Annotated in this window: 45 protein-coding genes; 36 read left to right on the top strand and 9 right to left on the bottom strand. The window is 67.6% G+C overall.

The window, feature by feature from the left end; all coding sequences use genetic code 11:
- Positions 1 to 102: 102 nt before the first annotated feature.
- The 18 genes from Q3A80_RS16370 (at position 103) to Q3A80_RS16285 (ending at position 19,830) form a co-directional block, all read left to right on the top strand.
- Positions 103 to 1,158 carry a branched-chain amino acid ABC transporter permease gene (locus Q3A80_RS16370; RefSeq protein ID WP_446329994.1) on the top strand — a complete coding sequence of 352 codons (1,056 nt, stop codon included), beginning with the start codon at positions 103 to 105 and terminating at the stop codon, positions 1,156 to 1,158.
- Positions 1,159 to 1,162: 4 nt separating this feature from the next.
- Complete coding sequence (locus Q3A80_RS16365) at positions 1,163 to 2,947, top strand: branched-chain amino acid ABC transporter ATP-binding protein/permease (protein ID WP_446329993.1); 1,785 nt, start codon at positions 1,163 to 1,165, stop codon at positions 2,945 to 2,947.
- Positions 2,947 to 3,702, top strand: coding sequence for an ABC transporter ATP-binding protein (locus Q3A80_RS16360; RefSeq protein WP_446329992.1), 756 nt, complete (start codon positions 2,947 to 2,949; stop codon positions 3,700 to 3,702). Before Q3A80_RS16365 ends, Q3A80_RS16360 begins: the two co-directional genes overlap by 1 nt.
- Before the next feature lie 503 nt (positions 3,703 to 4,205).
- On the top strand, positions 4,206 to 6,176 hold the full coding sequence (gene mnmG / locus Q3A80_RS16355) for a tRNA uridine-5-carboxymethylaminomethyl(34) synthesis enzyme MnmG (RefSeq protein ID WP_446329991.1): 1,971 nt from the start codon (positions 4,206 to 4,208) through the stop codon (positions 6,174 to 6,176).
- Positions 6,173 to 6,859, top strand: a complete 687-nt coding sequence (rsmG, locus tag Q3A80_RS16350; protein ID WP_446329990.1) for a 16S rRNA (guanine(527)-N(7))-methyltransferase RsmG — start codon at positions 6,173 to 6,175, stop codon at positions 6,857 to 6,859. Before mnmG ends, rsmG begins: the two co-directional genes overlap by 4 nt.
- 51 nt (positions 6,860 to 6,910) lie before the next feature.
- Complete coding sequence (locus tag Q3A80_RS16345) at positions 6,911 to 7,690, top strand: ParA family protein (RefSeq protein ID WP_059465983.1); 780 nt, start codon at positions 6,911 to 6,913, stop codon at positions 7,688 to 7,690.
- A gap of 31 nt (positions 7,691 to 7,721) precedes the next feature.
- Positions 7,722 to 8,615, top strand: coding sequence for a ParB/RepB/Spo0J family partition protein (locus tag Q3A80_RS16340; protein WP_034183983.1), 894 nt, complete (start codon positions 7,722 to 7,724; stop codon positions 8,613 to 8,615).
- 13 nt (positions 8,616 to 8,628) lie between these two features.
- Positions 8,629 to 9,759: an SLC13 family permease gene (locus Q3A80_RS16335; RefSeq protein ID WP_446329989.1), complete on the top strand. Its 1,131-nt coding sequence runs from the start codon at positions 8,629 to 8,631 to the stop codon at positions 9,757 to 9,759.
- A gap of 570 nt (positions 9,760 to 10,329) precedes the next feature.
- Positions 10,330 to 10,857, top strand: coding sequence for an ATP synthase subunit I (locus Q3A80_RS16330; protein ID WP_446329988.1), 528 nt, complete (start codon positions 10,330 to 10,332; stop codon positions 10,855 to 10,857).
- A 110-nt stretch (positions 10,858 to 10,967) separates the two neighbouring features.
- Positions 10,968 to 11,819, top strand: a complete 852-nt coding sequence (atpB, locus tag Q3A80_RS16325; RefSeq protein WP_069255410.1) for a F0F1 ATP synthase subunit A — start codon at positions 10,968 to 10,970, stop codon at positions 11,817 to 11,819.
- A 74-nt stretch (positions 11,820 to 11,893) separates the two neighbouring features.
- Complete coding sequence (atpE, locus tag Q3A80_RS16320; RefSeq protein WP_006482730.1) at positions 11,894 to 12,163, top strand: F0F1 ATP synthase subunit C; 270 nt, start codon at positions 11,894 to 11,896, stop codon at positions 12,161 to 12,163.
- 129 nt (positions 12,164 to 12,292) lie between these two features.
- Positions 12,293 to 12,763 (top strand): F0F1 ATP synthase subunit B, encoded by a 471-nt coding sequence (locus tag Q3A80_RS16315; RefSeq protein WP_006477283.1) that lies wholly within the window; start codon positions 12,293 to 12,295, stop codon positions 12,761 to 12,763.
- 2 nt (positions 12,764 to 12,765) lie between these two features.
- Complete coding sequence (locus tag Q3A80_RS16310; RefSeq protein WP_446329987.1) at positions 12,766 to 13,305, top strand: F0F1 ATP synthase subunit delta; 540 nt, start codon at positions 12,766 to 12,768, stop codon at positions 13,303 to 13,305.
- 44 nt (positions 13,306 to 13,349) lie between these two features.
- Positions 13,350 to 14,891, top strand: coding sequence for a F0F1 ATP synthase subunit alpha (atpA, locus tag Q3A80_RS16305; protein WP_040142775.1), 1,542 nt, complete (start codon positions 13,350 to 13,352; stop codon positions 14,889 to 14,891).
- A gap of 69 nt (positions 14,892 to 14,960) precedes the next feature.
- Positions 14,961 to 15,836, top strand: coding sequence for a F0F1 ATP synthase subunit gamma (gene atpG / locus Q3A80_RS16300; protein WP_151064948.1), 876 nt, complete (start codon positions 14,961 to 14,963; stop codon positions 15,834 to 15,836).
- Positions 15,837 to 15,902: 66 nt separating this feature from the next.
- Entirely contained in the window at positions 15,903 to 17,297 is a 1,395-nt protein-coding gene (gene atpD, locus Q3A80_RS16295) for a F0F1 ATP synthase subunit beta (protein WP_044845237.1), read from the top strand.
- Positions 17,298 to 17,419: 122 nt separating this feature from the next.
- Positions 17,420 to 17,845 (top strand): F0F1 ATP synthase subunit epsilon, encoded by a 426-nt coding sequence (locus Q3A80_RS16290; protein ID WP_006477288.1) that lies wholly within the window; start codon positions 17,420 to 17,422, stop codon positions 17,843 to 17,845.
- A gap of 257 nt (positions 17,846 to 18,102) precedes the next feature.
- Entirely contained in the window at positions 18,103 to 19,830 is a 1,728-nt protein-coding gene (locus Q3A80_RS16285; protein ID WP_446329986.1) for an AMP-binding protein, read from the top strand.
- Positions 19,831 to 20,570: 740 nt separating this feature from the next.
- Here the strand turns inward: Q3A80_RS16285 and Q3A80_RS16280 are convergent.
- Positions 20,571 to 21,380 carry a transporter substrate-binding domain-containing protein gene (locus Q3A80_RS16280; RefSeq protein WP_446329985.1) on the bottom strand — a complete coding sequence of 270 codons (810 nt, stop codon included), beginning with the start codon at positions 21,378 to 21,380 and terminating at the stop codon, positions 20,571 to 20,573.
- A gap of 150 nt (positions 21,381 to 21,530) precedes the next feature.
- Between Q3A80_RS16280 and hemE the strand changes: the two genes are divergently transcribed.
- The 4 genes from hemE to Q3A80_RS16260 all read left to right on the top strand — a co-directional run bounded on the left by hemE (position 21,531) and on the right by Q3A80_RS16260 (position 31,072).
- Positions 21,531 to 22,625, top strand: coding sequence for a uroporphyrinogen decarboxylase (hemE, locus tag Q3A80_RS16275; RefSeq protein ID WP_446329984.1), 1,095 nt, complete (start codon positions 21,531 to 21,533; stop codon positions 22,623 to 22,625).
- Positions 22,626 to 23,079: 454 nt separating this feature from the next.
- Complete coding sequence (locus Q3A80_RS16270; RefSeq protein WP_446329983.1) at positions 23,080 to 25,341, top strand: primosomal protein N'; 2,262 nt, start codon at positions 23,080 to 23,082, stop codon at positions 25,339 to 25,341.
- Between the two features lie 577 nt (positions 25,342 to 25,918).
- A complete protein-coding gene (putA, locus tag Q3A80_RS16265; protein WP_446329982.1) occupies positions 25,919 to 29,848 on the top strand; it encodes a trifunctional transcriptional regulator/proline dehydrogenase/L-glutamate gamma-semialdehyde dehydrogenase in 3,930 nt (1,309 codons plus the stop codon).
- A gap of 84 nt (positions 29,849 to 29,932) precedes the next feature.
- Positions 29,933 to 31,072, top strand: a complete 1,140-nt coding sequence (locus tag Q3A80_RS16260; RefSeq protein WP_446329981.1) for a branched-chain amino acid ABC transporter substrate-binding protein — start codon at positions 29,933 to 29,935, stop codon at positions 31,070 to 31,072.
- Between the two features lie 122 nt (positions 31,073 to 31,194).
- Here Q3A80_RS16260 and Q3A80_RS16255 read toward each other — a convergent pair whose 3' ends face one another.
- Positions 31,195 to 32,703 carry an acyl-CoA synthetase gene (locus tag Q3A80_RS16255; RefSeq protein WP_446329980.1) on the bottom strand — a complete coding sequence of 503 codons (1,509 nt, stop codon included), beginning with the start codon at positions 32,701 to 32,703 and terminating at the stop codon, positions 31,195 to 31,197.
- Between the two features lie 38 nt (positions 32,704 to 32,741).
- Positions 32,742 to 34,394, bottom strand: a complete 1,653-nt coding sequence (locus Q3A80_RS16250; protein WP_446329979.1) for an acyl-CoA dehydrogenase family protein — start codon at positions 34,392 to 34,394, stop codon at positions 32,742 to 32,744.
- Positions 34,395 to 34,535: 141 nt separating this feature from the next.
- On the opposite strand from Q3A80_RS16250, the gene Q3A80_RS16245 reads away from it, so the two are divergent.
- The 4 genes from Q3A80_RS16245 to Q3A80_RS16230 all read left to right on the top strand — a co-directional run bounded on the left by Q3A80_RS16245 (position 34,536) and on the right by Q3A80_RS16230 (position 38,942).
- A complete protein-coding gene (locus tag Q3A80_RS16245) occupies positions 34,536 to 35,246 on the top strand; it encodes a TetR/AcrR family transcriptional regulator (protein ID WP_446329978.1) in 711 nt (236 codons plus the stop codon).
- 186 nt (positions 35,247 to 35,432) lie between these two features.
- Positions 35,433 to 36,587, top strand: coding sequence for a methionine aminotransferase (locus Q3A80_RS16240; protein WP_446329977.1), 1,155 nt, complete (start codon positions 35,433 to 35,435; stop codon positions 36,585 to 36,587).
- Between the two features lie 113 nt (positions 36,588 to 36,700).
- Positions 36,701 to 37,489: an ABC transporter substrate-binding protein gene (locus Q3A80_RS16235; protein ID WP_446329976.1), complete on the top strand. Its 789-nt coding sequence runs from the start codon at positions 36,701 to 36,703 to the stop codon at positions 37,487 to 37,489.
- Positions 37,490 to 37,502: 13 nt separating this feature from the next.
- Positions 37,503 to 38,942: an FAD-binding oxidoreductase gene (locus Q3A80_RS16230; RefSeq protein ID WP_446329975.1), complete on the top strand. Its 1,440-nt coding sequence runs from the start codon at positions 37,503 to 37,505 to the stop codon at positions 38,940 to 38,942.
- A gap of 24 nt (positions 38,943 to 38,966) precedes the next feature.
- Here Q3A80_RS16230 and Q3A80_RS16225 read toward each other — a convergent pair whose 3' ends face one another.
- The 3 genes from Q3A80_RS16225 to Q3A80_RS16215 form a co-directional block, all read right to left on the bottom strand.
- On the bottom strand, positions 38,967 to 39,539 hold the full coding sequence (locus Q3A80_RS16225; RefSeq protein ID WP_446329974.1) for a PadR family transcriptional regulator: 573 nt from the start codon (positions 39,537 to 39,539) through the stop codon (positions 38,967 to 38,969).
- Between the two features lie 68 nt (positions 39,540 to 39,607).
- The gene (cadR, locus tag Q3A80_RS16220) at positions 39,608 to 40,039 is read right to left on the bottom strand and encodes a Cd(II)/Pb(II)-responsive transcriptional regulator (protein WP_446329973.1); all 432 of its coding nucleotides are present in this window, start codon (positions 40,037 to 40,039) and stop codon (positions 39,608 to 39,610) included.
- 52 nt (positions 40,040 to 40,091) lie between these two features.
- Entirely contained in the window at positions 40,092 to 40,553 is a 462-nt protein-coding gene (locus tag Q3A80_RS16215; RefSeq protein ID WP_446329972.1) for a hypothetical protein, read from the bottom strand.
- Between the two features lie 105 nt (positions 40,554 to 40,658).
- On the opposite strand from Q3A80_RS16215, the gene Q3A80_RS16210 reads away from it, so the two are divergent.
- Together Q3A80_RS16210 and Q3A80_RS16205 are read left to right on the top strand one after the other, a co-directional pair.
- Positions 40,659 to 42,767 carry a heavy metal translocating P-type ATPase gene (locus Q3A80_RS16210; protein WP_446329971.1) on the top strand — a complete coding sequence of 703 codons (2,109 nt, stop codon included), beginning with the start codon at positions 40,659 to 40,661 and terminating at the stop codon, positions 42,765 to 42,767.
- Between the two features lie 10 nt (positions 42,768 to 42,777).
- The gene (locus tag Q3A80_RS16205; protein WP_446329970.1) at positions 42,778 to 43,155 is read left to right on the top strand and encodes a zinc ribbon domain-containing protein; all 378 of its coding nucleotides are present in this window, start codon (positions 42,778 to 42,780) and stop codon (positions 43,153 to 43,155) included.
- Between the two features lie 133 nt (positions 43,156 to 43,288).
- Here Q3A80_RS16205 and Q3A80_RS16200 read toward each other — a convergent pair whose 3' ends face one another.
- Complete coding sequence (locus Q3A80_RS16200) at positions 43,289 to 44,167, bottom strand: AraC family transcriptional regulator (RefSeq protein WP_446329969.1); 879 nt, start codon at positions 44,165 to 44,167, stop codon at positions 43,289 to 43,291.
- A 282-nt stretch (positions 44,168 to 44,449) separates the two neighbouring features.
- Between Q3A80_RS16200 and Q3A80_RS16195 the strand changes: the two genes are divergently transcribed.
- The 4 genes from Q3A80_RS16195 (at position 44,450) to eutC (ending at position 49,818) form a co-directional block, all read left to right on the top strand.
- On the top strand, positions 44,450 to 45,913 hold the full coding sequence (locus tag Q3A80_RS16195) for a mechanosensitive ion channel (protein ID WP_446329968.1): 1,464 nt from the start codon (positions 44,450 to 44,452) through the stop codon (positions 45,911 to 45,913).
- A 245-nt stretch (positions 45,914 to 46,158) separates the two neighbouring features.
- Positions 46,159 to 47,541: an ethanolamine permease gene (gene eat / locus Q3A80_RS16190; protein ID WP_446329967.1), complete on the top strand. Its 1,383-nt coding sequence runs from the start codon at positions 46,159 to 46,161 to the stop codon at positions 47,539 to 47,541.
- 91 nt (positions 47,542 to 47,632) lie between these two features.
- Positions 47,633 to 49,030 carry an ethanolamine ammonia-lyase subunit EutB gene (locus Q3A80_RS16185; RefSeq protein WP_446329966.1) on the top strand — a complete coding sequence of 466 codons (1,398 nt, stop codon included), beginning with the start codon at positions 47,633 to 47,635 and terminating at the stop codon, positions 49,028 to 49,030.
- Complete coding sequence (gene eutC, locus Q3A80_RS16180) at positions 49,027 to 49,818, top strand: ethanolamine ammonia-lyase subunit EutC (protein ID WP_446329965.1); 792 nt, start codon at positions 49,027 to 49,029, stop codon at positions 49,816 to 49,818. Before Q3A80_RS16185 ends, eutC begins: the two co-directional genes overlap by 4 nt.
- A 24-nt stretch (positions 49,819 to 49,842) precedes the next feature.
- On the opposite strand, the gene Q3A80_RS16175 is transcribed toward eutC, so the two are convergent.
- Positions 49,843 to 50,727 carry a LysR family transcriptional regulator gene (locus tag Q3A80_RS16175; protein ID WP_446329964.1) on the bottom strand — a complete coding sequence of 295 codons (885 nt, stop codon included), beginning with the start codon at positions 50,725 to 50,727 and terminating at the stop codon, positions 49,843 to 49,845.
- 149 nt (positions 50,728 to 50,876) lie between these two features.
- Between Q3A80_RS16175 and Q3A80_RS16170 the strand changes: the two genes are divergently transcribed.
- Entirely contained in the window at positions 50,877 to 52,493 is a 1,617-nt protein-coding gene (locus Q3A80_RS16170; RefSeq protein WP_446329963.1) for an MFS transporter, read from the top strand.
- A gap of 500 nt (positions 52,494 to 52,993) precedes the next feature.
- Here the strand turns inward: Q3A80_RS16170 and Q3A80_RS16165 are convergent, their stop codons facing one another.
- Entirely contained in the window at positions 52,994 to 53,422 is a 429-nt protein-coding gene (locus Q3A80_RS16165; protein WP_446329962.1) for a pyridoxamine 5'-phosphate oxidase family protein, read from the bottom strand.
- Positions 53,423 to 53,748: 326 nt separating this feature from the next.
- Between Q3A80_RS16165 and exaC the strand changes: the two genes are divergently transcribed.
- The 3 genes from exaC to Q3A80_RS16150 all read left to right on the top strand — a co-directional run bounded on the left by exaC (position 53,749) and on the right by Q3A80_RS16150 (position 57,557).
- Positions 53,749 to 55,275, top strand: coding sequence for an acetaldehyde dehydrogenase ExaC (gene exaC, locus Q3A80_RS16160; RefSeq protein WP_446329961.1), 1,527 nt, complete (start codon positions 53,749 to 53,751; stop codon positions 55,273 to 55,275).
- A 519-nt stretch (positions 55,276 to 55,794) separates the two neighbouring features.
- A complete protein-coding gene (locus tag Q3A80_RS16155; RefSeq protein ID WP_446329960.1) occupies positions 55,795 to 56,343 on the top strand; it encodes a hypothetical protein in 549 nt (182 codons plus the stop codon).
- 179 nt (positions 56,344 to 56,522) lie between these two features.
- Positions 56,523 to 57,557: a helix-turn-helix domain-containing protein gene (locus tag Q3A80_RS16150; protein WP_446329959.1), complete on the top strand. Its 1,035-nt coding sequence runs from the start codon at positions 56,523 to 56,525 to the stop codon at positions 57,555 to 57,557.
- The last annotated feature ends 114 nt before the right edge of the window (positions 57,558 to 57,671 follow it).

The raw sequence follows: 57,671 nt of genomic DNA, 5'->3' as shown, positions 1-57,671 counted from the left end.
ATCTCCGGGAAGCCGCCGCACGACGCCTGACAGCTGGTGTTGCCGTCCGCGCGGGCCGTTCCCGTCGCCGTTTCTCCGCAGCATTCTCGATACACGATACGTATGGATCTCTCGATTGCGGCGATCCTCGCGCAAGACGGCATCACGACCGGCGCCATTTATGCATTGCTGTCGCTGGCGCTCGTGCTGGTGTTTTCCGTCACGCGGGTGATCTTCATTCCCCAGGGCGAATTCGTCGCCTATGGCGCGCTCACGCTCGCGGCGTTGCAGGCGCAGAAATTTCCCGCCACGTGCTGGCTGCTGTTCGTGATGGGCATCGCGTGCTTCCTGCTGGAAGTCGGCGGGATGATCCGCCATCGCGAACGCCGCCATCAGCTCGGCCGCACGCTCGCGACGCTGGCGAGCCGCTACGTGCTGCTGCCGCTCGCGGTGTTCGCGCTCACGCGCAGCTTTGCCGCGCAACCGCTGCCGATGCTCGCGCAGATCGCGCTGACACTCGCGATCGTCGTGCCGATGGGGCCGTTCGTCTACCGGCTCGTGTATCAGCCGATCGCCGAGGGCACGACGCTGCTGCTGCTGATCGTGTCGGTCGCCGTCCATTTCGCGATGGTCGGGCTCGGGCTCGTGATGTTCGGCGCGGAGGGCTCGCGCACCAACGGATTTTCTGACGCGTCGCTGGCGATCGGCGGCATGACGGTGTCGGTGCAGAGCATCCTCGTGGTCGTGACCGCGCTGGTGCTGATCGGCGCGCTCTACGTGTACTTCGGTCGCACGATCGCCGGCAAGGCACTGCGCGCGACGTCGGTGAACCGGCTCGGCGCGCGGCTCGTCGGCATCGGCACGACGGAAGCAGGGCGGCTCGCGTTCACGTTCGCGGCCGGGCTCGGCGTGCTGTCGGGCATCCTCGTCGGCCCGCTGACGACGATCTACTACGACTCCGGTTTCCTGATCGGGCTGAAGGGGTTCGTCGGCGCGATCATCGGCGGGCTGGTCAGCTATCCGCTCGCGGCCGCCGGCTCGCTGCTCGTCGGCGTGCTCGAATCGTATTCGTCGTTCTGGGCGAGCGCGTACAAGGAAGTGATCGTGTTCACGCTGATCATCCCGGTGCTGCTGTGGCGCAGCTTCGCCACGCCGCACGCGGAAGAGGAAGAGGAGTGATGCGATGAAGACGATGGTACGCAACAAGACCTTCTGGCTGTTTCTCGTGGTGCTGTTCGCGCTGCCGGTGCTCCCCGGCGCACTGCAGGTGCCCGAATACTGGATCACGCTGCTGAACTACATCGGCCTCTACGCGATCGTCGCGATCGGGCTCGTGCTGCTGACAGGAGTCGGCGGGATGACGAGCTTCGGGCAGGCCGCGTTCGTCGGCATCGGCGCATATGCGACCGCATTCCTGACGACGCACTACGGCGTGTCGCCGTGGCTCGCGCTGATCGTCGGCGTCGTGCTGACGGCGCTCGTCGCGCTCGTGCTCGGTGCGGTCACGATGCGCCTGTCCGGGCATTTCCTGCCGCTCGGCACGATCGCGTGGGGGCTCGCGCTGTTCTATCTGTTCGGCAACCTCGAACTGCTCGGCAAATACGACGGCATCAACGGGATTCCGGCGCTGAACCTGTTCGGTATCGCGCTCGAAAGCGGCCGCAGCCTGTACTTCCTGATCTGGGCCGTCGTGCTGGCCGCAATCGTGTCGGTGCAGAACCTGCTCAACAGCCGGCCCGGCCGTGCGATCCGCGCGCTGCGCGGCGGCGGTGTGATGGCCGAGGCGATGGGCGTGAACACCGCGTGGATGCGCGTCGTGATTTTCGTCTACGCGGCCGTGCTCGCGGCGGTGTCGGGCTTCCTGTACGCGCACCTGCAGCGCGCGGTGAACCCGACCCCGTTCGGCCTGAACCACGGGATCGAATTCCTGTTCATGGCCGTGGTCGGCGGCGTGTCGCACGTGTGGGGCGCGGTACTTGGCGCGGCGATCCTCACCGTGCTGCAGGACTACCTGCAGACGCTGCTGCCGAAGCTGCTCGGCTCGGAAGGCAACTTCGAGATCATCGTGTTCGGCGTGCTGATGGTGCTGCTGCTGCAGTACGCGCGGCAGGGCGTGTGGCCGTTCGTCGCGAAGCTGTTCCCGCGCGGGCCGCGCGCGCACGTACCCGATCATGCGGATCCGCTGCCGCAGCGTGCGAAGCCGGTCGCGGGCGAGCCGCTGCTCGTCGTCGACAATGCGCGCAAGCAGTTCGGCGGGCTGGTGGCCGTCAACGACGTCAGCTTCGATGTGAAGGCCGGGCAGATCATCGGGCTGATCGGTCCGAACGGCGCCGGCAAGTCGACTACGTTCAATCTCGTGACCGGCGTGCTGCAGCCGACCGGCGGCACGATCACGTTCCGCGGCGAGCGGATCGACGGACTCACGTCGCGGCAGATCGTGCGGCGCGGCATCGGCCGGACGTTCCAGCACGTGAAGCTGCTGCCGACGATGACGGTGCTCGAGAACGTCGCGATCGGCGCGCATCTGCGCGGTCATACGGGCGTGTGGCGCAGCATCGCGCGGCTCAATGCGCATGAGGAAGCGCAACTGCTCGCCGAAGCGGCACGGCAGATCCGCCGCGTCGGGCTGGAAAAGCACATGTACGAAGAAGCCGGCAGCCTCGCGCTCGGCCAGCAGCGGATTCTCGAAATCGCGCGCGCGCTGTGCTGCGACCCGACGCTGCTGCTGCTCGACGAGCCGGCCGCCGGGCTGCGCTACCAGGAGAAGCAGCAACTCGCCGATCTGCTGCGGCGGCTGAAGGGCGAAGGAATGAGCGTGTTGCTCGTGGAACATGACATGGATTTCGTGATGAATCTCACCGACCGGCTGGTCGTGATGGAGTTCGGCACACGGATCGCGGAAGGGCTGCCGCAGCACGTGCAGCAGGATCCGGCCGTGCTCGAAGCGTATCTGGGCGGGGTGGAGTGATGACGGACACGACGATGCCGATTCTCGAGGTGCGCGGGCTGGCGGTCCGGTACGGGAAGGTGGAGGCGCTGCACGGCGCGGCGATCAAGGTCGGCGCAGGGCAGATCGTCAGCGTGATCGGCCCGAACGGGGCCGGCAAGTCGACGCTGCTGAACGCGATCATGGGTGCGCTGCCGGTGACGGGCCATGCGGCCGGTGCGGTCGTGTACCGCGGCCACGACGTGAGCCCGCTGCCGGTCGAACAGCGCGTCGCACGCGGAATGTGCCTCGTGCCGGAAAAGCGCGAGCTGTTCAGCACGATGACCGTCGAAGACAACCTCGTGCTCGGTGCGTATCGCCGCAAGCTGGCGGGAGAATCGAACTTCCTCGACCAGCTCGATCACGTGTTTGCGCTGTTTCCGCGGCTCAAGGAGCGACGCAAGCAGGCGGCCGGCACGCTGTCGGGCGGTGAGCGACAGATGCTCGCGGTGGGCCGCGCGCTGATGGGCAAGCCGGACCTGCTGATGCTCGACGAGCCGAGCCTGGGGCTTGCACCGCTGATCGTGAAGGAGATTTTTCATATCATCAGCGCGTTGCGCGGCACAGGCGTCGCGACGCTGCTGATCGAACAGAACGCGCGGGCCGCGCTGCAGATCTCGGACTATGGCTACGTGCTGGAGACGGGCGAGTTTGCGCTGGAAGGGCCGGCGGCCGAGTTGGCGCAGAACCCGCGGGTGATCGAAACGTATCTCGGGCTGGCGAAGAAGACGGCTTGATCGTGACCGGGTTGGCGGGAAACGGACGGCGTGTTTCACGTGAAACACGCCGTTTTTGTTTCCGGTGGCAGGGTGGGCAGCGGGAGTGGGGATAAGTGCCGGACTGCCGAGTGGACGCACTGTGCGCGTGCAGCTGTCATTGCGTGGCGGGCACAGGAGAATGACCGGTATGCGACGGACGTGCTCCACCGTGGCCGAAGGGAGCAGCACAGGGGAAAAGTGCCCGGTCGCGCAACGAAAATACTGTGATGACGCGCGCAGCCCGCCTTCCCCAACCGATTTCTGACCTGCCAGGTGCTGCACAGCTCAGCGGTGTTCGACCTATCGCCGGCGTGCTGCCGGAGCCGACCAGAACGACTGAATTGGCCGATCGGCCTAAAAAACTGCCCAAATGAACGGACCCTACCAATCGGACGGTCTTCGGGTGAAAAGCGAACCCGCTATAATTCGGCCCATACATTTCTCAGATAGGTTCGTGCGCAGTCCTGCGCACGGAATCCACCATGCTTTTTCCCACAGAATTTGACGTCATCGTCGTCGGCGGCGGGCACGCCGGCACGGAGGCTGCGTTGGCATCCGCGCGTATGGGCGCGAAAACGCTGCTGCTGACCCATAACATCGAAACGCTCGGGCAGATGAGCTGCAATCCGTCGATCGGCGGCATTGGCAAGGGCCATCTGGTCAAGGAAGTCGACGCGCTCGGCGGCGCGATGGCCGCCGCGACGGACGAGAGCGGGATTCAGTTCCGGATCCTCAATTCGTCGAAGGGCCCGGCCGTGCGCGCGACGCGCGCGCAGGCGGACCGGATCCTGTACAAGGCTGCGATCCGCCGCCGGCTCGAGAACCAGCCGAATCTGTGGCTGTTCCAGCAAGCCGTCGACGACCTGATGGTCGAAGGCGACCGCGTGGTCGGCGCCGTTACGCAGATCGGCATCCGCTTCCGCGCGCGCGCGGTGGTGCTGACGGCCGGTACGTTCCTCGACGGCAAGATCCACGTCGGCCTGAACAACTACACCGGCGGCCGCGCGGGCGATCCGGCGGCGGTGTCGCTGTCGGCACGCCTGAAGGAGCTGAAGCTGCCGCAGGGCCGCCTGAAGACCGGTACGCCGCCGCGTATCGATGGGCGCTCGATCGATTTTTCGAAGCTCGACGAGCAGCCGGGCGACCTCGACCCGATCCCGGTGTTCTCGTTCCTGGGCCGGGCCGAGCAGCATCCGCAGCAGCTGCCGTGCTGGGTCACGCATACGAACGAGCGCACGCACGACATCATTCGCGGCGGCCTCGACCGTTCGCCTATGTATACCGGCGTGATCGAAGGCGTCGGCCCGCGTTACTGCCCGTCGATCGAGGACAAGATCCACCGGTTCGCATCGAAGGAATCGCACCAGATCTTCCTCGAGCCGGAAGGGCTGACGACCAACGAGTTCTATCCGAACGGGATTTCGACGAGCCTGCCGTTCGACGTGCAGCTCGAACTCGTGCATTCGATGCGCGGCCTCGAGAATGCGCACATCCTGCGTCCCGGCTATGCGATCGAGTACGACTACTTCGATCCGCGCGCGCTGAAGGCGTCGCTCGAGACGAAGGCGATCAACGGGCTGTTCTTTGCGGGCCAGATCAACGGCACGACCGGCTATGAAGAAGCCGCTGCGCAAGGGCTGCTGGCTGGCCTGAACGCGGGCCGCTACGTGCAGGAGAAGGAAGCATGGTGCCCGCGCCGCGACCAGGCTTACCTGGGCGTGCTGGTCGACGACCTCGTCACGCGCGGCGTGGCCGAACCGTACCGGATGTTCACGAGCCGCGCCGAGTACCGGCTGAGCCTGCGTGAAGACAACGCGGACATGCGTCTGACCGAAATCGGCCGCGAGCTTGGCCTGGTCGACGACGCGCGCTGGGATGCATTTAGCCGGAAGCGCGACGCTGTTTCACGTGAAACCGAACGGCTGAAGTCGACGTGGGTCACGCCGAAGACGCTGCCCGCCGAAGAGGCGACCGCGCTGCTGGGCAAGGCGATCGATCACGAATACAGCCTCGCCGAACTGCTGCGCCGCCCGGGCGTCAGCTACGACGGCGTATGCGGGCTGAAGGGCGGCGAATGCGGCCCTGCTGAAGCGCTTGCCGACGATCCGGTGCTGCTCGAGCAGATCAAGGAGCAGGTCGAGATCGGCATCAAATATCAGGGCTATATCGAGCGTCAGGCGAGCGAGATCGAGCGCAACGATGCGAACGAGAACACGCGCCTGCCGGACGGTATCGATTACCGCGAGGTGCGCGGCCTGTCGTTCGAGGTGAGCCAGAAGCTCAACGAGTTCCGGCCGGAAACGATCGGCCAGGCATCGCGTATCTCGGGCGTCACGCCGGCCGCGATCTCGCTGCTGATGGTGCACCTGAAGCGCCGTGGTCTCGGCCGCCGTAACGGCACGGCCGCAGAGGCAACCGAGCAGGGGGGCGGCACCGTCCCGACGCAACAATGACGGCGCGTCGCGCGCCGGCGGTTAATCGGGACGTTCTTGAACAGATGCTCGTCGACGGCACGGCCGCGCTCGATATCGCATTGACGGACGCACAACGCAACCAGCTGCTCGACTATGTGGCGCTGCTCGGCAAGTGGAACGCGGTCTACAACCTGACCGCGATCCGCGACCCGAAGCAGATGCTGATCCAGCACATCCTCGATTCGCTGTCGATCGTTCCGCATCTGCGCGGCCGTGCGTCGGCGCGCGTGCTCGACGTCGGCTCGGGCGGCGGATTGCCCGGTATCGTGCTGGCGATCGTGCAGCCGGACTGGCAGATCACGCTGAACGATATCGTGCAGAAGAAGTCTGCGTTCCAGACGCAGATGCGCGCGGAACTGAAGCTCGCGAATCTGTCGGTGGTCACCGGCCGGGTCGAATCGCTGCAGCCGGGTGTCGAAGTGCCGGAAAAATTCGACATGATCGTATCCCGCGCTTTCGCGGATCTATCCGACTTCGTTAAACTTGCTCGACATCTCGTCGCGCCCGGCGGATCGATCTGGGCGATGAAGGGTGTCCACCCGGACGACGAAATTGCACGACTGCCGGAAGGCAGCCACGTGAAGCAGACGATACGGCTGACGGTACCGATGCTCGATGCCGAACGGCATCTGATCGAGGTTGCCGTCGACGATGCGAATTGAAGGCGCGCAGTAGCGCGCCGTTTGTTTGAAGGTAAAGGGAACACACCAACGATGGCAAAGATCTTCTGCGTTGCGAACCAGAAGGGGGGCGTCGGCAAGACGACGACATCGGTCAATCTCGCCGCGAGCCTTGCAGCGCAGGAGCAACGAGTCCTGCTGATCGATCTCGACCCGCAGGGCAACGCGACGATGGGCAGCGGGATCGACAAGGCCGCCTGCGAGTCGACCGTGTACGAAGTGCTGGTCGACGGCGTATCGGTGACGGATGCGCGCGTGCGTCCGGAAGGCGTCACGTACGACGTGCTGCCCGCCAACCGCGAGCTGTCCGGTGCCGAGATCGAGCTGATCAGCATCGACAACCGCGAGCGCCGGCTGAAGGCCGCGCTCGAGCGCGTGGCCGACGACTACGACTTCGTGCTGATCGATTGCCCGCCGACGCTGTCGCTGCTGACGCTGAACGGCCTGTGCGCGGCGCACGGCGTCGTGATCCCGATGCAGTGCGAATACTTCGCGCTGGAAGGGCTGTCGGACCTCGTCAACACGATCAAGCAGGTTCACGCGAACATGAACCGCGACCTGAAGATCATCGGCTTGCTGCGCGTGATGTTCGATCCGCGCATCACGTTGCAGCAGCAAGTCTCCGATCAATTGAAAGCGCACTTCGGCGACAAGGTGTTCGACGCGGTGATTCCGCGCAACGTGCGCCTCGCGGAAGCGCCGAGTTACGGATTGCCGGGCGTCGTGTTCGACCGCAATTCGCGCGGTGCGCAGGCCTATCTCCAATTCGGTGCCGAGATGATCGATCGCGTACGCGCGTTCGAGGTGTCGTGATCCGGACATGAGCGAAGCGAGGAAGAAAGACATGAACGCGGTACCAAAGAAGAAGGGCTTGGGACGTGGCCTCGAGGCGCTGCTCGGCGGCAGTGCGGACATCACCGAAGCGGTGAAGATCGAAGGCGCGCCGAACACGCTCGCGCTCGGCAAGCTGCAGGCGGGCAAGTACCAGCCGCGTACTCGAATGGACGAGGGCAGCCTGCAGGAACTGGCGGCCAGCATTCGCGCGCAAGGCGTGATGCAGCCGATCCTGGTGCGGCCCATTTCGTCTGACAAATACGAGATCATCGCGGGCGAGCGGCGCTTCCGCGCGGCACGCCTGGCGGGCCTCGACGAAGTGCCGGTGCTCGTGAAGGATGTGTCCGATCAGGCCGCCGCCGCGATGGCGCTGATCGAGAACATCCAGCGCGAAGACCTCAACCCGCTGGAAGAGGCGCATGGCATCCAGCGCCTGCTCGACGAGTTTGGTTTCACGCACGAACAGGCGGCCGAGTCGGTCGGCCGTTCGCGCAGCGCGGTGTCGAACCTGCTGCGCCTGCTGAATCTGGCTTCGCCGGTGCAGACGATGCTGCTCGCGGGCGATCTCGACATGGGGCACGCACGTGCGCTGCTCGCGGTCGACGCGGCCACGCAGATCACGCTCGCGCACCAGGTCGTCAACAAGCGCATGTCGGTGCGCGAGACCGAGAAGCTGGTCGCGCACACGACGAAGGAAGCGCCGGCGGTGAAGGCGCGCGCGAAGGACGACGGCGGCCGCGACACGCGCCGTCTCGAGGAGGAGTTGTCCGACCTGCTCGCGTCGACGGTGAAGATCAAGCTCGGCCGCCGCGGGCGAGGGCAGGTGATGATCGACTTCGGCAACCTCGACGCGCTCGAGGGCATTCTCGCGCGCCTGCGCGGCAACGTCGCGACGGAAGAGTAACGAGGCGCCATCGATGGAAAGTACGGGCGCGCTGGCGCCGCGCCGGTGGCTCGGCTGGCTTTCGAAGGAGCCCGTACTGACGGTACTGGCGTTTGCGCTGATTCTGCTTCAATGGTTGCGTCCGCAACCAATTGCCGCATTGGGCGGCCTGGTCGACTGGCAGACCGTCGTGACGCTCGCCGGCCTGCTGATGCTGACCAAGGCGCTCGAGTTGTCCGGTTGCCTGATGTGGCTTGCGCATCGCATCGTGCATCACGTGCGTTCCGAGCGCGGGCTCGCGATGTTGCTCGTCGTGTTCGCCGCGGCGCTTGCGATGTGGCTCACCAACGATGTCGCGCTGTTCGTCGTCGTGCCGCTGATGGTGTCGTTGCGCGCGCTGACGCCGCTGCCGTTCCGGCGGCTCGTGATCGCCGTTGCGCTCGCGGTCAACGCGGGCTCGGTCGCGACGCCGCTCGGCAATCCCCAGAACCTGTTCCTGTGGCAGTTGAGCGGCGTGTCGTTCGGCCGCTTCGTCGTCACGCTCGGGCCGCTCGCGCTGGCGCTGATGGCGCTGCTGCTCGCGCTGACGGCCTGCGCGTTTCGTGCGAAGCCGCTCGACCTGTCGGGCGACGTCGAGGCCGTCCCCGTGCAGCGCATGCACGCGCTGCTCGCGGCGGTGCTGTTCGGCGCGTTCGTACTACTCGCCGATGCGCACCATGCGGTGCCGGGCCTGATTGCCGTCGTGATCGCGCTGCTGCTGGCGAAACGCGATGCAGTCCTGAAGATCGACTGGCTGTTGCTGCTGATTTTCGTGCTGATGTTCGTCGTGCTGCGCAGCGCGGCCGCGCTCCCCGTCGTTCACGACACGATCGCGCACGCTCACCTCGATTCGCCGCTGCGCGTGTTCGCCGCAGGCGCGGTGTTGTCGCAGGGCATCAGCAACGTACCGGCGGCGATCCTGCTGTCGGAATTCACGCACGACTGGCGCGCGCTCGCGTACGGCGTATCGGTCGGCGGCTTCGGTTTCGCGATCGGCTCGCTCGCGAACCTGATCGCGGTGCGCCTCGCGAAGGAGCCGCGGATGTGGCTGCCGTTTCACGCGGTGTCGATTCCGTTCGCGTTCGCGAGTGCGGCAGTGGGCGCGTGGTTGCTCGCTCACGCTTGAGCGGTGCGCTGAATCCGCCGCAGGCTTGCTGCAAGGCTGATGGCACCGCGCACGGCGATCGCGATCGTTGCGAAGCGGCGGTTGTTGATAACTGCCGCGTTTCACAGTCGATCTTCTGTGGTGGCGCAACAACTGATTCGCGACACCGGCGTGCTCGCACCGTGTGTAATTTGCGCATCGCACCCGGCGCAGTGATCACAGGACTTCCTCTATTCCGCATCGGCGCGCGGGGCCCTTTCGCGCGATCGCGCCACAGCAGAATTCCTGCCGCAATCGCGCCGCGACCGTAATGCCCGCACCGGGCATCGATATCGCGCGATTTCATTGGCGGCGCAATTTTCGAAGCAAGAAATACCGCTCCGAAATACCGACCTTACAACTGTCATCGTACGTCATCGATTCGCGCGTTTTTCACATGATGAGGCGTCGTTTTGCACAGGTTTTTGTCGCGTCTAAAGCCTTGAATCACTTGCAACTATCGCTTACAATCGCCCGGATTTGTTAGCTAGGCACCCCTGAAAGCTTTCGGAAAGCTTGGGGCCGGGTTCAAGGATTTTGCGGAAGATTGCGATGGCGGGTCAGGCGCCGAACGACAGGCACGATGGTCCCCGCGCGCAACGCACCGCTTCAGCGGCCGGCGAGCGGCGCGAATCCGATGGCGACGACTGGGATGCCGAGCAGCAAGATAACAACATCGTTCCGCTCACGCGGACGGAAGCCGAGAGGCTGTTCGGTCCGAACGTGAGCAAGCCGTCGCGCGTGACCCCGTACAAGGTGGTGATCGCGCAGGTGGTCTTGTCCCTGGTTGCAACGCTGGCGTGGTGGCTGTTTTCAAAGTCGCCGGGCGCCGCTGCGCAGTCCGCGTTTCTGGGCGGGGCGATCGGCTGGGTGCCAAGCGCGTTGTTCGTGGCACGACTGAAGGCAGGTGGTTCGGCCACCGTGATGAGCTGGGTGATGGGCGAAGCCCTGAAGCTCGGCGTGACGATCGGGATGTTCGCCGCAGTGGCGTACGGCTATGCCGGCGTGCACTGGCCGGCGCTCCTCGTCACCTACCTCGTCGTGCTGAAGACGTACTGGATCGCGCTGGCCTGGCGGTAAAAAACAAGCAGCGTGCGGTTTCGACAACGAACCGCACCGGCCCGTTCCCGCAATAGCGTATTGCGGAACGGGGCAAAACGATTTTCGACAATTTGGGTGGCATTAACGATATGGCAGCTAGCGAAGGCACGCGCGGTCCGGATCCGTCCGAGTACATTGCGCACCACTTGCAGAACTTTTCCACCTCGCATCAGACGTCGATTTTCGACATCCACGTCTGGAACCTCGACACGCTGTTCTGGTCGATCGTATGCGGCATCGTGACGATCGTCCTGCTGCGTCTGGCCGCCCGCAAGGCGACCTCGGGCGTGCCGGGCCGCTTCCAGTGCGCGATCGAGATGCTCGTCGAGATGGTCGAAGACCAGTCGAAGGCCATCGTCCACGGCAACCGCACCTTCATCGCTCCGCTCGCCCTCACGGTGTTCGTGTGGGTCGCGCTGATGAACTCCCTCGACTTCCTCCCGGTCGACCTGCCGGGCCGCGTGATCGGCCTGCTCGGTCTGTCGGACGTGATTTCCCACCATCGCATCGTCCCGACGGCCGACCTGAACGGCACGCTCGGCATCGCGCTCGGCGTGTTCGTCCTGATGATCTACTACAGCATCAAGATCAAGGGCGCAGGCGGCTTCGCACATGAACTGCTGTCGGCGCCGTTCGGCGGCCACCCGCTGCTGTGGATCCCGAACCTCGCGCTGAACATCGTCGAATACGTCGCGAAGACCGTCTCCCTCGGCATGCGGCTGTTCGGCAACATGTACGCGGGTGAGCTGTTGTTCCTGTTGATCGCCCTGCTCGGCAGCATGTGGAGCTTCGGTGGCGACGCAACGTTCCTCGGCTTCGTTGGTCATGTGATCGCGGGCAGCGTCTGGGCAATCTTCCACATCCTGATTGTTCTGTTGCAGGCATTCATTTTCATGATGCTGACGCTGGTGTATCTCGGCCAGGCGCACGACAAGCACTAAGCGCGGCGTGCAAAAAGAGTTTCCGTTTTAGTTTTTTAAATCTCAGTTCCAAGTCTTTTCACAAAGGAGTGATCATGCAAGCTTACATCGCCAACATCCAGGGTCTGACCGCCATCGGTATCGGCATCATCATCGGCCTGGGTGCAATCGGCGCCTGTATCGGTATCGCGCTGATGGGTGGCAAGTACATCGAAGCCTGCGCGCGTCAGCCGGAACTCATCAACCCGCTGCAAACGAAGATGTTCCTGCTGGCCGGCCTGATCGACGCTGCATTCCTGATCGGCGTTGGTGTCGCAATGCTGTTCGCGTTCGCGAACCCGCTCCTGTCGAAGCTCGCAGGCTAAGGTTCCACGGAAATTTGCGTCCGGCGCGAGCCGGCGCAGGGCGGAACGGAGACTTGGGGCGCTGATCGAATGCAACTCGATGAGCGCCTTACCGTTTCATTTTTCCGGAATAGCAGATAAGGAAACACCGTGAATCTCAACGCAACTCTGTTTGCGCAAATGGTCGTGTTCCTGGTCCTCGCGTGGTTCACGATGAAATTCGTGTGGCCGCCGTTGATCAACGCCCTCGACGAACGTTCGAAGAAGATCGCCGACGGCCTCGCCGCCGCGGAGAAGGGCAAGGCGGAACTCGACGCAGCGCACAAGCGCGTGGACCAGGAACTCGCGCAGGCCCGCAACGACGGCCAGCAGCGCATCGCCGACGCTGAAAAGCGTGCACAGGCGGTCGCCGAGGAAATCAAGGCCAACGCCCAGGCTGAAGCCGCCCGCATCGTCGCCCAGGCGAAAGCGGAAGCAGAACAGCAAATCGTGAAGGCGCGCGAAGCGCTGCGTGGCGAAGTCGCCGCGCTGGCCGTGAAGGGCGCCGAGCAGATCCTGAAGCGCGAAGTCGATCAAACGGCCCACGCCCAACTGCTGAATCAACTGAAAGCCGAGCTCTGATCATGGCCGAACTTGCAACCATCGCCCGCCCTTACGCAGAAGCGCTGTTCCGCGTGGCCGAGGGAGGTGACATCGCCGCCTGGTCCACGCTCGTGCAAGAGCTGGCCCAGGTTGCGCGTCTGCCGGAAGTGCTGTCGGTCGCGTCGAGCCCGAAGGTGACGCGCACGCAAGTGGCCGAGCTGCTGCTTGCTGCGGTGAAGTCGCCGATCGCGGCCGGCGCCGAAGCGAAGAACTTCGTGCAGATGCTGGTCGACAATCATCGCATCGCGCTGCTGCCGGAAATCGCCGAGCAGTTCGAGGCGCTCAAGAACGAACGTGAAGGTGCAGCCGACGCCGAGATCGTGAGCGCGTTCCCGCTGAACGGCGCGGATCTCGAAAGCCTCGTGTCTGGCCTCGAACGCAAGTTCAAGCGCAAGCTGAAGCCGACGGTCGAAGTCGATTCGTCGCTGATCGGCGGCGTGCGCGTGACGGTCGGCGACGAAGTGCTCGACACCTCGGTTCGCGCGCGCCTCGCATCGATGCAGGCTGCCTTGACCGCCTGAGCGCCACGCCGGCACGCAACAGAATTGACTATCAGGAGCGAATAATGCAACTCAATCCCTCTGAGATCAGCGAGCTGATCAAGAGCCGGATCCAGGGCCTTGAAGCGAGCGCAGACGTTCGCAACCAGGGCACCGTGATCTCCGTGACCGACGGTATCGTGCGCATCCACGGCCTGTCGGACGTGATGCAGGGCGAAATGCTCGAGTTTCCGGGCAACACGTTCGGCCTCGCGCTGAACCTCGAGCGCGACTCGGTCGGCGCGGTGATTCTCGGCGAATACGAACACATCTCGGAAGGCGACATCGTCAAGACGACGGGCCGCATTCTGGAAGTCCCGGTCGGCCCGGAACTCGTCGGCCGCGTGGTCGATGCGCTCGGCAACCCGATCGACGGCAAGGGCCCGGTCAACGCGAAGCTGACCGACGCGATCGAAAAGATCGCCCCGGGCGTGATCTGGCGCAAGTCGGTGTCGCAGCCGGTGCAGACGGGCATCAAGTCGATCGACGCGATGGTGCCGATCGGCCGTGGCCAGCGTGAGCTGATCATCGGCGACCGTCAGTGCGGCAAGACCGCGGTGGCGCTCGACGCGATCATCAACCAGAAGGGCAAGGACCTGATCTGTATCTACGTCGCGATCGGCCAGAAGGCTTCGTCGATCATGAACGTGGTGCGCAAGCTCGAAGAAACGGGCGCGCTCGAGTACACGATCGTCGTCGCCGCTTCGGCATCCGATTCGGCTGCCATGCAGTACCTGGCACCGTACGCCGGCTGCACGATGGGCGAATACTTCCGCGACCGCGGCCAGGACGCGCTGATCATCTATGACGACTTGACCAAGCAGGCTTGGGCATACCGTCAGATCTCGCTGCTGCTGCGCCGCCCGCCGGGCCGCGAAGCGTACCCGGGCGACGTGTTCTATCTGCACTCGCGTCTGCTCGAGCGTGCGGCTCGCGTGTCGGAAGAGTACGTCGAGAAGTTCACGAACGGCGAAGTGAAGGGCAAGAGCGGCTCGCTGACGGCACTGCCGGTCATCGAAACGCAGGCTGGCGACGTGACCGCGTTCGTTCCGACGAACGTGATCTCGATTACCGACGGCCAGATCTTCCTGGAAACCGACCTGTTCAACGCAGGCATCCGCCCGGCAATCAACGCCGGCGTGTCGGTGTCGCGAGTCGGCGGCGCCGCGCAGACGAAGGTCGTGAAGAAGCTGTCGGGCGGTATCCGTACCGACCTCGCGCAGTACCGTGAACTCGCGGCATTCGCGCAGTTCGCATCGGACCTCGACGAAGCGACCCGCAAGCAGCTCGAGCGCGGCCGCCGCGTGACGGAACTGCTGAAGCAGCCGCAGTACCAGCCGCTGCAGGTGTGGGAACTGGCCGTGTCGCTGTACGCCGCGAACAACGGTTACCTCGACGATCTCGACGTCAAGCAAGTGCTGTCGTTCGAGAAGGGCCTGCGCGACAACCTGAAGACCAGCCACGCTGACCTCATCAAGCGCATCGAAGACACCAAGGATCTCTCGAAGGACGACGAAGGCGCGCTGCGCGCGGCGATCGAATCCTTCAAGAAGTCGGGTGCCTATTGATCCGCGAGTGACACACTGAGGCCGCGCGGGGGCTGACGCGCCCGCGCCGCTTCGGTCAAGGAGCAAGCTATGGCTGGAATGAAGGAAATTCGCGGCAAGATCAAGAGCGTGCAGAACACGCGCAAGATCACGAAGGCGATGGAGATGGTGGCCGCATCGAAGATGCGCCGCGCGCAGGAACGCATGCGCGCCGCTCGTCCGTATGCGGACAAGGTCCGTGCCATCGCCGCGCACATGAGCCGTGCGAACCCGGAGTACCGCCACCCGTTCATGGTGGCGAACGACGGCGCGCAGACGGCCGGCATCATCCTCGTCACGACGGACAAGGGTCTTTGCGGCGGTCTGAACACCAACGTGCTGCGTGCGACGGTGCAGAAGTTCAAGGAGCTGGAAGAGAAGGGCCAGAAGGTCGAAGCCACCGCAATCGGCGGCAAGGGCCTCGGGTTCCTGAACCGCTTCGGCGCGAAGGTGATGTCGCAGGTCGTGCACCTCGGCGACACCCCGCATCTGGACAAGCTGATCGGCGCCGTGAAGACGCAGCTCGATCTGTACTCGGAAGGCAAGCTGTCGGCGGTCTATATCGCTTACACGCGCTTCGTGAACACGATGAAGCAGGAAGCCGTGATCGAGCAGTTGCTGCCGCTGTCGTCGGACCACTTCGACGCCAATGACGGTACGCCGGCCACGTCGTGGGACTACATCTACGAGCCGGACGCGCAGGCAGTCGTCGACGAACTGCTCGTGCGTTACGTCGAGGCGCTGGTGTACCAGGCCGTCGCGGAGAACATGGCGTCCGAGCAATCGGCGCGCATGGTCGCGATGAAGGCCGCGTCCGACAACGCGAAGACGGTGATCAGCGAACTGCAGCTCGTGTACAACAAGAGCCGCCAGGCCGCGATTACGAAAGAACTGTCGGAGATCGTCGGCGGCGCAGCCGCTGTTTAAGCGCGCGCCCGGGACGACAACTGCGCCTTTGCGCGAGTAAAGAATCAGGTATTTAAAGGAAAAGCGATGAGTACTGCTGCTTTGGTAGAAGGCAAGATCGTACAGTGCATCGGCGCCGTTATCGACGTGGAATTCCCGCGCGACAGCATGCCGAAGATCTACGACGCGCTCATTCTCGATGGCTCGGAACTGACGCTCGAAGTCCAGCAGCAGCTGGGCGACGGCGTGGTCCGTACCATTTGTCTGGGTGCATCCGACGGCCTGCGCCGCGGCCTGACCGTGAAGAACACGAGCAAGCCGATTTCGGTGCCGGTCGGCAAGCCGACCCTCGGTCGTATCATGGACGTGCTCGGCCGTCCGATCGACGAAGCCGGCCCGATCGAAAGCGAAACGACGCGTTCGATCCACCAGAAGGCTCCGGCGTTCGACGAACTGTCGCCGTCGACCGAACTGCTCGAAACGGGTATCAAGGTCATCGACCTGATCTGCCCGTTCGCGAAGGGCGGCAAGGTCGGCCTGTTCGGCGGTGCTGGCGTGGGCAAGACCGTCAACATGATGGAGCTCATCAACAACATCGCGAAGGAACACGGCGGTTATTCCGTGTTCGCGGGCGTGGGCGAGCGTACCCGTGAAGGGAACGACTTCTACCACGAAATGAAGGACTCGAACGTTCTCGACAAGGTCGCGCTGGTGTACGGCCAGATGAACGAGCCGCCGGGCAACCGTCTGCGCGTCGCGCTGACCGGCCTGACGATGGCCGAGCACTTCCGTGACGAAGGCCTCGACGTGCTGTTCTTCGTCGACAACATCTACCGTTTCACGCTGGCCGGTACCGAAGTGTCGGCACTGCTCGGCCGTATGCCGTCGGCAGTGGGCTATCAGCCGACGCTGGCTGAAGAAATGGGCAAGCTGCAGGAACGCATCACGTCGACCAAGAAGGGCTCGATTACGTCGGTTCAGGCCGTGTACGTCCCTGCGGACGACTTGACCGACCCGTCGCCGGCGACGACCTTCGGCCACCTGGACGCAACCGTCGTTCTGTCGCGTGACATCGCTTCGCTGGGTATCTACCCGGCGGTCGACCCGCTCGACTCGACGTCGCGCCAGATCGACCCGAACGTGATCGGTGAAGAGCACTACTCGATCACCCGTCGCGTTCAGCAGACGCTGCAGCGCTACAAGGAACTGCGCGACATCATCGCGATTCTGGGCATGGACGAACTGTCGCCGGAAGACAAGCTGTCGGTCGCCCGTGCGCGCAAGATCCAGCGTTTCCTGTCGCAGCCGTTCCACGTCGCTGAAGTGTTCACGGGCTCGCCGGGCAAGTACGTGCCGCTGAAGGAAACGATCCGTGGCTTCAAGATGATCGTCGACGGCGAGTGCGACCACCTGCCGGAACAGGCGTTCTACATGGTCGGCACGATCGACGAAGCCTTCGAAAAGGCCAAGAAGATCCAGTAAGGGCTTGAGTGGGGCGCAAGCCGGCGTGTGCCGGCCGGAGCAATGAGTCAGCGATGACTTGTATGCCGGCCGCCCGCGTCGGGCCGCAATACGCTCAACCTGTGGATGAGATTGGAGTCGATATGGCAACCATCAAAGTAGACGTCGTCAGCGCGGAAGAGCAGATCTTCTCGGGCGAGGCGAAATTCGTCGCGCTGCCGGGCGAAACGGGTGAGCTGGGCATTCTGCCGGGTCACACGCCGCTGATCACGCGGATTCGTCCGGGTGCGGTGCGCATCGAAGTCGAGGGCGGCAACGACGAATTCGTGTTCGTCGCAGGCGGCATTCTCGAAGTGCAGCCGGGCGCCGTGACGGTGCTCGCCGATACCGCGATCCGCGGCAAGGACCTCGACGCGGCGAAAGCCGAGGAAGCACGCAAGCGTGCCGAGGAAACGCTGCAGAACGCGAAGTCGGACCTCGACCTCGCAAAGGCGCAATCCGAGCTCGCGACCGCGATGGCGCAGCTCGAAGCGATCCAGCGTCTGGCGAAGATCCGCAGCCGGCACTGAGCCGCGCGCGTATCCCGCGAAAGAAAGCAGCCTTCGGGCTGCTTTTTTTTCGCCTGCCGCTTTCGTCGGTTTTTTGCGGGCCGGATCGTATCGTCCGGTCGTGCTATTTCGTCCGTCCGCCGCGATTTGATGTCAGAGTATCGTCAGCAGCGCGCGGCATCATCCGCTCAGAAGTGTGCCGCCGCGATCGCGGCGGCGCAGGCGCGCGCGTCAGCCGCGTGTTGCAGCCGATCAGACCAAAACGGACGGAGACATCGATGGCAGCAGACCTTGGCAAGGGGGCGCTGATCGCGCCCGAAAACGGCCTGTCGTACGTGCGCGGCACGACCGACGTGCCGCTATCCGACGCGACGATCAGCCGGTTCCTGCTCGACACTGCCGGCCGCTTTCCCGAGCGCCCGGCCGTCGTATTCCGCGAACAGCAGGTGCGCTGGACCTGGCGCGAGTTCGCGCACGAGATCGACGTGCTGGCCGCCGGCCTCGCCGCGCTCGGGATCGTGAAGGGCGATTGCGTCGGCATCTGGTCGCCGAACCGCAGCGAATGGCTGCTCACGCAGTTCGCGACCGCGCGCATCGGCGCGGTGCTCGTCAACATCAATCCGGCGTACCGGCTCGCCGAACTCGAATACGCGCTGAACAAGGTCGGCTGCAAGGCCGTGATCGCGGCCGAGCGCTTCAAGAGTTCCGCGTACGTCGAGATGCTGCAGACGATCGCGCCTGAGCTTGCCGGCGCGACGCCGGGCGACCTGCACGCGGCCCGCGTGCCGAGCCTGCGCACGATCGTGTCGATGGGCGACACGGCGCCTGCCGGCATGTTCCGTTTCGCGGACGTGATGGCGCGCGGCCGCGACACGCTCGACGTCGCACGGCTCGACGCGATCGGCGCGACGCTCGCGTCCACCGATCCGATCAACATCCAGTTCACGAGCGGCACGACCGGCAGCCCGAAGGGCGCGACGCTCACGCACCGCAACGTCGTCAACAACGCGCGCTCGATCGCGATGGCGATGCGCTTCACCGAGCAGGACTCGCTGTGCATCCCGGTGCCGCTGTATCACTGCTTCGGGATGGTGCTGGCCGTGCTCGCGTGCGTGTCGACGGGCGCGGCGATGGTGTTCCCCGGCGAGGCGTTCGATCCGGTCGCGACGCTCGCGGCGGTCGCCGAAGAACGCTGCACCGCGCTGCACGGCGTGCCGACGATGTTCATCGCCGAACTCGATCATCCCGACTTCGCGAAATTCGACCTGTCGACGCTGCGCACCGGGATCATGGCCGGCTCGCCGTGTCCGATCGAGACGATGAAGCGCGTGGTGTCGCAGATGCATCTGTCGGAGATCACGATCGCGTACGGGATGACGGAGACGAGTCCCGTGTCGTTCCAGAGCTCGACCGACGATCCGCTCGAGAAGCGCACGACGACGGTCGGCCGGATCCAGCCGCATCTTGAGGTGAAGATCGTCGATCCGAACGGCGCCATCGTGCCGGTCGGCGCAACCGGGGAGCTGTGCACGAAGGGCTACTCGGTGATGCTCGGCTACTGGGACGACGATGCGAAGACGCGCGAGGTGCTGGTCGACGGCTGGATGCATACGGGCGACCTCGCGACGCTCGACGCGGACGGCTACTGCAACATCGTCGGCCGGCTGAAGGACATGGTGATCCGCGGCGGCGAGAACGTGTATCCGCGCGAGATCGAGGAATTCCTGTTCCGCCATCCGAAGATCCAGAGCGCGCAGGTGTTCGGCGTGCCCGATCCGAAATACGGCGAGGAGCTGTGCGCGTGGATCGTGCTGCGCGCGGACGAGCAGATGACCGAGGACGACGTGCGTGCGTTCTGCCAGGGGCAGATCGCGCACTACAAGATTCCGCGCTACATCCGCTTCGTCGACGAGCTGCCGATGACGGTGACGGGCAAGGTGCAGAAGTTCGTGATGCGCGAGCGGATGATCGACGAACTGAAGCTCGACGTGCAGAAGACCGCGTAAGCGGTTCGGCGGCGGGAAAAACGTAGCGGCCTGTGCGGTGTCCCGTGCAGGCCGTTGCGTTTTCGATGGACGAAAAAAAGCGGGCTTATTAGCCCGCTAAAAACCACACGCTACGGGGTTAGCGCGAGGAGACCAAAGATGAAACCGGATCCGGCGGGGGGCCGGAAACGACTCCAACAGGGATGCCCCTCGGAAGGGCTTCGGTACGTGACCGACTGGCTCGCAGCGCTTCGCGTCCGCTCACACTTGGCACACGAGACCGCATCCGTGTTGAAACCGTTGAGGCCATTGTGGGCGAATTAACGAGCCGTCGCGGTAACAAAGTGTTTCAGGTTGTAACGCCCGCCAGATAAGGCTTTGCGGGATTTTTTGCTGTTTTCGGGGTACTGAAAAAGGTCATATTTACTCATCTTTTCCGCAGCGTTTTCATCGTGTGCGCATCACGCGTTTTTCATGCGTTTTTGGGTCGATGAATTGCCCGTTTGCACGCCCGAACGTGCATCGCGCGATAGATACCGCGTATGACGATTCATTCGTCAGAAAGATTTTGAAACGTGATCGGCGTACGCGGTAGTCGGCCATTCGGCCGATTTTCGCGATTCCACGCCGGGCGGCGTCACCCAAATCTGTAACGGCGGCGCGCCGGCCGGCGGCCGGACACGCCGCCTTCGGCCTCCGGCGGCGCGGCGGCAACGGGGCGGGCGCCCGTTATCGGCCGCGGGCGCCGCACGTACCGGCGATTACTTCAGCCATTTGTCGGAGATCGCCTGGTATTCGCCGGCCGACAGCGCCAGGTGCAGCCACTGGTCGACGTACTGCTGGAACACGACGTCGCCGCGCGGCACCATGTACGCCTTTTCGCCGAACTGGAACGGCTTGTCCGGATGCACGGAGCACAGGCCCGGATTCAGCTTTTGCTGCAGCAGCGTCTCGGACGCATCGGTCACCATCACGTCGGCCTTGCCGGCGAGGATCTGCTTGAAGATCGTCACGTTGTCCGGATAGACGGTCAGGTTCGCGTGCGTGAAGAACTGCTTCGCGAAGCGCTCGTTGGTGCCGCCCGGGTTCACGATCACGCGGGTCTCGGGCCGGTCGATCTGCGCGACGGTCTGGTACTTGTCGGCGTCCGCGCAGCGCACGATCGGCGTCTTGCCGTCGACCACGTACGGCTGCGTGAAGAACACGCGCTTCTGGCGCTCGAGCGTCGTCGATACGCCGCCCACCGCGATGTCGCACTTCGCGACGAAGTCGTTCGTCAGGTTCGACCAGCTCGTCTTCACGAAATCGGCCTTCACGCCCAGCGATTTCGCGAGCGATTCGGCCATGTCGATATCGATGCCCTCGAAGCGCCCGTCCGTCCGGTAGTACGAGTACGGCTTGTAGTCGCCCGTCGTGCACACGCGCAGCGTGCCGCGCGCGAGCACGTCGTCGAGCCGCGAGCCGGTTGCCGCGGCGGCGGCCGTCGGCGTCGCGGTCGTCCCCTGCGCATGCGCGGCAGCGCAGAACAGCGTGGTGGCGGCGAGCGCGGCCAGCGTGGCGAATCTCTTCATCGGTCTCCTCCTTGGGTTCGGTGTGATATCAGCGTCCGATCATAACGGAGCCATCGCGCGCGTCATATGGCCGCCATCGCATCCGCATACGCGGCCGTGCGGCCCCGCTCCGGTAAAATGCCGGTTTGCCTTCGCACCGTCGCTCCTACCGTGGCCCATACCCTGCTCAACGACACCTTCCTGCGTGCGCTTCTGCGCGAGCCGACCGACTACACGCCGATCTGGCTGATGCGCCAGGCGGGCCGCTACCTGCCCGAATACAACGCGACACGCGCGCGCGCCGGCAGCTTCCTCGGCCTCGCGAAGAATCCCGACTACGCGACCGAGGTGACGCTGCAGCCGCTCGAGCGCTTCCCGCTCGACGCCGCGATCCTGTTCTCGGACATCCTGACGATTCCCGACGCAATGGGCCTCGGCCTGGACTTCCAGGTCGGCGAAGGGCCGAAGTTCGCGCATCCGGTGCGCACCGAGGCCGACGTCGCGAAGCTCGCGGTGCCGGACATCGAAGAGACGCTCGGCTACGTGACGGGCGCCGTGCGCGAAATCCGCCGCGCGCTGACCGACGGCCAGGGCCGCCAGCGCGTGCCGCTGATCGGCTTCTCGGGCAGCCCGTGGACGCTCGCGTGCTACATGGTCGAAGGCGGCGGGTCGGACGATTTCCGCACGGTGAAGTCGATGGCGTACTCGCGCCCCGACCTGATGCACCGGATTCTCGACGTGAACGCGCAGGCCGTGGCCGCGTACCTGAACGCACAGATCGAAGCCGGTGCGCAGGCCGTGATGATCTTCGATACGTGGGGCGGCGCGCTGGCGGACGGCGCGTACCAGCGCTTCTCGCTGGACTACATCCGCCGCGTGGTCGCGCAGCTCAAGCGCGAGCATGACGGCGAGCGCGTGCCGGTGATCACGTTCACGAAGGGCGGCGGGCTGTGGCTCGAGGAAATCGCGGCGACCGGCGTCGACGCGGTCGGGCTCGACTGGACCGTCAACCTCGGCGCCGCGCGCGAACGCGTCGCGGGGCGTGTCGCGCTGCAGGGCAACCTCGATCCGACGATCCTGTTTGCGCCGCCGGCGGCCGTGCGCGAACAGGCGCGTGCGGTGCTCGACAGCTACGGCAACCATCCGGGCCACGTGTTCAACCTCGGCCACGGCATCTCGCAGTTCACGTCGCCGGACCACGTCGCCGAACTCGTCGACGAAGTCCACAGCCACAGCCGCAAGATCCGTAGCGGAGCGGCAGGCTGAACGCAAGCGCTGTCATGCTGCAGTGCGGGGTGACAGCGTTTCGTTGCCGGAACTAAACAGGGCGCAACCCCGCACCGGTTGCCGATTCACGGCTTGTCAAGACTTGACTTATGCACATTTTCCTCGTTGCAGCGCGGTAGAGCCCTGTATCGGTCGGATTGTCTCGCTATGGTTGGGGAATTTGAATAGCAGCCTTATTGCATAAGGCTTCGCGGGGCGCGGCAGACGGCGGGCCAAAGCAGCGGAAAGCGCGGCCCCGCGCGCTTCGCGGCGGTTCAACGCCGAGTTCTCAACAAAGTTATCCACAGGCTGGTCAGGGTATACGGCGATTCCTAATGCGAATCCAAAACTTAGCGCCGAATCTGAAGTTTTACTTTAAGTTCGCCACCGCGACGCGGGCGCGGGTGCAAGCCGTCCATACCGACCCGACCCTTATGCGGCCCGGAGCACGGTGATGGGCGATACCTACCTGCGTGTCGCGCTCGACCATCCGCTCGCGACGCTGTTCGACTACCGGTGCGACGTCGAGCCGCCGCCCGAGCCGGGCACCCTCGTGCAGGTGCCGTTCGGCAAACGGCAGGTGGTCGGGCTCGTCTGCGAAGTAACGACTCACACCGACGTGCCGCCGTCCCGGCTGCGGGCGATCGACGCCGTCTGCGCCGAGTTGCCGCCGCTCGCGCCGGACTGGCTCGCGCTCGTGTCGTTCGCGGCCGACTATTACCAGCGCGGCCGCGGCGAAGTCGCGCTGCCGGCGCTGCCGCAGGCGCTGCGCGACGCGGACCGCTGGGGCCGGCTGCTCGCGCCCGAGGTGCGCTACCGGCTGACCGAAGCCGGTCGCGCAGCCCTTCCCGACGCACTGCCCGCACGCGGCGCCGCACTGCGCCGGCTTGCACAGGCGCTGGCCGACACCGGTTCGCTGACGTTGCCCGATGCGCGCGCATTGCATCCGAAGGCGGCGGCCACGCTCGACGACTGGGCGGCGCACGGCTGGGTCGCGATCGATGAGATCGGCTGGGCCGATGCGCCTGTGCCCAAAGCTGTGGATAACCTGTCGACAACCGGTGGACGAGCTGTGCCGCCGGCGCTCACCGATCAGCAGACCGACGCGCTCGACGCGATCCGCGCCGCGCAGGGCTTTGCGCCGTTCCTGCTGCATGGCGTGACGGGCAGCGGCAAGACCGAGATCTATCTGCATGCGCTCGCCGCGCTGCTCGATGCGCGACCCGACGCGCAGGCGCTCGTGCTCGTGCCCGAAATCAACCTGACGCCGCAGTTCGAGGCCGCGTTTCGCGCGCGCTTCGCCGGCACGCTCGCCGACGATGCGATCGTCACGCTGCACAGCGGGCTTGCCGAGGGCGAGCGCGCGCGCAACTGGCTGGCCGCGCACACGGGCCGCGCACGGATCGTGCTCGGCACGCGGCTCGCGGTGCTCGCGTCGCTGCCGACGCTTGCACTGATCGTCGTCGACGAGGAACACGAGCCCGCGTACAAGCAGCAGGAAGGGCTGCGCTATTCGGCGCGCGATCTCGCGGTGTGGCGCGCGAAGCACCTCGGCATTCCGGTCGTGCTCGGCTCGGCGACGCCGTCGCTCGAGAGCTGGTGGCAGGCCGAACAGGGGCGTTACACGCGGCTCACGCTGTCGCGCCGCGCGGTCGCCGACGCGACGCTGCCGACCGTGCGGCTGATCGATCTCGAAGAGGAGCGGCGGCGCGGCCGCGCGTCGATGGGCGGGCTGTCGGGGCCGCTCGTCGCGGCGCTGAAGGCGCGGCTCGAGCGCGGCGAACAGAGCCTCGTGTTCCTGAACCGGCGCGGCTACGCGCCGCAACTCGCGTGCGACGCATGCGGCTGGGTCGCCGGCTGCCCGCGCTGCAGCGCGTACGTCGTGCTGCACAAGCCCGAGCACGCGCTGCGCTGCCATCACTGCGGCTGGGAAGCGCGCATTCCGCGTTCGTGCCCCGAATGCGGGAACGTCGATATCGCGCCGCTCGGGCGCGGCACGCAGCGGATCGAGGAGGCGCTCGCCGAGGCCGTGCCGGGCGCGCGGATCCTGCGCATCGACGCGGACAGCACGCGCCGCAAGGGCAGCGCGCAGGCGCTGTTCTCGGACGTGCACGCCGGTGAAGTCGACATCCTGGTCGGCACGCAGATGATCGCGAAGGGGCACGACTTCCAGCGCGTGTCGCTCGTCGGCGTACTCAATGCCGACACCGCGCTGTTCTCGCACGACTTCCGCGCGAGCGAGCGGCTGTTCGCGCAGCTGATGCAGGTGAGCGGCCGCGCGGGGCGCGCCGGACTGCCGGGCGAGGTGCTCGTGCAGACGCGCTATCCGCGTCACGCGCTGTATCACGCGCTCGGCCGGCAGGATTACGTCGGCTTCGCGAATTCGACGCTCGGCGAGCGCCGCGACGCGCATCTGCCGCCGTTCGTCTACCAGGCGCTGCTGCGCGCCGAAGGGCGCACGCTCGATGCTGCGCTCGGATTCCTGCTGCAGGCGGCGGCCGCGTTGCCCGGGCTGCCGGGCGCCGATCGCGTGACCGTCTACGACGCGGTGCCGATGACGATCGTGAAGGTCGCGAACGTCCATCGCGCGCAGCTGCTGCTCGAAAGCGCGTCGCGCGGCGCGCTGCAGCATGCGCTGCGCGCATGGCAGCCGGAGCTGCGTGCGCTGAAGGGCGTGCTGCGGTGGAGTCTCGAGGTCGATCCGCTGGATATCTGAGGCTGGCGGCACGGTGGCGGACGCCGTGCCACGCGACGCAGGGTGGCGCGGCCTCAACGGGCTCGACGGCTCCAACGACCGCACGACGACCGCACGACGACCGCACGACGACCGCACGACGACCGCACGACGACCGCACGACGACCGCACGACGACCGCACGACGACCGCACGACGACCGCACGACGACCGCACGACGACCGCAACGACGACCGCAACGACCGCAACGACCGCAACGACCGCAACGCCCCGGTCCGCACGCAATCGCGCGCCGCGCGATCCGCATCCCAACCCCGTCTCCGGCAACCAACCGGAGATCCAGTGCAACCCGTTTCCCCGTTCCGCGCGACGCGCAAAAGGTTGCCCACGCGTGTCAAACCGCCCCGATCAGGGAAAACACCGATCCGCCGACCACGGGCAACCCCTAAGTTGCAACCGCGTAAGTCACTGATTATATTGACTAACTGACGGGTGCAACCAATCTCGCAATTCGGTTGCACCTTTTTATTGCGTGCCGTAGGATTTCGCGCATCCTCTCACACCACATCGCCGGGCCCGCACCGGCGCACGAACCCACCATGGCAAGCACGACTCTCGGCGTCAAAGTCGACGACCTTCTCCGCTCGCGCCTGAAAGACGCGGCGGCGCGTCTCGAGCGCACTCCCCACTGGCTGATCAAGCAGGCGATCTTCGCGTATCTGGAGCGGATCGAGCACGGTCAGCTCCCGCCCGAGCTGTCGGGCAGCAGTGGCGTGACGGAGCTCGCCGACGGCCACGCGACGGACGACGACGACAACTCGCCGCACCCGTTCCTCGAGTTCGCGCAGAACGTGCAGCCGCAATCGGTGCTGCGCGCGGCGATCACGGCCGCGTATCGCCGTCCCGAGCCGGAATGCGTACCGTTCCTGCTCGGCCAGGCGCGCCTGCCCGCGAACCTGCAGGCGGACGTGCAGGCGCTCGCGACGCAGCTCGTCGAGGCGCTGCGCGAGAAGAGCTCGGGCGGCGGCGTCGAAGGGCTGATCCACGAGTTCTCGCTGTCGAGCCAGGAAGGCGTCGCGCTGATGTGCCTCGCCGAAGCGCTGCTGCGCATCCCCGATCGCGCGACGCGCGACGCGCTGATCCGCGACAAGATCAGCAAGGGCGACTGGCGCTCGCACGTCGGCCACGCGCCGTCGCTGTTCGTGAACGCGGCGACCTGGGGCCTGATGATCACCGGCAAGCTCGTGACGACCAACAGCGAAGCCGGCCTGTCGTCGGCGCTCACGCGCCTGATCGGCCGCGGCGGCGAGCCGCTGATCCGCAAGGGCGTCGACATGGCGATGCGCCTGATGGGCGAGCAGTTCGTCACCGGCGAAACGATTTCCGAAGCGCTCGCGAACAGCCGCAAGTACGAAGCGCGCGGCTTCCGCTACTCGTACGACATGCTCGGCGAAGCGGCGACGACCGAGGAGGACGCGCAGCGCTACTACGCGTCGTACGAGCAGGCGATCCATGCGATCGGCAAGGCGGCCGGCGGCCGCGGCATCTACGAAGGCCCCGGCATCTCGATCAAGCTGTCGGCGCTGCATGCGCGCTACTCGCGCTCGCAGCAGGACCGCACGATGAGCGAGCTGCTGCCGCGCGTGCGTGCGCTCGCGCTGCTCGCGCGCCGCTACGACATCGGCCTGAACATCGACGCGGAAGAAGCCGACCGTCTCGAACTGTCGCTCGACCTGCTCGAGGCGCTGTGCTTCGATCCGGAGCTCGCCGGCTGGAACGGCATCGGCTTCGTCGTGCAGGGCTACCAGAAGCGCTGCCCGTTCGTGATCGACTACCTGATCGATCTCGCGCGCCGCAGCCGTCACCGTCTGATGATCCGCCTCGTGAAGGGCGCGTACTGGGATACCGAAATCAAGCGTGCGCAGGTCGACGGCCTCGAAGGCTATCCGGTCTATACGCGCAAGATCTACACGGACGTGTCGTACCTCGCGTGCGCGAAGAAGCTGCTCGCGGCGCCCGACGCCGTCTATCCGCAGTTCGCGACGCACAACGCGTACACGCTGGCCGCGATCTATCATCTGGCCGGCCAGAACTACTACCCGGGCCAGTACGAATTCCAGTGCCTGCACGGAATGGGCGAGCCGCTGTACGAGGAAGTCACCGGCCGCGACAAGCTGAACCGTCCGTGCCGCGTGTACGCACCGGTCGGCACGCACGAAACGCTGCTCGCGTATCTGGTGCGCCGCCTGCTCGAGAACGGCGCGAACACGTCGTTCGTGAACCGCATCGCCGATAAAACGGTGTCGGTGAAGGAGCTGGTCGCCGATCCGGTCGACGAGGCCGCGAAGGTCGTGCCGCTCGGCGCGCCGCACGCGAAGATCCCGCTGCCGCGCAACCTGTACGGCGACGAGCGTCCCAACTCGATGGGCCTCGACCTGTCGAACGAACACCGTCTCGCATCGCTGTCGTCCGCGCTGCTCGCGAGCGCGCACCATCCGTGGCGCGCGGCGCCGATGCTCGCCGACGACGCGCTCGCCGACGCGCCGGCGCGCGACGTGCGCAACCCGGCCGACCAGCGCGACGTCGTCGGCACGGTCAGCGAAGCGACGTCCGAGCACGTGAGCGCGGCGCTCGCGCACGCGGTGGCAGCCGCGCCGATCTGGCAGGCGACGCCGGTCGATGCGCGCGCCGACTGCCTGGTGCGCGCGGCCGACCTGCTCGAAGCGCAGATGCACACGCTGATGGGCCTGATCGTGCGCGAAGCCGGCAAGTCGCTGCCGAACGCGATCGCCGAAATCCGCGAAGCCGTCGACTTCCTGCGCTACTACGCGGCGCAGATCCGCGACGAATTCTCGAACGACACGCACCGTCCGCTCGGCCCCGTGGTCTGTATCAGCCCGTGGAACTTCCCGCTCGCGATCTTCATGGGCCAGGTCGCGGCCGCGCTGGCAGCCGGCAACACCGTGCTCGCGAAGCCGGCCGAACAGACGCCGCTGATCGCGGCCCAGGCCGTGCGCCTGCTGCGCGAAGCCGGCGTGCCGGCCGGCGCGGTGCAGCTGCTGCCGGGCACGGGCGAGACCGTCGGTGCGGCGCTGGTCGCCGATCCGCGCACGCGTGCGGTGATGTTCACCGGTTCGACCGAAGTCGCGCGCCTGATCAACAAGACGCTGTCCGCGCGCCTCGACCCGGACGGCAAGCCGATTCCGCTGATCGCGGAGACGGGCGGCCAGAACGCGATGATCGTCGACTCGTCGGCGCTCGCGGAGCAGGTCGTCGCGGACGTGATGCAATCGTCGTTCGACTCGGCCGGTCAACGGTGCTCGGCGCTGCGCGTTCTGTGTCTGCAGGACGACGTCGCCGACCGCACGCTGACGATGCTGAAGGGCGCGATGCACGAGCTGGCGCTCGGCAACCCGGACCGGCTGTCGACCGACGTCGGCCCGGTGATCGACGCCGAAGCGAAGCAGACGATCGACACGCACGTCGCCGCGATGAGGGAAAAGGGCCACGCGATCACGCAGCTGCCGATGCCCGACGCGTGCGCGCACGGCACGTTCGTGCCGCCGACGCTGATCGAGATCGGCAGCATCGACGAACTGAAGCGGGAAGTGTTCGGCCCGGTGCTGCACGTCGTGCGCTATCGCCGCAGCCAGCTCGACAAGCTGCTCGAACAGATCCGCGCGACCGGCTACGGCCTGACGCTCGGCATCCACACGCGGATCGACGAGACGATCGCGCACGTGATCTCGAACGCGCACGTCGGCAACATCTACGTGAACCGCAACGTGATCGGCGCTGTGGTCGGCGTGCAGCCGTTCGGCGGCGAAGGGCTGTCGGGCACCGGCCCGAAGGCCGGCGGCGCGCTGTACCTGCAGCGCCTGCTCGCGACGCGTCCGTCGGGGCTGCCGCGTTCGCTCGCTGAGTCGCTGATTCCGGACGGCGCGGCCGATGGCGACGCGCGTGGCAATCCGGCGGCGGCGCTCTCCGCGCTGCGCGACTGGCTGATCGAGCAGCGCGAGCCCGCGCTGGCCGCACGCTGCGACGGCTACCTCGCACAGGTGCCGGCCGGCGCAACCGCGGTACTGACCGGCCCGACGGGCGAGCGAAACACGTATACACTCGGCCCGCGCGGCACGGTGCTGTGTGTCGCGGCGACGCCGGGCGGCGCGCGCGCGCAGTTCGCGGCCGTGCTGGCGACGGGCAACCGCGCGCTGTTCGCCGGTGCGGCGGGCGAGGCGCTGGTGGCCGCGCTGCCGGCTGCGCTGAAGGCGCATGCGGCCGTGCGCAAGCAGGCCGACGCGCCGTTCGACGCGGTGCTGTTCGAAGGCGACAGCGACGAGCTGCAGACGCTCGTGAAGGACGTCGCGCAGCGCCCGGGCCCGATCGTGTCGGTGCAGGGTGTGTCGGCGGGCGCGTTCGAGAACGGCGATGCGGAAGACTACGCGCTCGAGCGCCTGCTGACGGAGCGCTCGGTGAGCGTGAACACGGCCGCCGCAGGCGGCAATGCGAATTTGATGACGATCGGCTGACCATCCTTGCCGTTCGGATCAAACAAAGGAAGCGGCAAGGCGATCCCGAAGCCGCTCCATTTACCCTGGTACCAAGGAGATGCTATGCAACACACGATGAAAAAGCTGGCAGGCGCGACGTTCGTCGCTGTCATGTCGCTGGCGGGGACGGCTCATGCGGACGACGTGAAGATCGGTTACGCAGGGCCGATGACGGGCGCCCAGGCTCACTACGGCAAGGATATGCAGAACGGGATCGCGCTCGCGCTGGAAGACTTCAACGCGACCAGCCCGAAGATCGGCGGCAAGCCGGTGAAGTTCGTGCTCGAGACGCAGGACGACCAGGCTGACCCGCGCACCGGCACGACCGTTGCGCAGAAGCTGGTCGACGACGGCATCAAGGGCATGCTCGGCCACTTCAACTCGGGCACGACGATTCCGGCATCGCGCATCTACGCGAACGCCGGCATCCCGGAAATCGCGATGGCGACGGCGCCGGAGTACACGCAGCAGGGTTACAAGACGACCTTCCGCATGATGACGTCCGACACGCAGCAGGGCTCGGTGGCGGGCACGTTCGCGGCGAAGGATCTCGGCATGAAGAAGATCGCGATCGTCGACGACCGCACGGCCTACGGCCAGGGTCTCGCCGACCAGTTCGAGAAGGCCGCGAAGGCCGGCGGCGCGACGATCGTCGACCGCGAGTTCACGAACGACAAGGCCGTCGACTTCAAGGCGATCCTGACCAAGCTGAAGGCGGCGAAGCCGGACCTCGTCTACTACGGCGGCGCGGATTCGCAGGCAGCGCCGATGGTCAAGCAGATGAAGGCGCTCGGCATGACCGCACCGCTGATGAGCGGCGAAATGGTCAAGACGCCGACGTTCCTGAAGATCGCGGGCAACGCGGCCGAAGGCACGATCGCGTCGCTGGCAGGCCTGCCGCTCGCCGAAATGCCGGGCGGCAAGTCGTACGCCGACAAGTACAAGAAGCGCTTCGGCGAAGACGTGCAGACCTATTCGCCGTACGCGTACGACGGCGCGATGGCAATGCTCAACGCGATGAAGAAGGCCGATTCGACCGATCCGGCGAAGTACCTGCCGGTGCTCGCGAAGACCGACATGGCCGGCGTCACGTCGACGCACGTCGCGTACGACGCGAAGGGCGACCTGAAGAACGGCGGCATCACGATGTACAAGGTCGAGAAGGGCGAGTGGAAGCCGCTGAAGAGCATCGGCGGCAAGTAAGCATGGTGTGAGTCGCGGGCGGCGCCGAAGGGCGCCGCCGCAGCGGAGCACGATGATGCGAAAAGCCATCGGGCCGTCGGGTCCGGTGGCTTTTTCTTTGGCGTGCCGCTCGTGAGTCGCCGCTATTCGCGCCGCGTGCGCAGCAGGAACTTCTGCAGCTTGCCCGTCGGCGTGCGCGGCAGCGTTTCCGCGAACACGAATTCGCGCGGGATCTTGTACGCGGCGAGCCGCTCGCCGCAGAACGCGCGCAGCGCGTCCGCATCGGGCGCCGCACCGGCGCGCGGCACCACGTGCGCGACGACCGTCTCGCCCCAGTCCGGATGCGCGACGCCGACCACCGCGGCTTCCGCGATGTCCGGATGCGCGCCGAGCACGTCCTCGACCTCCTTCGAATAGACGTTCTCGCCGCCCGTCACGATCATGTCCTTCAGCCGGTCGACGATGAACAGATAGCCATCCTGATCGATCCGCGCGATGTCGCCGGTGCGGTACCAGCCGTCCGGCGTGAACGCGGCGCGCGTCGCGGCCGCATCGTCGAGATAGCCGAGCATCATGCTGTCGGCCTTCAGCCAGATCTCGCCGGTATCGCCGGGCAGCGCGTCCGCGCCGTTGCCGCGCACGACCCGCAGGTCGACGCCCGGGCCGCCGTGGCGGCCGATCGAACCGGCCTTCGCGATCTGCTCGTCCGGATACAGCGTGGTGCCGGCCGGGCCCGTTTCCGTCATCCCGTAGACCTGGTAGAACGCGCTGCTGCGATATGCGTGCGCGAGCCGTTCGGCCTGCTCCGCGCCGATCGGGCCGCCGCCGTACAGCCATGCGCGCACGCTCGACAGATCGAACGCCGCGAAGCGCTCGAGCGTGTCGAGCGGCAGCGTGTACGACACCGGCGCGCCGAAATACAGCGTCACGCGCTCGCGCTCGATTGCTTCCAGGAAGCGCAGCGGATGGTATTCGCGCAGCAGCACGACGGTGCCGCCCGCGTACAGCGTGCCGCCGAACCAGTTGTTCAGCGGCGACGAATGCCAGATCGGCATCGCCACCAGCGTGCGTTCGTTACGGCCGATGCCGATCGCGAGCGCGGCCGACATCGCCGCGAACGTCACCGTGCGGTGACTGTGCACGCAGCCTTTCGGGCGGCCGGTCGTGCCGGACGTGTAGAGGATCTGCGCGACGTCGTCGTCGGCCGGCTCGATGCCGGCGACGCCGTCCATCGCCGCGCGCATCGCATCGAAGTCGGGCACGCCGGTCGCGTCGCCTCCGGTGACGAGCCGCTGCGCCGGATGGATCACGCGCGCAAGCACCGGCGCGAGCGTCGCGTCGAACAGGATCGCCTTGCTGCGGCTGTGTTCGAGCACGTAGTCGACTTCCGGCGCCTGCAGCTTGTGGTTGACCGGCACGAACGTGGCGCCGAGCCGCCACGCGCCGAACATCAGGTCGACGAAGGCCGGCGTGTTCAGGCACATCGCGGCGACACGGTCGCCGGCCGCGACGCCGAGCGCGCTCAGCACGGCCGCCGCGCGGTGCGAGCGCTCGCGCGCGGCGGCGTACGTGATCGTCGTGTCGTCGTCGATGAGGAACGGCTTGTCGGGTGTCGCGCGGGCGGCGCGATCGAGAGCGGCGACGAGGTTCATCGAGCCTCCTGGCGAGGACAACCGGAGCGGGCGGTGCGTCAGGCCGGGTAGGCCCGTTGCAGCAGTGCGGCGACGTCGAGCGCATGCGGATCGAAGCCGCCCGCGACGCGGCCCCAGTCGGGTGCGGCGAGCCGGGTCGCGATGAACGCATCGGACACGGCCGCGGGCGCGTCGCGCCGCAGCAGGCATGCCTGCGCGACCAGCGCGAGCCGCTGCGCGAACCGGCGCGCCGATGCCTCGAGCGTGTCGGCCGGCGCCGCGAGCATCGCGCGCAACGCATCGAGCGCCGCGCGAATGTGCGGTTCGCCGGCGCCGAGGTCGGACAGTTCGGCGACGAGCGCCGCAGCCGCGTCGGGCTCGCGCGACACCGCGCGCAGCACGTCGAGGCACATCACGTTGCCGGAGCCTTCCCAGATCGAGTTGACCGGCGCTTCGCGGAACAGCCGCGCGATCGGGCCGTCGTCGACGTAGCCGTTGCCGCCGAACACTTCCATCACTTCGCCGGTCAGCTCGACCGCGCGCTTGCAGACCCAGAATTTCGCGGCGGGCGTGACGATCCGCTTCCATGCGCGTTCGAGCGGCGAATCGTCGCGCTCGAACGCGTCGGCGAGCCGCATCGCGAGCGCGAGCGCCGCCTCGCTCTCGAGCGCGAGATCGGCGAGCACGGTGCGCATCAGCGGCTGCTCGGCGAGCGCGCGGCCGAACGCGTGGCGCCGGCGCGTGTACGCGATCGCCTGCACGACGCCCTGGCGCAGCATCGCGGCGCTGCCGAGCACGCAGTTCAGCCGCGTGCAGGTGGCCATCTCGATGATGGTCGGAATCCCGCGCCCTTCGTCGCCGAGCATGATGCCCCACGCGTCGTTCAGCTCGATCTCGCTACTCGAATTGCTGCGGTTGCCGACCTTGTTCTTCAGGCGCTGGATCTCGACCGCGTTCTTCGTGCCGTCCGGGCGCCAGCGCGGCACGTAGAAGCACGACGGGCCGCCGTCTTCGGTGCGCGCGACGACGAGGTGCGCATCGCACATCGGCGCGGAGAAGAACCACTTGTGGCCGCGCAGCCGGTATTCGCCGCCGCGCCCGCCCGCGCCGACGGCGCTCGCGAGCGTCGTGTTCGCGCGCACGTCGGAGCCGCCCTGCTTCTCGGTCATTCCCATCCCGAACCAGATCGAGTGCTTGTCGGCGACCGGCACGTCGCGCGGATCGTAGTCGTCGCTATATAGCTTGTCGCGCAGCTGGTCCCACAGCGCGGGCTCCTTCTGCAGCACCGGAATCGCGGCCTGCGTCATCGTCGCCGGGCACAGCGTGCCGGCCTCGATCTGGCCGTGCAGGTAGAAGCCGGCTGCGGTCGCGGCCCAGCGGCCCGCGCGCGTGTCGCGGAACGCGAGCGATACGAAGCCTTGTTGGCGGTACATGCCGAGCAGCGTGTGCCACGCCGGATGGAAGTCGACGCGGTCGATGCGCCGGCCGCGGCGGTCGAACGCGTTCAGCTCCGGCGTGTGGCGGTTCGCTTCGTCGGCGAGCCGCGCGGTGTCGGCGCTGCCGAGCCGCGCGCCGTACGCGTCGAGCTGCGGGACGGCCCAGCCGGCGCCGGCGCGCGCGAGCGCGTCGCGCAGCGCGACGTCGGTCGCGAAGAGGTTATAGTCGACCAGTTCGTCGAACTGGTTCGTGACGGCATGGGTCGCTTCGGTCATCGGGTTGTCTCCGGTGTCGTGCTTCGCGGTCGTCGGCCGCGGGGTGCCGTGCTGCCGGCGCATGCAAAAGCGTCGAAAGCATGCGTGCGCGAGCCGGCTCCCCGTCAAACGTGTTCCCCGCTGAATTTCAGAGTAGCAAATATGCCGCCGCGACATGTTCAGGTTCCGGCGCCGCCCGGCCAGCCGGCGGCGCAACCCGCGCCCGCGTTGCGCCGCCGGCCGCGGCAGTCGCGCGCGCAGGCCACGTCCGATGCGCTGCAGCAGGCGTTCGTTCAGCTTTTGCTCGAACGCGGCTACGCGAAGGCGACGATCCGCGAGATCGCGGCCGTCGCGGGCGTGAGCATCGGCACCTTCTACGAATACTTCGGCGACAAGCAGAGCCTCGCCGCGCTATGCATCCACCGGCGCGTGCTGGCGCTGGCCGACCGGCTGCGCGAAGCGGCGCACGGGCTGCGCGGCGCGCGGCGCGCCGAACTCGCGGCCGCGCTGGTCGACCTGCAGGTCGATGCGATCGGCGCCGACGCCGCGCTGTGGGGCGCGTTCTTCGCGCTGGAGCGGCAGGTATCGCCGCTCGCCGCGTACCGCCGGCATTACGACGCGTATGTCGCGCTGTGGCGCGACGCGCTCGCGCAGGCGGCCGACCCGCCGCCGGCCGCACGGCTCGACCGCTGCGCGCGGATGGCCCATACGGTCTGCTACGGCGGCGTGTCGCAGGCGCTGCTGACGCTCGGGCCCGCGCTCGACTTCGGCGCATTGCGCAGTGAATTGCAGGCCGTGCTGCGCGCGTATCTGGCGGCAGCCGGCACCGAGGCAGCGGGCAACCGCCCGAGCGCGCGTCCGGGAAATGCCTGATACGCATGCGGGGCGAGTGGTGCCGCCATGACCTCAGGGATTCCGAATCCATCGCCATGAGAAAAATGCATGGCCGCCATGACGAACTTTCGGTTGTCCGCCGATATTGGCTCGGGCTAAATCATGCTGCATGAGCCTGCCTGCGCGTCGCGCGGGCAGGCTCGACGGACATCAGAAGGAGAAGTCATGCGAAGCGCCACCACGCCCCGTTCAAAGCTGCCGGACGTCGGGACGACGATCTTCACGGTGATCGGCCAGCTCGCCGCGCAGCACGATGCGCTGAACCTGTCGCAGGGCGCGCCGAACTTCGCGCCGGATCCGGCGCTCGTCGACGGCGTCGCGCGCGCGATGCGCGACGGTCACAACCAGTACGCGCCGATGGCGGGCGTCACGTCGCTGCGCGAGCGGCTCGCGGAGAAGACCGAGGCGCTGTACGGCGCGCGCTACGACCCGGGCACCGAGATTACGGTGATCGCGAGTGCGAGCGAGGGGCTGTACGCGGCGATCAGCGCGCTCGTGCATCCGGGCGACGAAGTGATCTATTTCGAGCCGGCATTCGACAGCTACGCGCCGATCGTGCGGATGCAGGGCGCGACGCCGGTCGCGATCAAGCTGTCGGCCGAGCATTTCCGCGTGAACTGGGACGAAGTGGCCGCGGCGATCACGCCGCGCACGCGGATGATCATCGTCAACACGCCGCACAACCCGACCGCGACCGTCTTCTCCGCCGACGATCTCGAGCGGCTCGCGCAGCTCACGCGCAATACCGGCATCGTCGTGTTGTCGGACGAGGTGTACGAGCATGTGGTGTTCGACGGCGCGCTGCACCAGAGCGTTGCACGGCACCGCGAGCTGGCCGAGCGCAGCGTGATCGTGTCGTCGTTCGGCAAGTCGTTCCACGTGACGGGCTGGCGGGTCGGCCATTGCGTCGCGCCGGCTGCGCTGATGGACGAAATCCGCAAGGTGCACCAGTTCATGGTGTTCTCGGCCGATACGCCGATGCAGGTCGCGTTCGCGGAGATTCTCGCGCGGCCGGAAAGCTATCTCGGCCTGTCTGCGTTCTACCAGGCCAAGCGCGACCTGCTCGTGCGCGAGCTGGCCGGGTCGCGCTTCGAGCTGCTGCCGAGCGAAGGCTCGTTCTTCATGCTCGCGCGCTTCCGGCATTTTTCGGACGAGCGCGACAGCGACTTCGTGCTGCGCCTGATCCGCGATGCGCGCGTCGCGACGATTCCGCTGTCGGCGTTCTACACCGACGGCACCGACGCCGGCGTGATCCGGCTCAGTTTCTCGAAGGACGACGCGACGCTGATCGAGGGCGCGCGGCGGCTGCGTTCGCTGTAACCGCGGGCGCGGCCCGCACCCACGCAGGCGACGTACAGGTCGCCTCGCACGCCACGGATGGGACCGTCGTACGTGCCGCTGCACGGCGCCGGCCGACAAGTCAGGAGATCACGATGAAGCATGCACACACCCTGAAACTCGCGTTCGCATTCGCGTGCGCGCTCGGCTCCGGCGCGGCACTCGCCGACGGACAGACACTGCGTTTCGGCCTCGAGGCGCAATACCCGCCGTTCGAATCGAAGGCGCCGAACGGCGAATTGCAGGGCTTCGACATCGACGTCGGCAAAGCCGTCTGCCAGAGCGCGAAGCTGTCTTGCAAGTGGGTCGAGACGTCGTTCGACGGGCTGATCCCGGCGCTGCAGGGCCGCAAGTTCGACGCGATCAACTCGGCGATGAACGCGACCGAACAGCGGCGCCAGGCGATCGACTTCACGACGATCATCTACCGCGTGCCGACGCAGCTGATCGCGCGCACGGGCAGCGGGCTGCTGCCGACGGCCGAATCGCTGAAGGGCAAGCGCGTCGGCGTGCTGCAGGCGTCGATCCAGGAAACCTACGCGAAGGCGCACTGGGAGCCGGCCGGCGTGTCGGTCGTCGCGTACCAGGACCAGAACCAGGCCTATGCCGACCTCGTCGCGGGCCGCCTCGACGCGACGCTCGTGCTCGCGCCGGCCGGTCAGCGCGGCTTCCTGTCGCGCCCGGACGGCAAGGGCTTCGCGTTCGTCGGTCAGCCGGTGCGCGACGACAAGATTCTCGGCAGCGGGATCGCGTTCGGCCTGCGCAAGGGCGACGAGGCGCTGAAGACCAAGCTCGACGCGGCGATCGACAAGCTGAAGGCGGACGGCACCGTGAAGGCGCTCGGCCAGAAGTACTTCGGCGACATCGACATCTCGACGAAGTAAGCGGGCCTGCACGATGCAGAGCCCGGACACGGACGCCGCGACGGGCGGCCACGGCGCCGCTTCGCCGGCGGATGACGCGCTCGAGGCACTCGAGGCGGCGCTCGTCGCCGCGCTGGGCGATGCGCTCGTCACGCGCGCGGCCGACATCGATGCGCGCTACTTCACCGCGTACAACGAGCCGGCCGGCGTGCGTCCGCGCGCGCTGGTGCGGCCGCGCAGCGTCGACGACGTGTCGCGCACGCTTGCGCTGTGCACGCGGCTCGGGCAGCCGGTCGTGCCGCAGGGCGGCCTGACCGGGCTCGCGCGCGGCGCGGTCGCGCTCGGCGGCGAGATCGTGCTGTCGATGGAGCGTTTCGCCGGTGTCGAGGCCATCGATGCGGCGGCCGGCACGATGACGGTACGCGCCGGAACGCCGCTGCAGATCGTGCAGGAGGCGGCGGACGCGGCCGGCTTCACGTTCGGTGTCGATCTCGGCGCGCGCGGATCGTGCCAGATCGGCGGCATGCTCGCGACCAACGCGGGCGGCACGCGCGCGATCTGCTACGGGATGATGCGCGAGCAGGTGCTCGGGCTCGAGGCCGTGCTCGCGGACGGCACCGTCGTGTCGTCGCTGAACCGGATGCTGAAGAACAACGCGGGCTACGACCTGAAGCAGCTGTTCATCGGCAGCGAAGGCACGCTCGGCGTCGTCACGCGCGCGGTGCTGCGGCTGCATCCGAAGCTGGCCGAGCCGGCCACCGCGCTGTGCCGCGTGCACGGCTACGATGCCGTCGTCGGATTGTGGAACCGTCTGCGCGCGCTGCCGGAGATCGTCAGTTTCGAAGCGATGTGGCCGGCGTTCTACGACTACGTCGCGCGTCATACGCCCGGCGTCGCCGCGCCGTTCGCGGGCGACGGCGGTTTCGCGGTGCTGATCGAATGCGCGACGAGCGCGCCGGGCAGCGATGCGCGCGCCGCGCTGGAAACCGCCCTCGCGGATGCGTTCGATGGGGGCCTCGTCGACGATGCGGCGCTCGCGACGTCGGAGCGGCAGGCGCGCGACCTGTGGACGTTGCGCGAAGGTCTCGCGATCGACGCGCTGCCGCATCTGATGAACTTCGACGTGAGCCTGCCGACGGGTGAACTGGGCGCGTTCGCCGTGCGCTGCGAAGCGGCATTGCGCGGCCGCTGGCCCGACATCGTGTGCCTGTTCTTCGGTCACGTCGGCGACGGCAACGTGCATGTCGGCGTATCGCTCGCCGGCATGCGCGACGCGGATGCGGAAGCGATCGACGATTGCGTCTACGCGGTCATACGCGACTTGGGCGGCTCGGTGTCGGCGGAGCACGGCATCGGCGTGCTGAAGCGCGCGTATCTCGCGCACACGCGCAGCGACGCCGAGATCGCGCTGATGCGGCGCCTGAAGGCTGCGCTCGATCCGGCCGGCGTGCTCAATCCCGGCAAGGTGCTCTGAGCGGCGCCGGCCGCGGGCGATGCGTCAGGCGTCGACCCAGCGCAGCGCGCCGATCTTCAGGTGCTCGACGACGCTGCGCGCCCAGTCGAGTTCCGCGTTCAGCAGCACGAGCGCATGCTCGTTCTGCAGCAGGAACAGGCGCGGCACCTGATCGTTCTGCGCGGCGTTGCGCAGCGATTCGAGACGTTCGCGTTCGGCTTCGAGCGCGGCGATGCGGCGCTCCAGCTGATGGCGCGCGTCTTCCGCGTCAAGCAGCGGCAGGAACGCGAGGCCGGCGCCGAATGCCGGAAACTCGCGCGCGGGCTCCGCGAGCAGCGCATGCAGCCACGCCTGGCCGGCCGTATGCCCGGCCTCGGTCAGCGTGTACAGCGTGCGCTCCGGGAACGCACCGTCGCGCTGGGTATCGTGGACGGCGATCAACCCGTCGCGCAGCAGCCGGTCGATCGTCTGGTAGAGGCTCGTGCGCTGCCGCACGTTGACGACTTCGTCATAGCCGCGCGCCTTCAGCTGCTGCAGCATGCCGTACGGATGCATCGGCGTTTCGGTGAGCGTCGCGAGGATCGCGAGCGCGAGCGGCGACGGGCGGCTCGTTGACATGAATAGTTCGGCTATATCTAGTAAAACTATAACTAGTATCAACTAGACCATCATATTCCACAAGGGTTTCAGCCGAGGTGCGAGCGCTTCGCGGCCGGTGCGACGGTTTCCATCGTCGCGAGACCCTGCACGATGCCGCAGTCCTCGACCGAGTGTTCGCCGACACACTGACGGCGCAATTCGGTGAGCTGGTCGCGCAGATGCGTCAGTTCCGCGAGCCGCGCATCGACGTGGCCGATGTGTTCGTCGAGCAGCGCGTTGACCGAATCGCACGGGTCGGCCGGCGTGTCGGTGAGCTGCAGCAGCGTGCGGATTTCATCGTGCGCCATGTCGAGCGCGCGACAGTTGCGGATGAAGCGCAGCCGTTCGACGTGCACGTCGGTGTAGTTGCGGTAGTTCGAATCGGTGCGCTCCGCATCCGGCATCAGCCCCTCTTTCTCGTAGAAGCGGATCGTCTCCGGCGTGCAGCGGGCCGCCTTGGCCAGTTCGCCGATCTTCATGACCTTTCTCCGTTGTAAGGGTTGACCTTGTAGTGGCTTCAGGGTGTTAACTCTACACCGTCAAGCCATAGAGGAGGTTGTCATGACCGACGCCCAGCGTCCCCGCGACCCACGACACCGTCATGCCGACGGCGCCGATGCGTGCTGCGCAGACACGCACGCCACGCACACGGCGACCGTTGCCGATACGGCGCCGGCGGCCGGCGAGCATACGCACGGCGATGCGGCAGCGCGCGGCGCGCAGCGGCACGAATGCGGTCACGATCACGACGACGGTCACGATCACGGTCACGCGGCCGCGCGCGCCACGCTGCGGGATCACGACCCCGGCGGTCATGCCGATCACGCGCACGGTGACGGGCATGAGCAGGGCGCCGCGTGTTCGCATGCCCCCGCGGCGCATGACCATGCCGGTCACGCTCACGCTCACGCCCACGCCCACGCCCACGCCCACGACCACGACCACGACCACGACCACGACCACGACCACGACCACGACCACGACCACGACCACGCGGCCGGCGCCTGCTGCGCGCCCGCCGCGGTGACGCTCGCGCCGCTGCCGGCCGCGCGGCCGACAGCGTCGGGTCACGTGCGTTCCGCGTTCCGGATCATGCAGATGGACTGCCCGACCGAGGAAACGCTGATCCGCAAGAAGCTCGGCGGAATGCAGCAGGTGTCGGCACTCGAATTCAACCTGATGCAGCGGATGCTGACCGTCGATCACGTGCCCGGCGCGCAGCCGGCGATCGAAAGCGCGATCCGCACGCTCGGGATGACGCCGGAGGCTGCGCCGGCCGACGCGCCGGCAGCGCCCGTCGCGCCGCCGCCGGCGAAGCCGTGGTGGCCGCTCGCGCTGGCCGGCGTCGCGGCGATCGCGTCCGAGGCCGTGAGCTGGGCCGGCCTGCCGGTGTGGCTGTCGGCGGGGCTGGCGCTCGCGGCATTGCTCGCCTGCGGGCTGACCACGTACAAGAAGGGCTGGATCGCGATCCGCAACGGCAACCTGAACATCAACGCGCTGATGAGCATCGCCGTGACGGGCGCGATGGCGATCGGCCAGTGGCCCGAAGCCGCAATGGTGATGGTGCTGTTCACGATCGCCGAGCTGATCGAGGCGAAGTCGCTCGATCGCGCGCGCAATGCGATCCAGGGGCTGATGCAGCTCGCGCCCGACACGGCGACCGTGCAGGACGCCGATGGCACGTGGCGCACGATCGAAGCCGCGCAGGTCGCGCTCGGCGCGATCGTGCGCGTGAAGCCGGGCGAGCGGATCGGTCTGGACGGCGAAGTCGTCGCCGGTCGCTCGACCGTCAACCAGGCGCCGATCACCGGCGAGAGCCTGCCCGTCGACAAGACGACCGGCGACGCGGTGTACGCGGGCACGATCAACGAATCGGGCTCGTTCGACTATCGCGTGACGGCGGTGAAGGCCAACTCGACGCTCGCGCGGATCATCCATGCGGTCGAGGAGGCGCAGGGCGCGAAGGCGCCGACGCAGCGTTTCGTCGACCAGTTCGCACGCGTGTACACGCCGATCGTGTTCGCGATCGCGCTGCTGGTCGCGGTGGTGCCGCCGCTCGTGACGGGCGGCGCCTGGCACGACTGGATCTACCGCGCGCTGGTGCTGCTCGTGATCGCGTGTCCGTGCGCGCTCGTCATCTCGACGCCGGTGACGATCGTGTCGGGGCTCGCGGCCGCGGCGCGGCGCGGGATTCTCGTGAAGGGCGGCGTGTATCTGGAAGAAGGCCGCAAGCTCGCATGGCTCGCGCTCGACAAGACCGGCACGATCACCCACGGCAAGCCGGTACAGACCGATTTCGACCTGCATGCGACGGACGTCGATGCGGCCCGCGTGCGTCATCTCGGCGCGAGCCTCGCGGCGCGCTCCGATCATCCGGTGTCGCAGGCGATCGCCGCGGCGGCGCGCGATGCGCAGACGGCAGCGTTCGCCAACGTGGAGGAGTTCGAAGCACTGCTCGGCCGGGGCGTGCGCGGCACCATCGACGGCGCGCGCTACTGGCTCGGCAACCACCGGCTCGTCGAAGAACTCGAACGCTGCTCGCCGGCGCTGGAGGCGAAGCTCGACGCGCTCGAGCGGCAGGGCAGGAGCGTCGTGATGCTGATCGACGACACGCGCGTGCTCGGCATCTTCGCGGTGGCCGACACGATCAAGGACACCAGCCGCGCGGCGATCGCCGACCTGCACGCGCTCGGCATCCGCACCGCGATGCTGACCGGCGACAACCCGCACACCGCGCAGGCGATCGCGCACCAGGCCGGCATCGACGATGCGCGCGGCAACCAGTTGCCCGAGGACAAGCTCGCGGCGGTCGACGAACTGTCGGCGGGCGGCGCGGGTGCGGTCGGGATGGTCGGCGACGGGATCAACGATGCACCGGCGCTCGCGCGCGCCGACATCGGCTTCGCGATGGGCGCGATGGGCACCGACACCGCGATCGAGACGGCCGACGTCGCGCTGATGGACGACGACCTGCGCAAGATTCCCGCGTTCGTGCGGCTGTCGCGCGCGACGCATCGCGTGCTGGTGCAGAACATCGGCTTCGCGCTCGGCGTGAAGGTCGTGTTCCTCGGCCTTACGGTCGCGGGGCTCGGCACGATGTGGATGGCCGTGTTCGCCGATGCGGGCGCGAGCCTGATCGTCGTCGGCAACGGGTTGCGGCTGCTGTCGAAGACGGGCGTGTTCGACGGCGCGGCGGCGAAGCGTTGAGGCGCGGGCGATGGGCTTTCTGAAGCGGATCCTGGGCGGGCATCGGGGACGGCATGGCGGGAGCCACGGTGGTGGTCACGGCGGCAGCGGCCATGGAGGCGGGCATCGCGGCGGGGCGGCCCGCGACGGCCATGGCGGCCACGATGCACGCGGCCGCGACCGTCACGGGTGGGGCTGGCAGCCGTCGGCCGATGCGCCGGGCGGTTCCGGCAGCAACGTACCGCTGCGCCAGCTCGCGTGTGCGGGCTGCGGTGCCATCAACGCGGCGGATGCGCGATTCTTCGCGCAGTGCGGCGTATCGCAGCGAGGTAACGCTTGCAGCAGGTGCCACGCGGCGCTGGCTGCCGACGCGCGCTTTTGTTCCGGCTGCGGGACGCAGGTCGGTTGACCCTCGATCGGCGGGTTCTATACCGCCGCGATAGCCGATTTCAGCGACGGCATGGCGCCTGCAACGGGCGCCGCGTCGCGCGGTGCCGGCGATTGTGCTGAACGCCCGAGCCCCAGGCCCCAAGCCCCACCGTTCAACGCAGCGGCAAATGAATCTCGGTGCGCAAGTCGGCCGGCGCCGCGTCCATCGGCGTATTCAGATACAGCTCGAACGGCGGCGCATCGGCCGTTTCGCGGCCCGAGTGGCGCAGCCAGTCGCCGTACAGCCAGTGGTAGGCCGTCTTCAGATCCGCATACGGTCCCGTATGCAGCAGCACCGCATATTCGCCGCCGGCGATCGCGATGCGCTCGACCGGCGCCGCGGGCTCGACGTCCGGCGCGCCGTCGGCCGGCACGACGCACGCTTTCGCGCGCAGCTGCGCTTCCGGCGTCGTATCGGGATCGTCGTAGTAGATGCCGATCATCTTCGCGCCGGGCCCGAACAGCCCGCGCTGCCCGGCCCATGCACCGATCTGCCCGAATGCATCGCCGACCTTCAGATACGCGCCCGTATGCGCAACCGCATAACCGCGCAGCTCCGGCACCCGCCGGATCTCGACTTCGTGCTTGAACATGTCTTCATCTCCTCGCTGTAACGGATAGATCGGCCGGTGGACGCCGCCGCGCCGGTGCTGAGCGGGCGGCACGCCGTAAGCATCGCGAAACGCACGGGCGAACGCGTGCGTCGACCCGTAGCCGGCGCGCCGCGCGATCGCGTCGAGCGGCAGCGTCGTGCACACGAGATCCTCGGACGCGCGCACGATCCGCATCCGCCGCACCGTCAGCACGACCGACTCGCCGTACAGCGCGCGATAGACGCGCTGCCAGTGATACGGGGACAGGCAAGCCAGGTCTGCGAGCCGGTTCAGGTCGAGCGTGTCGTCGAGATGCGTACGGATGTAGTCGTGAACGCGCGCGATGCGCGTTGCATGGCGCGCCCACGCGGGCGTTTCGGCTTTCGTGTCGACGGTCATGCGCGGGCCCCCGGCAAAGATCGACGTCACGGTAGCACGCCGCCGATTGATAAATCTTGCGGAGATACGTAGGCCGCAGGCCGTTGCATCGAACCCTTTTTATTTCGCAGAAATTGGGTCTCGTCCCCGTCGATCTATGACTAAAGTTAAAGACGGTGAAATCGGGTGATCGCGTCATTTTTCTCGGGTAAGTTGCCTACGGCGGCAACGCACGGTTTTCGAAGTACGCAGGTAGTTCGTCGATGTTCAATCGCAACGCCACGTTTTTCGGGAGAAGAAGAAATGGATGCTTCCAGCTTCATCACGTCGCTGCAGACCACGCTGGGCGGTTACCTGCCCAAGATCGCCGGGGCGATCGGCATCCTGGTGATCGGCTGGCTGATCGCGGTGGTGGTGCGCGCCGGCGCGCTCCGGCTGCTCAACGCGCTGAAGGTCGATCAGCGGATCAGCGAAAGCACCGGACAGGCCGCGTACGTCGAACGCATCGTCGCCGGCGGGCTGTTCTGGCTCGTGCTGCTCGTCACCGCGGTGGGCATCTTCAACGTGCTCAACCTGTATGCGGTGTCCAATCCGTTCTCGCTGCTGGTCACGCACATCGTCAATTACCTGCCGAACCTGATCGGCGGCGCGGCGCTGACGCTGATCGCGTGGCTCATCGCGTCGCTGTTGCGCAGCCTCGCGAATCGCGCGCTGAGAGCGAGCAAGGTCGACACCGCGCTGTCCGAAAGCGCGGGCATGCAGCCGATGAGCGGCTATCTCGGCGACGTGCTGTTCTGGCTCGTGATCCTGATGTTCCTGCCGGCGATCCTGTCGTCGTTCGCGCTGTCCGGCCTGCTGTCGCCGGTGCAGGGGATGGTCGACAAGCTGCTCGCGATCGTGCCGAACATCTTCGCAGCCGCGGTGATCGGCTTCGTCGGCTGGATCGTCGCGCGCGTGCTGCGCGGCCTCGTGACGAACCTGCTGGTCGCCGCCGGCGCCGACCGCCTCACCGCGCGCCTGGACAGCCCGACGCCGGTGCGCGTGTCGAGCCTGGTCGGCACGATCGTCTACGTGTTCGTATTCGTGCCGACGCTGATCTCCGCGCTCGACGCGCTGAAGATCGACGCGATCTCGATTCCCGCGACCAACATGCTGAACCAGTTCCTCGGCGCGGTGCCGGACATCGTCGCGGCGATCGTGATCGTGCTCGTCACGTTCTACTTCGCGCGCTTCGTCGCGTCGCTCGCGCAGCGGCTGCTGGAAGCGGCCGGCGTCGACGGACTGCCGGCCGTGCTCGGCGTCGAACGCGTGTTCTCGGGGATCCTGCAGCCGTCGGTGCTGGTCGCGCGGCTGATCGTGTTCTTCGCGATGCTGTTCGCGTCGGTCGAGGCCGCGAACCGGCTCGGCTTCACGCAGGTGCGCGACGTCGTCACGCTGTTCATCGAATTCGGCGGCCACGTGCTGATGGGCGGGGTGATCCTCGTGATCGGCGTGTGGCTCGCGGGCCTCGCGCGCCGCGTGATCGAGCAGGCCGACCGCGAGCACAGCGTGCTGTTCGCGCGGATCGCGCAGTTCGCGATCCTCGGCCTCGTGTTCGCGATGGGGCTGCGCGCGATGGGCATTGCGAACGAGATCGTGCAGCTCGCGTTCGGTCTCGTGCTCGGCGCGATCGCGGTGGCGGTGGCGCTGTCATTCGGCCTCGGCGGCCGGGAAGCGGCCGGCAAGCTGCTCGACCGCTGGTTCAACCAGCGCGGCGGCGGTCAGTAACGGGCGGAACGCGTTGGCTTCCCGGTCGCGTCGTGCGGCCGGGAGCCGTGCATGGCGGCCGCGGGCGCGGCGCGGACGGCGGACGGCGGACCGCGGACCGCAGCCGCACCCCCCACCCGGCATTGCCCCCGGCGAAACACCAGCCGCGATCTTTGCCGAATTTCGATAACACGTCGTTTAATGACTCTCTAGCATCGATTCTCAGTCGCGCAGGCCGGCAGGCCGGCGCCTTTCAGGAGAATCCGATGAAAGCAGAGTCGAATGGCCAGCCCGCGCTGCAGCAGACGCTCGGGACCTGGCAACTGTGGGGCATCGCGGTCGGCCTCGTGATTTCGGGCGAATACTTCGGCTGGAGCTACGGCTGGGCGAGCGCCGGCACGCTGGGATTCGTCGTCACCGCGCTGTTCGTCGCGGCGATGTACACCACCTTCATCTTCAGCTTCACCGAACTGACGACGTCGATCCCGCACGCGGGCGGCCCGTTCGCGTATGCGCGCCGCGCGTTTGGCCCGGCCGGCGGCTATCTCGCCGGCGCGGCGACGCTCGTCGAATTCGTGTTCGCACCGCCCGCGATCGCGCTCGCGATCGGCGCATACCTGCACGTGCAGTTTCCGGGGCTCGAACCGAAACACGCGGCGATGGGCGCGTATCTCGTGTTCATGGCGCTGAACATCGTCGGCGTGCAGATCGCCGCGACGTTCGAGCTGGTCGTCACGCTGTTCGCGATCTTCGAGCTGCTGGTGTTCATGGGCGTCGTGTCGCCGGGCTTCGCGTGGAGCAACTTCATGAAGGGCGGCTGGTCGGGCGCCGATCACTTCAGCGTCGGCGCATTCCACGGGATGTTCGCGGCGATTCCGTTCGCGATCTGGTTCTTCCTCGCGATCGAAGGTGTCGCGATGGCCGCCGAGGAAGCGAAGAATCCGAAGCGCTCGATCCCGATCGCATACGTCGCCGGGATCCTGACGCTCGTCACGCTTGCAGTCGGCGTGATGGTGTTCGCCGGCGGCGCGGGCGACTGGACCAAGCTCGCGAACATCAACGATCCGCTGCCGCAGGCGATGAAGTACATCGTCGGCGCGAACAGCGGCTGGATGCACATGCTGGTGTGGCTCGGGCTGTTCGGGCTCGTCGCGTCGTTCCACGGGATCATCCTCGGCTATTCGCGCCAGATCTTCGCGCTGGCCCGCGAAGGCTACCTGCCGGAGTGGCTCGGCAAGGTGCATCCGCGCTTCAAGACGCCGCACCGCGCGATTCTCGCGGGCGGCGTGGTCGGGATCGCCGCGATCTACAGCGACGAGCTGATCCAGTTCGGCGGCCAGACGCTCACCGCGAACATCGTGACGATGTCGGTGTTCGGCGCGATCGTGATGTATATCGTAAGCATGGCGGCGCTGTTCAAGCTGCGCCGCTCGCAGCCGAACATGGCGCGGCCGTTCCGCGCGCCGCTGTACCCGTTCTTCCCGGCGTTCGCGATCGTTGCGGCCCTCGTTTGCCTCGGGACGATGGTGTATTTCAACGGGCTGGTCGCGATGGTGTTCGTCGCGTTCCTCGCGCTCGGCTACGCGTACTTCCTCGCGACCCGTGCGCAGCGCGCGAGCGCGCCGGGCGACGCGCTGCTCGAGGAATGAGCAGCACGAACGCGAGCGGCCGTTCCTGACGGCCCCGGCGCGCGCTGCCGGGCAGGGCGCGCCGCCGGCATTTGGCAAGGAGATTCGAACGATGTCCTATACGGAGACGATCGGCCCGCGCACGTACCGTTTCGCGGACCTGAAGACGCTGCTCGCGAAGGCGAGCCCGCTGCGCTCGGGCGACCAGCTCGCCGGCGTCGCGGCGGCGAGCGAGGAGGAGCGCGTCGCCGCGAAGATCGCGCTCGCGGGCGTGCCGCTGAAGGCGTTCCTGAACGAAGCGTTGATTCCGTACGAACACGACGAGGTCACGCGGCTCATCATCGACGATCACGACGCGGCCGCGTTCGCGGAGATCTCGCACCTCACCGTCGGCGATTTCCGCAACTGGCTGCTGTCGCCCGCGGCCGACGGCGCCGCGCTCGAGCGGATCGCGCCGGGCCTCACGCCGGAGATGGTCGCGGCCGTGTCGAAGCTGATGCGCAACCAGGACCTGATCGCGGCCGCGCGCAAGCGCCGCGTCGTCACGCGCTTTCGCAACACGGTCGGGCTGGCCGGCCGGATGTCGGTGCGGCTGCAGCCGAACCATCCGACCGACGACGTGAAGGGCATCGCCGCGTCGATGCTCGACGGGCTGATGTACGGCTGCGGCGACGCGATGATCGGCATCAACCCGGCGACCGACAGCCTCGCGGCGATCGTGAAGCTGCTCGCGATGATCGACGGATTCCGCGAACGCTACGGCGTGCCGACGCAGTCGTGCGTGCTCACGCACGTGACCAACACGATCGCCGCGATCGACAAGGGCGCGCCGGTCGACCTGGTGTTCCAGTCGATCGCGGGCACCGAGAAGGCGAACGCGAGTTTCGGGATTTCGCTCGCGCTGCTCGGCGAAGCGCGCGACGCCGCGCTGTCGTTGAAGCGCGGCACCGTCGGCAACAACCTGATGTATTTCGAGACGGGGCAAGGCAGCGCGCTGTCGGCGAACGCGCATTTCGGCGTCGACCAGCAGACCTGCGAAGTGCGCGCGTATGCGGTCGCGCGCAAGTTCGATCCGTTCCTCGTGAACACGGTGGTCGGCTTCATCGGGCCGGAGTACCTGTACGACGGCAAGCAGATCATCCGCGCGGGGCTCGAGGATCACTTCTGCGGCAAGCTGCTCGGCGTGCCGATGGGCTGCGACATCTGCTACACGAATCATGCGGAAGCCGACCAGGACGACATGGACACGCTGCTGACGCTGCTCGGCGCGGCCGGTATCAACTTCATCATGGGGATCCCGGGCGCGGACGACGTGATGCTGAACTATCAGAGCACGTCGTTTCACGACCAGCTGTACGTGCGCGAGGTGCTCGGACTGCGCCGCGCGCCGGAGTTCGAGGAGTGGCTGGAGACGATGGAGATCGCCGATGCGCACGGCGCGCTGCGCGCCGCGAGCGCACGCGTGCCGCTGCTCGCGGGGGCGAACGACTGGATGGGGATTTCCGCATGAGCGACGCCGTCGAGAAGAATCCGTGGGCGCAGCTGAAGTCGTTCACGAACGCGCGGATCGCGCTCGGCCGCGCGGGCAGCAGCCTGCCGACCGCGCCGCTGCTCGCGTTCAACCTGTCGCACGCGCAGGCGCGCGATGCCGTGCACCAGCCGCTCGACGCCGATGCGCTGCGCCGCGCGATCGATGCGGCCGGCTTCGCGACGCTCGGCGTGCAGAGCGCGGCGCCCGATCGTCAGCATTACCTGCGCCGGCCGGACCTCGGCCGCAAGCTGTCCGACGACGGCCGCGCGCTGCTGGCCGGCTACGGTGCGGCGCTCGACGAGCCGCCGGACGTCGTGTTCGTGGTCGGCGACGGGCTGTCGGCGTTCGCGGCCGCGAAGCAGGCGCTGCCGCTGCTGCAGGCCGTGTGCCCGCGGCTCCACGCGGACGGCTGGCGGATCGGGCCCGTGGTGGTCGCGACGCAGGCGCGCGTTGCGCTCGGCGACGAGATCGGCGAGCTGCTGCGCGCGCAGGTCGTCGCGATGCTGATCGGCGAGCGGCCGGGGCTCAGCTCGCCGGACAGCCTCGGCGTGTATCTCACGTGGGCGCCGAAGGCCGGCTGCCACGACGCGCTGCGCAACTGCATCTCCAACGTGCGGCCCGAGGGACTGCCGCATGCGGCCGCCGCGCACAAGCTGCATTACCTGATGACGCATGCGCGCCGGCTGGGGCTCACCGGTGTCGGGCTGAAGGACGACAGCGATGCATTGCTGCCGCAGAACGAAGCCGAGCGGATCGGCGCGGAGTAGGCGGAGTAGGCGTGCGGCGGCTGGCTACCTGAACAGCCGCTCGCACAGGAAGTCGACGAACACGCGCAGCTTCGGCGACAGCTGCCGGCTCGACGGCCACACGATCGAGAACTGCCCCGGCGCGATCCGGTAGTCGTCGAGCACGGTGACGAGCGCGCCGCTTTCCAGCGCGTCGCGCGCGAGGAAGTCGGGCATGTAGCCGATGCCCAGCCCGGCCATGACCGCGCCGCGCAGCGCTTCCATGTTGTTGCAGGTCATCGCGGTGCGCAGCTTCAGCGGCGTGCCGTCGTCGGCGGCGAGCGCCCAGTCCTGCAGCTTGCCGGTGGTCGGGAAGCAGTAGCGCACGCAGTCGTGCGCTTCGAGATCGCGCGGCGCGCGCGGCGTGCCGGCCTGTGCCAGATACGCGGGCGTCGCGCACAGCACGAACGCGAACGGGCCGAGCCGCCGCGACATCAGGCTCGAATCCGACAGCGGCCCGCTGCGGATCACTGCATCGAAGCCGCCTTCGACCACGTCCACCATCCGGTCGTTGAAATCCAGATCGAGTTCCACGTCCGGATAGCGCTGCCTGAAATCGGGCAGCACCGGCAGCAGGAACCGGTAGCCGATCACCGGCAGGCTCACGCGCAGCTTGCCGCGCGGGCGCTGCGCGGACGCCGTGACCGTGGCTTCCGCGTCACGAAAATCCTCGAGGATCCGCTGGCAGCGTTCGTAGAAATGGCGCCCTTCGTCGGTCAGCGTGACGCGGCGCGTCGTGCGGTTGAACAGGCGCACGCCGAGCGACTGCTCGAGCCGCGCGATCGTCTTGCCGACGGCCGAGGCCGAGATGCCGAGCGCGCGGCCGGCCGCGACGAAGCTCAATGCTTCGGCGGTGCGGACGAACGCGGCGATGCTGCTCAGGTTTTCCATCGACGTAGGCGGGGCGGGGCGAGAAGACGCAGATTGCGGAATTTTAGTCCGTTATATCCGGAAGTCGGCATGGTTTTTCGGCGATTAAATCGGAATTATCTTCGATCGCTCTGGGCGCGCATGCCGCGCCGGCTTTCCGAGGAGCGATGATGGATCAACCCTTTTCGACCGGTTCGACGCTGGCGGCACGCCGGCGCGCGTGGGTGCTGGCGGCCGTCTGCATGGCGGCCGTCGCGCTGCCGCTGTCGTTTTCGGGCGGCGCGGTCGCGACGCCGGCGATCGGCCGCGACCTGCATGGCGGCCCGGTCGCGATGAACTGGATCACCAACGCGTTCATGCTCGCGTTCGGCAGTTTCCTGATGGCCGCCGGCGCGCTGGCCGACCAGTTCGGCCGCAAGCGCGTGTTCGCGAGCGGCGTCGGCGGTTTCACGCTGATGTCGGTCGCGCTCGCGTTCGCGCCGTCGATGCTCGCGGTCGACCTGCTGCGCGCCGCGCAGGGGCTCGCGGCGGCCGCGGCGCTCGCGGGCGGCACGGCCGCGCTCGCGCAGGAGTTCGACGGCGCCGCGCGCACGCGCGCCTTCAGCCTGCTCGGCACGACGTTCGGGATCGGCCTTGCCTTCGGGCCCGTGCTCGCCGGCTGGCTGATCGCGCAGTACGGCTGGCGCGCGATCTTCGTCACGGGTGCGGCGGCCGGCGTGCTGTCGCTCGCGTTCGGACTGCCGCGCCTGCACGAGTCGCGCGACCCGCATGCGACGGGGCTCGACTGGCCCGGCACGACGGCGTTCACCGCCGCGCTCACGCTGTTCACGTTCGGCGTGATCGAGGCGCCCGCGCGCGGCTGGACGGATCCGCTCGTCGTCGCGTTGCTGGCCGGCGCGGCGCTCGGCGCATGCGCGTTCGTCGCGATCGAGACGCGCGTCGCGCGGCCGATGCTCGACCTGTCGCTGTTCCGGATACCGCGCTTCGTCGGCGTGCAGGTGCTGCCGGTGTCGACGTGCTGCTGCTACATCGTGCTGCTCGTCGTGCTGCCGCTGCGCTTCATCGGCATCGACGGCTTCAGCGAAATCGACGCGGGCTGGCTGATGCTCGCGATCTCCGCGCCGATGCTGGTCGTGCCGTTCGTCGCGGCGACGCTCACGCGCTGGCTGTCGGCCGGCGTGATCTCGGGGCTCGGGCTGCTGATCGCCGCGGCGGGCCTCGTGTGGCTGGGCGTTGCGCTGCGCGGCGGCGCGGGGCCGGCGGCGATCGCGCCGATGCTCGCGATCGGCGTCGGGGCCGGCATGCCGTGGGGGCTGATGGACGGGCTGTCGGTCAGCGTCGTGCCGAAGGAGCGCGCGGGGATGGCGACCGGGATCTTCAGCACGACGCGCGTGGCGGGCGAGGGGATCGCGCTCGCGATCGTCGGCGCGCTGCTGGCGACGCTCGCGCATGGCGATTTGCGGCAGGTGAACGCAGCGACCGTCGGTGCGCCCGATGCGACGTTGCGCGCCGCCGCGCGCCTCGCGACCGGCGATCTCGCGGGTGCTGCGGCCGTGTTGCCGGGGGTCGATCGCGCGGCACTGCTCGCGAGCTATGCGCACGCGTTCGATCGGCTGCTGATCGGGCTCGCGGTCGTCACGGTGCTGTGCGCGGGCGTGGTGTTCGCGTTTCTCGGCGCGCGGCCGGCGCAGGTGGAAGGGCGCGGCGACGAGGGCGAGCAGCCGTGTGGCGGCACCCCGGCGCGGCGCCGCGCCGAACCGGCGTGTGCGGACGCAAACGGGCGGTAAGCGCGGTGTCCTCGACGGCGCGCGGAGGGCCGCGCGCATGGACAGCCCGCCCGGCTTTGTCGATTCACGCCGGTCTGCGTATTGCCTTGAAGACCGGCCGCACGCGCGAATGATTGTGGTGCGTGGCGTCGGGGGCCACGCGTTTCGATCGACAGAGGCGCGGGCGCGTGACTGAACAGGCGACCCGCTCGGCGCATCGGCTGGCACAGGCCGCTGTAGTGGCTCGCCGGCCGATGCGTGTCCGCGGGATCGTGAAGACGGGATGGTGCGGCGGCAGCCCGACAGCCCGACAGCACGACAGCACGACAGCACGACAGCCCGACAGCCCGACAGCCCGACAGCCCGACAGCCCGACAGCCCGACAGCCCGACAGCACGACAGCACGACAGCACGACAGCCCGACAGCCCGACAGCCCGACAGCCCGGCAGCCCGGCAGCCCGACAGCCCGGCAGCCCGGCAGCCCGACAGCCCGACAGCCCGACAGCCCGGCAGCCCGCCGTCATGCCAGCACGAGCGTCGGCAACCCCGCATCGGCCCGCGCGTGCGCGCGTTCCACTTCGACGACCACGTAGCGCCGCGCGTCCGGCCACAGGTGCGCGTGCCTCCCCGCCGCTTCATCGATCGTCGCGCGCCCTTGCACGAGCCACGTCGTCTGCCGGACGAAATCGACGAACAGCAGCGCGATCGCCGGATTCACGAGCAGGTTGCCGATCGTGTTGAACAGGTTGTTGCCCGCGAAGTCGGGCAGCACGAGCGTGCGGCGGTCCGGCACCTCGACGAGCGGCTCGAACGAGCCGTCCGCGCGCGGTTGCCGGCCGCGATACGAGCAGTCGCTGTCGCCCGCCGCGTTCGCGGTCGCGACGATCAGGAACGCCTGTTCGCGGATGAACGCGACGGCAGCGTCGCTGAGCGGGGCTGGATCGGTCATGGTTCGGGGCGGCGCGTGGCCGATGCATGCGGAGTCACGATCGTCATGCAAGCGACATGCCACGCGGCGAGCGCGGCGGCGCGGCGACGCATGTGCCAATGCGGCACGGCGCTGTGGAAAATCCGAACACCGGCCGCGCCGCTGTGCCGTCGCGTTGTTCAGAATCGGCACACTCGTTTCCCGTGCGCCGGCACCGCCCGCGGCGGGCGGCCGGACGCACCGCTCCTGTTCCGTTGCCGGCCGGTTTGGCACGCATGTTGCGTTAACCGTGCAGCGCGATCCAACCGGCGCTGCATTCACACAAGCACGATGAACAGGAGACATGTATGAACCCGTTTGACCTGAAGCAACTGGGCCTCGACGTCGAATATCCGTATCGTCAGCAGTACGACAACTACATCGGCGGCAAGTGGGTCCCGCCGGTGAAGGGCGAGTACTTCGAGAACGTGTCGCCGATCAACGGCAAGCCGTTCTGTCGCGTGCCGCGCTCGGGCGCCGACGACATCGAGCTCGCGCTCGACGCCGCGCATGCCGCACGCCGCAAATGGGGCAAGACGTCGGTCGCCGAGCGCGCGAACCTGCTGCTCGCCGCCGCCGACCGGATGGAAAAGAACCTGAAGCTGCTCGCGGTCGCCGAGACGATCGACAACGGCAAGCCGCTGCGCGAGACGATGGCGGCCGACCTGCCGCTCGCGATCGACCACTTCCGCTATTTCGCGGGCTGCATCCGCGCGCAGGAAGGCGGCATTTCCGAAATCGACGACAACACGGTCGCGTATCACTTCCACGAGCCGCTCGGCGTGGTCGGCCAGATCATCCCGTGGAACTTCCCGCTGCTGATGGCCGCGTGGAAACTCGCGCCGGCGCTCGCGGCCGGCTGCTGCATCGTGATGAAGCCGGCCGAGCAGACGCCCGCGTCGGTGATGGTGCTGATGGAGCTGATCGGCGACCTGTTCCCGGCCGGCACGATCAACATCGTCAGCGGCTTCGGCAAGGAAGCGGGCGAGGCGCTCGCGACCAGCAAGCGGATCGCGAAGATCGCGTTCACCGGCTCGACGCCGGTCGGCAAGCACATCCTGCATGCGGCGGCCGACAGCCTGATCCCGTCGACGGTCGAACTCGGCGGCAAGAGCCCGAACATCTTTTTCGCGGACGTGCTCGACCAGGACGACGCGTTCCTCGACAAGGCGCTCGAAGGCCTCGCGATGTTCGCGCTGAACCAGGGCGAGGTGTGCACGTGCCCGTCGCGGATCCTGATCCAGGAATCGATCTACGAGCGCTTCATCGAGAAGGCGGTCGCGCGCGTCGAGCGCATCAAGGCCGGCCACCCGCTCGACCTGCAGACGATGATCGGCGCGCAGGCGTCGCAGCAGCAGCTCGACAAGATCCTGTCGTACATCGACATCGGCCGCGACGAAGGCGCGCAATGCCTGACGGGCGGCGCGCGCACGGCGCCCGCGGCCGAGCTCGGCACGGGCTACTACGTGAAGCCGACGATGCTGTTCGGCAACAACAAGATGCGCGTGTTCCAGGAAGAGATCTTCGGGCCGGTCGCGTCGGTGATGACGTTCAAGGACGAGCAGGAAGCGATCGAACTCGCGAACGATACGTTCTACGGACTGGGCGCGGGCGTGTGGACGCGCAACGGCACGCGTGCGTACCGGATGGGCCGCGAGGTCGAGGCCGGCCGCGTGTGGACCAACTGCTATCACCTGTATCCGGCGCACGCGGCGTTCGGCGGCTACAAGCAGTCGGGCATCGGTCGCGAGACGCACAAGATGGCGCTGTCGAACTATCAGCAGACGAAGTGCCTGCTGGTCAGCTATCAGGCCGAGGCGCTCGGGTTCTTCTGATCGCCGCAGCAGGGGCGAAGTGCCGGCGGGCGGCCGGGTGGCGGCGGAATGCTGCGCGGTCGTGCGGCGGTTGCCGGTTGCGGAGGGCCGGTTGCGGCCGGCCAATTGCGGAGGTCGGTTGCAGCCGGCCGGTTGCGGAGGGCCGGTTGCGGACGGCCTGTTGCGGGGGCCGGCTGCGGACGGCCGGCTGCGGACGACCCGCTCGGACGATCGGTTCGGATGGCCGGTCGCGGACGGCGGTGCGTCCGGCGCCGGATTGCCGAAGCGTGCCGACGGCCGGGGCGATATCTGTCCGGCCGTCGAACGGCGCCCGAACCGCCGCCCGGCGCTGACGACCGGCGCTGACTACCGGCACTGACGACCGGCACTGACGACCGACAATCCGGCACTTCGCGTTTTTCACCTTTCGACATTGGATACGCGGCGCGGCCCGTGCGTGATCGCGGCCTGCGTCGCCCCGATACCGGCCTTCGCGTGTTCGCGGCCGCATTGCGCACCGATGGCCCGACGGAAACCACCATGGCAGAACCGCCCCGATCCTTTGCGCGCCACCCGGTGTTTCACGCCGGCGAACTCGACGCGCACCACCGGTTCGGCGTCGCCGACGAAGCCGAGCGGATGAGCGACGTCGTGACGACGCGGCTGAGCATCGGCGTGCGCCAGTTCGTCGAGTCGCAGCCATTGATGTTCGTCGGCACGACGTGCGGCGAAGCGGCGCGCGTGACCTGCGACATCGTGCAGGGCATGCGCGACGCGAACGGCGATCTGTGGCCCGTCGTGCGCGTGATCGACACGAAGACGCTGCGCTTCGCGCTGCCGGTCCCGGATCATGGCGACGGCACCCGGATCGACCCGCGCACCTGCGACGGCAGCGGTGTCGGGTTGCTGTTCGTCGACTTCATGCGCGGCATCCGCTACCGGATCAACGGCCGCGCGACGCTGCGCACGGATCTGCCGGAAGCGGACGCGGCGCCGTGGCCGGCCGCGAGCCCGATCGTCGAGCTGGCGGTCGCGCAGGCGTACGGCAACTGCGGCACGCGCGTCGTGCGGTTGCGGCCGGACGTGTAGCCGATGGCCGGCGGCGGCGCGCATCCCGCACCCGCGCGGTGCGCGGCACGCCGTCTCCGGGTGCGCCCTCATGGCGCGCGCCGGCCGTAGCGCGTGGAATGACGGGCTGGCCGCCGATCGCGCGGTTCGGCACGGGACTTGCATGATGAATGCGGTGCCGCGCAGGTGAGGAGAACACGATGGAGCAACGAGTGCAGTGCATGGACGAGCCGACGGCCGAGGACACGCGGTGCAGCGCGCAGGGCGACGCCGCGCCGGCCGGCCAGGCCGTGGTCAGCGTCGCGCACGACGCCGACGAGCAGGCGCGTAACCTGATCGGCTGGCGGCAGACCTACGACCAGCTCGCGGCCGGCCGCTTCGTCGGCACGCTGACCGAGCTGCCCCTCGACACGATGAAGCTGTTTCGCGAATCGACCAGCCACCTGCTGCGGCAGGCGTGCGAGGTGCGCGGCGATGCGTACTGGTTCGGGATTCCGCTCGCGAGCGACGGCACTGCGCGCGTCGATGCGTGCCGCATCGGCCCCGGCGCGCTCGCGTTCCGGCCCGGCAACGTCGAATTCGAATTGCTGACGCCCGCGCAGTTCTCGATCTACGGCGTGGTCGTGCGCGGCGACGTGCTGCGCCGCTATGCGGAAGAGGTCGAGCACCGCGCGCTCGACGAGCGGCTGTTCACGCAGCGCGTGATCCAGATCGGCGACACGCGGTTTGCGCGCCTGTGCACGCTGCTCGGCCGCCGGCTCGACGGCGCGGCGGCCGGGGGCGGCCAGCTGCCCGATGCGCAGCGCGACGATCTGCAGGCCGAGGTGCTGGCCGCGCTGTTCGACGCGTGCGCGCAACCGGCCGACGACGGCGCCGGCGGCGCGCCGTCGACGCGGCGCTGGATCGTCGAACAGGCACGCGAGTACGTGCTCGCGCACCGAACGCGGCCGGTCGGCGTGCCCGAGCTGTGCGAGCAGCTGCACGTGAGCCGCCGCACGCTGCAGTACTGCTTCCAGGACGTGCTCGGCATGGCGCCGGCGACCTATCTGCGCACGCTGCGGCTCAATGGCGCGCGGCGCGACCTGTGCGGACGGGCGGCCGGATCGGTGCAGGACGTCGCGGAAGCATGGGGTTTCTGGCATCTGAGCCAGTTCGCGACCGACTACCGGCGGCTGTTCGGCAAGCGGCCGTCGGAGACGCTGCGCGATCGGGCGGCGATGGTCGCAGCCCGGTGAGCCGGGCGCCGGCGGCGGGCGGATGCCGCCGCGCGTTCCGTCTTTCGGGCGATTCGCGGTTTTTCTACCTGCCGTACAGAGCGCTGGCGGCGCGCGGATGCCGCCGCGTGCTCC

Source organism: Burkholderia sp. SR8 (assembly GCF_052851275.1).
This window is presented reverse-complemented; position numbering and strand designations above follow the sequence as displayed.

Bases quoted from the DNA above. Each gene is read 5' to 3' on its own strand.
- Q3A80_RS16370 (WP_446329994.1), top strand. From the start codon at position 103: ATGGATCTCTCGATTGCGGCGATCCTCGCGCAAGACGGCATCACGACC.
- Q3A80_RS16365 (WP_446329993.1), top strand. From the start codon at position 1,163: ATGAAGACGATGGTACGCAACAAGACCTTCTGGCTGTTTCTCGTGGTG.
- Q3A80_RS16360 (WP_446329992.1), top strand. From the start codon at position 2,947: ATGACGGACACGACGATGCCGATTCTCGAGGTGCGCGGGCTGGCGGTC.
- mnmG (WP_446329991.1), top strand. From the start codon at position 4,206: ATGCTTTTTCCCACAGAATTTGACGTCATCGTCGTCGGCGGCGGGCAC.
- rsmG (WP_446329990.1), top strand. From the start codon at position 6,173: ATGACGGCGCGTCGCGCGCCGGCGGTTAATCGGGACGTTCTTGAACAG.
- Q3A80_RS16345 (WP_059465983.1), top strand. From the start codon at position 6,911: ATGGCAAAGATCTTCTGCGTTGCGAACCAGAAGGGGGGCGTCGGCAAG.
- Q3A80_RS16340 (WP_034183983.1), top strand. From the start codon at position 7,722: ATGAACGCGGTACCAAAGAAGAAGGGCTTGGGACGTGGCCTCGAGGCG.
- Q3A80_RS16335 (WP_446329989.1), top strand. From the start codon at position 8,629: ATGGAAAGTACGGGCGCGCTGGCGCCGCGCCGGTGGCTCGGCTGGCTT.
- Q3A80_RS16330 (WP_446329988.1), top strand. From the start codon at position 10,330: ATGGCGGGTCAGGCGCCGAACGACAGGCACGATGGTCCCCGCGCGCAA.
- atpB (WP_069255410.1), top strand. From the start codon at position 10,968: ATGGCAGCTAGCGAAGGCACGCGCGGTCCGGATCCGTCCGAGTACATT.
- atpE (WP_006482730.1), top strand. From the start codon at position 11,894: ATGCAAGCTTACATCGCCAACATCCAGGGTCTGACCGCCATCGGTATC.
- Q3A80_RS16310 (WP_446329987.1), top strand. From the start codon at position 12,766: ATGGCCGAACTTGCAACCATCGCCCGCCCTTACGCAGAAGCGCTGTTC.
- atpA (WP_040142775.1), top strand. From the start codon at position 13,350: ATGCAACTCAATCCCTCTGAGATCAGCGAGCTGATCAAGAGCCGGATC.
- atpG (WP_151064948.1), top strand. From the start codon at position 14,961: ATGGCTGGAATGAAGGAAATTCGCGGCAAGATCAAGAGCGTGCAGAAC.
- atpD (WP_044845237.1), top strand. From the start codon at position 15,903: ATGAGTACTGCTGCTTTGGTAGAAGGCAAGATCGTACAGTGCATCGGC.
- Q3A80_RS16290 (WP_006477288.1), top strand. From the start codon at position 17,420: ATGGCAACCATCAAAGTAGACGTCGTCAGCGCGGAAGAGCAGATCTTC.
- Q3A80_RS16285 (WP_446329986.1), top strand. From the start codon at position 18,103: ATGGCAGCAGACCTTGGCAAGGGGGCGCTGATCGCGCCCGAAAACGGC.
- Q3A80_RS16280 (WP_446329985.1), bottom strand. From the start codon at position 21,380: ATGAAGAGATTCGCCACGCTGGCCGCGCTCGCCGCCACCACGCTGTTC.
- Q3A80_RS16270 (WP_446329983.1), top strand. From the start codon at position 23,080: ATGGGCGATACCTACCTGCGTGTCGCGCTCGACCATCCGCTCGCGACG.
- putA (WP_446329982.1), top strand. From the start codon at position 25,919: ATGGCAAGCACGACTCTCGGCGTCAAAGTCGACGACCTTCTCCGCTCG.
- Q3A80_RS16260 (WP_446329981.1), top strand. From the start codon at position 29,933: ATGCAACACACGATGAAAAAGCTGGCAGGCGCGACGTTCGTCGCTGTC.
- Q3A80_RS16255 (WP_446329980.1), bottom strand. From the start codon at position 32,703: ATGAACCTCGTCGCCGCTCTCGATCGCGCCGCCCGCGCGACACCCGAC.
- Q3A80_RS16250 (WP_446329979.1), bottom strand. From the start codon at position 34,394: ATGACCGAAGCGACCCATGCCGTCACGAACCAGTTCGACGAACTGGTC.
- Q3A80_RS16245 (WP_446329978.1), top strand. From the start codon at position 34,536: ATGCCGCCGCGACATGTTCAGGTTCCGGCGCCGCCCGGCCAGCCGGCG.
- Q3A80_RS16240 (WP_446329977.1), top strand. From the start codon at position 35,433: ATGCGAAGCGCCACCACGCCCCGTTCAAAGCTGCCGGACGTCGGGACG.
- Q3A80_RS16235 (WP_446329976.1), top strand. From the start codon at position 36,701: ATGAAGCATGCACACACCCTGAAACTCGCGTTCGCATTCGCGTGCGCG.
- Q3A80_RS16230 (WP_446329975.1), top strand. From the start codon at position 37,503: ATGCAGAGCCCGGACACGGACGCCGCGACGGGCGGCCACGGCGCCGCT.
- Q3A80_RS16225 (WP_446329974.1), bottom strand. From the start codon at position 39,539: ATGTCAACGAGCCGCCCGTCGCCGCTCGCGCTCGCGATCCTCGCGACG.
- cadR (WP_446329973.1), bottom strand. From the start codon at position 40,039: ATGAAGATCGGCGAACTGGCCAAGGCGGCCCGCTGCACGCCGGAGACG.
- Q3A80_RS16210 (WP_446329971.1), top strand. From the start codon at position 40,659: ATGGACTGCCCGACCGAGGAAACGCTGATCCGCAAGAAGCTCGGCGGA.
- Q3A80_RS16205 (WP_446329970.1), top strand. From the start codon at position 42,778: ATGGGCTTTCTGAAGCGGATCCTGGGCGGGCATCGGGGACGGCATGGC.
- Q3A80_RS16200 (WP_446329969.1), bottom strand. From the start codon at position 44,167: ATGACCGTCGACACGAAAGCCGAAACGCCCGCGTGGGCGCGCCATGCA.
- Q3A80_RS16195 (WP_446329968.1), top strand. From the start codon at position 44,450: ATGGATGCTTCCAGCTTCATCACGTCGCTGCAGACCACGCTGGGCGGT.
- eat (WP_446329967.1), top strand. From the start codon at position 46,159: ATGAAAGCAGAGTCGAATGGCCAGCCCGCGCTGCAGCAGACGCTCGGG.
- Q3A80_RS16185 (WP_446329966.1), top strand. From the start codon at position 47,633: ATGTCCTATACGGAGACGATCGGCCCGCGCACGTACCGTTTCGCGGAC.
- eutC (WP_446329965.1), top strand. From the start codon at position 49,027: ATGAGCGACGCCGTCGAGAAGAATCCGTGGGCGCAGCTGAAGTCGTTC.
- Q3A80_RS16175 (WP_446329964.1), bottom strand. From the start codon at position 50,727: ATGGAAAACCTGAGCAGCATCGCCGCGTTCGTCCGCACCGCCGAAGCA.
- Q3A80_RS16170 (WP_446329963.1), top strand. From the start codon at position 50,877: ATGGATCAACCCTTTTCGACCGGTTCGACGCTGGCGGCACGCCGGCGC.
- Q3A80_RS16165 (WP_446329962.1), bottom strand. From the start codon at position 53,422: ATGACCGATCCAGCCCCGCTCAGCGACGCTGCCGTCGCGTTCATCCGC.
- exaC (WP_446329961.1), top strand. From the start codon at position 53,749: ATGAACCCGTTTGACCTGAAGCAACTGGGCCTCGACGTCGAATATCCG.
- Q3A80_RS16155 (WP_446329960.1), top strand. From the start codon at position 55,795: ATGGCAGAACCGCCCCGATCCTTTGCGCGCCACCCGGTGTTTCACGCC.
- Q3A80_RS16150 (WP_446329959.1), top strand. From the start codon at position 56,523: ATGGAGCAACGAGTGCAGTGCATGGACGAGCCGACGGCCGAGGACACG.